This window comes from Okeania sp. SIO3I5 (assembly GCF_010672085.1).
Classification (GTDB): Bacteria; Cyanobacteriota; Cyanobacteriia; order Cyanobacteriales; family Microcoleaceae; genus Trichodesmium.
This window is the reverse complement of the sequence record NZ_JAAHHT010000042.1, coordinates 1-55,535: the sequence shown is the minus strand read 5'-3', so window position 1 is coordinate 55,535 and position 55,535 is coordinate 1. Positions and strand designations below refer to the sequence as shown.

Annotated in this window: 70 protein-coding genes and 1 tRNA gene (1 of these 71 running past the window's edge); 50 read left to right on the top strand and 21 right to left on the bottom strand. The window is 38.3% G+C overall.

The annotated features are described in order from the left end of the window. On the top strand, positions 1-505 hold the 3' portion of the coding sequence (locus F6K40_RS12750) for an Arm DNA-binding domain-containing protein (RefSeq protein WP_293136303.1). It extends 197 nt beyond the left edge of the window; only the last 505 of its 702 coding nucleotides appear in the window; its start codon lies off the left edge, out of view; its stop codon occupies positions 503-505. A 34-nt stretch (positions 506-539) separates the two neighbouring features. Then, the gene (locus F6K40_RS12745) at positions 540-716 is read left to right on the top strand and encodes a hypothetical protein (RefSeq protein ID WP_293136302.1); all 177 of its coding nucleotides are present in this window, start codon (positions 540-542) and stop codon (positions 714-716) included. Between the two features lie 77 nt (positions 717-793). Here the strand turns inward: F6K40_RS12745 and F6K40_RS12740 are convergent, their stop codons facing one another. From F6K40_RS12740 to F6K40_RS12705, 8 genes are all read right to left on the bottom strand, one after another. Next, positions 794-1,201: a hypothetical protein gene (locus F6K40_RS12740; RefSeq protein ID WP_293136301.1), complete on the bottom strand. Its 408-nt coding sequence runs from the start codon at positions 1,199-1,201 to the stop codon at positions 794-796. A gap of 106 nt (positions 1,202-1,307) precedes the next feature. Continuing rightward, positions 1,308-4,196, bottom strand: a complete 2,889-nt coding sequence (locus F6K40_RS12735) for a DUF3854 domain-containing protein (protein ID WP_293136300.1) — start codon at positions 4,194-4,196, stop codon at positions 1,308-1,310. 225 nt (positions 4,197-4,421) lie between these two features. Continuing rightward, positions 4,422-5,192 (bottom strand): DUF5131 family protein, encoded by a 771-nt coding sequence (locus tag F6K40_RS12730; protein WP_293136299.1) that lies wholly within the window; start codon positions 5,190-5,192, stop codon positions 4,422-4,424. Positions 5,193-5,349: 157 nt separating this feature from the next. Beyond that, positions 5,350-6,990: a DNA N-6-adenine-methyltransferase gene (locus F6K40_RS12725; RefSeq protein WP_293136298.1), complete on the bottom strand. Its 1,641-nt coding sequence runs from the start codon at positions 6,988-6,990 to the stop codon at positions 5,350-5,352. A gap of 89 nt (positions 6,991-7,079) precedes the next feature. After that, on the bottom strand, positions 7,080-8,345 hold the full coding sequence (locus F6K40_RS12720; RefSeq protein WP_293136297.1) for a hypothetical protein: 1,266 nt from the start codon (positions 8,343-8,345) through the stop codon (positions 7,080-7,082). Next, positions 8,323-8,739 carry a hypothetical protein gene (locus F6K40_RS12715; RefSeq protein WP_293136296.1) on the bottom strand — a complete coding sequence of 139 codons (417 nt, stop codon included), beginning with the start codon at positions 8,737-8,739 and terminating at the stop codon, positions 8,323-8,325. Before F6K40_RS12715 ends, F6K40_RS12720 begins: the two co-directional genes overlap by 23 nt. A 125-nt stretch (positions 8,740-8,864) precedes the next feature. Beyond that, positions 8,865-9,167: a hypothetical protein gene (locus F6K40_RS12710; RefSeq protein ID WP_293136294.1), complete on the bottom strand. Its 303-nt coding sequence runs from the start codon at positions 9,165-9,167 to the stop codon at positions 8,865-8,867. A gap of 81 nt (positions 9,168-9,248) precedes the next feature. Further along, on the bottom strand, positions 9,249-9,554 hold the full coding sequence (locus F6K40_RS12705; RefSeq protein ID WP_293136291.1) for a hypothetical protein: 306 nt from the start codon (positions 9,552-9,554) through the stop codon (positions 9,249-9,251). A 697-nt stretch (positions 9,555-10,251) separates the two neighbouring features. Between F6K40_RS12705 and F6K40_RS41590 the strand changes: the two genes are divergently transcribed. The 15 genes from F6K40_RS41590 to F6K40_RS12630 all read left to right on the top strand — a co-directional run bounded on the left by F6K40_RS41590 (position 10,252) and on the right by F6K40_RS12630 (position 17,777). Next, positions 10,252-10,686 carry a hypothetical protein gene (locus tag F6K40_RS41590; RefSeq protein WP_293136288.1) on the top strand — a complete coding sequence of 145 codons (435 nt, stop codon included), beginning with the start codon at positions 10,252-10,254 and terminating at the stop codon, positions 10,684-10,686. Between the two features lie 155 nt (positions 10,687-10,841). Continuing rightward, positions 10,842-11,237: a hypothetical protein gene (locus F6K40_RS12695; protein WP_293136286.1), complete on the top strand. Its 396-nt coding sequence runs from the start codon at positions 10,842-10,844 to the stop codon at positions 11,235-11,237. Positions 11,238-11,307: 70 nt separating this feature from the next. Further along, positions 11,308-11,751, top strand: coding sequence for a hypothetical protein (locus tag F6K40_RS12690; protein ID WP_293136284.1), 444 nt, complete (start codon positions 11,308-11,310; stop codon positions 11,749-11,751). Between the two features lie 71 nt (positions 11,752-11,822). Then, positions 11,823-12,395, top strand: coding sequence for a hypothetical protein (locus tag F6K40_RS12685; protein WP_293136282.1), 573 nt, complete (start codon positions 11,823-11,825; stop codon positions 12,393-12,395). 84 nt (positions 12,396-12,479) lie between these two features. Then, positions 12,480-12,686: a hypothetical protein gene (locus F6K40_RS12680; protein WP_293136280.1), complete on the top strand. Its 207-nt coding sequence runs from the start codon at positions 12,480-12,482 to the stop codon at positions 12,684-12,686. Between the two features lie 117 nt (positions 12,687-12,803). Continuing rightward, on the top strand, positions 12,804-13,136 hold the full coding sequence (locus tag F6K40_RS12675) for a hypothetical protein (RefSeq protein ID WP_293136278.1): 333 nt from the start codon (positions 12,804-12,806) through the stop codon (positions 13,134-13,136). A 184-nt stretch (positions 13,137-13,320) separates the two neighbouring features. Continuing rightward, positions 13,321-13,545 carry a DUF7167 family protein gene (locus F6K40_RS12670; RefSeq protein ID WP_293136276.1) on the top strand — a complete coding sequence of 75 codons (225 nt, stop codon included), beginning with the start codon at positions 13,321-13,323 and terminating at the stop codon, positions 13,543-13,545. Between the two features lie 2 nt (positions 13,546-13,547). Next, positions 13,548-13,880 carry a hypothetical protein gene (locus tag F6K40_RS12665; protein ID WP_293136274.1) on the top strand — a complete coding sequence of 111 codons (333 nt, stop codon included), beginning with the start codon at positions 13,548-13,550 and terminating at the stop codon, positions 13,878-13,880. Positions 13,881-13,964: 84 nt separating this feature from the next. Continuing rightward, positions 13,965-14,306, top strand: a complete 342-nt coding sequence (locus tag F6K40_RS12660; protein ID WP_293136272.1) for a hypothetical protein — start codon at positions 13,965-13,967, stop codon at positions 14,304-14,306. Positions 14,307-14,352: 46 nt separating this feature from the next. After that, the gene (locus F6K40_RS12655; RefSeq protein ID WP_293136270.1) at positions 14,353-14,619 is read left to right on the top strand and encodes a hypothetical protein; all 267 of its coding nucleotides are present in this window, start codon (positions 14,353-14,355) and stop codon (positions 14,617-14,619) included. Between the two features lie 351 nt (positions 14,620-14,970). Then, complete coding sequence (locus tag F6K40_RS12650) at positions 14,971-15,243, top strand: DUF932 domain-containing protein (protein WP_293136268.1); 273 nt, start codon at positions 14,971-14,973, stop codon at positions 15,241-15,243. Beyond that, the gene (locus F6K40_RS12645; protein WP_365671248.1) at positions 15,188-15,568 is read left to right on the top strand and encodes a DUF932 domain-containing protein; all 381 of its coding nucleotides are present in this window, start codon (positions 15,188-15,190) and stop codon (positions 15,566-15,568) included. The genes F6K40_RS12650 and F6K40_RS12645 overlap by 56 nt, the downstream gene beginning before the upstream one ends. A 13-nt stretch (positions 15,569-15,581) precedes the next feature. Continuing rightward, entirely contained in the window at positions 15,582-15,908 is a 327-nt protein-coding gene (locus F6K40_RS12640) for a hypothetical protein (RefSeq protein WP_293136267.1), read from the top strand. Between the two features lie 412 nt (positions 15,909-16,320). Beyond that, positions 16,321-16,917: a hypothetical protein gene (locus F6K40_RS12635; protein ID WP_293136266.1), complete on the top strand. Its 597-nt coding sequence runs from the start codon at positions 16,321-16,323 to the stop codon at positions 16,915-16,917. Between the two features lie 59 nt (positions 16,918-16,976). Further along, a complete protein-coding gene (locus F6K40_RS12630) occupies positions 16,977-17,777 on the top strand; it encodes a hypothetical protein (RefSeq protein WP_293136264.1) in 801 nt (266 codons plus the stop codon). A 14-nt stretch (positions 17,778-17,791) separates the two neighbouring features. On the opposite strand, the gene F6K40_RS12625 is transcribed toward F6K40_RS12630, so the two are convergent. The 4 genes from F6K40_RS12625 to F6K40_RS12610 all read right to left on the bottom strand — a co-directional run bounded on the left by F6K40_RS12625 (position 17,792) and on the right by F6K40_RS12610 (position 20,405). Continuing rightward, complete coding sequence (locus tag F6K40_RS12625; protein WP_293136261.1) at positions 17,792-18,322, bottom strand: hypothetical protein; 531 nt, start codon at positions 18,320-18,322, stop codon at positions 17,792-17,794. A 157-nt stretch (positions 18,323-18,479) separates the two neighbouring features. After that, positions 18,480-19,106 carry a hypothetical protein gene (locus F6K40_RS12620; protein ID WP_293136258.1) on the bottom strand — a complete coding sequence of 209 codons (627 nt, stop codon included), beginning with the start codon at positions 19,104-19,106 and terminating at the stop codon, positions 18,480-18,482. Positions 19,107-19,453: 347 nt separating this feature from the next. Beyond that, complete coding sequence (locus F6K40_RS12615) at positions 19,454-19,861, bottom strand: hypothetical protein (RefSeq protein WP_293136255.1); 408 nt, start codon at positions 19,859-19,861, stop codon at positions 19,454-19,456. Positions 19,862-20,204: 343 nt separating this feature from the next. Continuing rightward, positions 20,205-20,405, bottom strand: coding sequence for a hypothetical protein (locus F6K40_RS12610; RefSeq protein ID WP_293136252.1), 201 nt, complete (start codon positions 20,403-20,405; stop codon positions 20,205-20,207). A gap of 460 nt (positions 20,406-20,865) precedes the next feature. Here F6K40_RS12610 and F6K40_RS12605 point away from each other — a divergent pair, with 460 nt between their 5' ends. From F6K40_RS12605 to F6K40_RS12550, 12 genes are all read left to right on the top strand, one after another. Next, positions 20,866-21,201: a hypothetical protein gene (locus F6K40_RS12605; RefSeq protein WP_293136249.1), complete on the top strand. Its 336-nt coding sequence runs from the start codon at positions 20,866-20,868 to the stop codon at positions 21,199-21,201. Next, positions 21,183-21,677, top strand: a complete 495-nt coding sequence (locus F6K40_RS12600) for a hypothetical protein (protein ID WP_293136246.1) — start codon at positions 21,183-21,185, stop codon at positions 21,675-21,677. The genes F6K40_RS12605 and F6K40_RS12600 overlap by 19 nt, the downstream gene beginning before the upstream one ends. Before the next feature lie 91 nt (positions 21,678-21,768). After that, positions 21,769-21,987: a hypothetical protein gene (locus F6K40_RS12595; protein WP_293136243.1), complete on the top strand. Its 219-nt coding sequence runs from the start codon at positions 21,769-21,771 to the stop codon at positions 21,985-21,987. 124 nt (positions 21,988-22,111) lie between these two features. Next, positions 22,112-22,252: a hypothetical protein gene (locus F6K40_RS12590; protein WP_293136240.1), complete on the top strand. Its 141-nt coding sequence runs from the start codon at positions 22,112-22,114 to the stop codon at positions 22,250-22,252. Between the two features lie 73 nt (positions 22,253-22,325). Beyond that, entirely contained in the window at positions 22,326-22,538 is a 213-nt protein-coding gene (locus tag F6K40_RS12585; protein WP_293136237.1) for a hypothetical protein, read from the top strand. Beyond that, positions 22,535-22,720 carry a hypothetical protein gene (locus tag F6K40_RS12580; RefSeq protein WP_293136235.1) on the top strand — a complete coding sequence of 62 codons (186 nt, stop codon included), beginning with the start codon at positions 22,535-22,537 and terminating at the stop codon, positions 22,718-22,720. Before F6K40_RS12585 ends, F6K40_RS12580 begins: the two co-directional genes overlap by 4 nt. Positions 22,721-22,723: 3 nt before the next feature. Continuing rightward, the gene (locus F6K40_RS12575; RefSeq protein ID WP_293136233.1) at positions 22,724-22,882 is read left to right on the top strand and encodes a hypothetical protein; all 159 of its coding nucleotides are present in this window, start codon (positions 22,724-22,726) and stop codon (positions 22,880-22,882) included. A 145-nt stretch (positions 22,883-23,027) separates the two neighbouring features. Beyond that, on the top strand, positions 23,028-23,297 hold the full coding sequence (locus F6K40_RS12570; RefSeq protein ID WP_293136230.1) for a hypothetical protein: 270 nt from the start codon (positions 23,028-23,030) through the stop codon (positions 23,295-23,297). Between the two features lie 35 nt (positions 23,298-23,332). Further along, positions 23,333-23,857 (top strand): hypothetical protein, encoded by a 525-nt coding sequence (locus F6K40_RS12565; RefSeq protein WP_293136227.1) that lies wholly within the window; start codon positions 23,333-23,335, stop codon positions 23,855-23,857. Between the two features lie 32 nt (positions 23,858-23,889). After that, positions 23,890-24,111, top strand: a complete 222-nt coding sequence (locus F6K40_RS12560) for a hypothetical protein (RefSeq protein WP_293136224.1) — start codon at positions 23,890-23,892, stop codon at positions 24,109-24,111. 44 nt (positions 24,112-24,155) lie between these two features. Next, a complete protein-coding gene (locus tag F6K40_RS12555) occupies positions 24,156-24,458 on the top strand; it encodes a hypothetical protein (RefSeq protein WP_293136221.1) in 303 nt (100 codons plus the stop codon). Continuing rightward, positions 24,422-25,945, top strand: a complete 1,524-nt coding sequence (locus tag F6K40_RS12550) for a hypothetical protein (RefSeq protein ID WP_293136219.1) — start codon at positions 24,422-24,424, stop codon at positions 25,943-25,945. The genes F6K40_RS12555 and F6K40_RS12550 overlap by 37 nt, the downstream gene beginning before the upstream one ends. On the opposite strand, the gene F6K40_RS12545 is transcribed toward F6K40_RS12550, so the two are convergent. Further along, a complete protein-coding gene (locus F6K40_RS12545; protein ID WP_293136217.1) occupies positions 25,942-26,082 on the bottom strand; it encodes a hypothetical protein in 141 nt (46 codons plus the stop codon). The genes F6K40_RS12550 and F6K40_RS12545 overlap by 4 nt on opposite strands. A 54-nt stretch (positions 26,083-26,136) precedes the next feature. Between F6K40_RS12545 and F6K40_RS12540 the strand changes: the two genes are divergently transcribed. After that, on the top strand, positions 26,137-26,661 hold the full coding sequence (locus F6K40_RS12540; RefSeq protein ID WP_293136215.1) for a hypothetical protein: 525 nt from the start codon (positions 26,137-26,139) through the stop codon (positions 26,659-26,661). Positions 26,662-27,133: 472 nt separating this feature from the next. Then, positions 27,134-27,355 carry a hypothetical protein gene (locus F6K40_RS12535; protein WP_293136213.1) on the top strand — a complete coding sequence of 74 codons (222 nt, stop codon included), beginning with the start codon at positions 27,134-27,136 and terminating at the stop codon, positions 27,353-27,355. Positions 27,356-27,815: 460 nt separating this feature from the next. Here the strand turns inward: F6K40_RS12535 and F6K40_RS12530 are convergent, their stop codons facing one another. Continuing rightward, the gene (locus F6K40_RS12530) at positions 27,816-28,397 is read right to left on the bottom strand and encodes a hypothetical protein (protein ID WP_293136211.1); all 582 of its coding nucleotides are present in this window, start codon (positions 28,395-28,397) and stop codon (positions 27,816-27,818) included. A gap of 1 nt (position 28,398) precedes the next feature. Here F6K40_RS12530 and F6K40_RS12525 point away from each other — a divergent pair, with 1 nt between their 5' ends. From F6K40_RS12525 to F6K40_RS12485, 9 genes are all read left to right on the top strand, one after another. Continuing rightward, on the top strand, positions 28,399-30,783 hold the full coding sequence (locus F6K40_RS12525) for a hypothetical protein (RefSeq protein ID WP_293136209.1): 2,385 nt from the start codon (positions 28,399-28,401) through the stop codon (positions 30,781-30,783). Between the two features lie 5 nt (positions 30,784-30,788). Further along, positions 30,789-31,151, top strand: a complete 363-nt coding sequence (locus F6K40_RS12520; RefSeq protein ID WP_293136207.1) for a hypothetical protein — start codon at positions 30,789-30,791, stop codon at positions 31,149-31,151. 4 nt (positions 31,152-31,155) lie between these two features. Next, positions 31,156-32,232 carry a hypothetical protein gene (locus F6K40_RS12515; protein ID WP_293136205.1) on the top strand — a complete coding sequence of 359 codons (1,077 nt, stop codon included), beginning with the start codon at positions 31,156-31,158 and terminating at the stop codon, positions 32,230-32,232. Positions 32,233-32,268: 36 nt separating this feature from the next. Beyond that, complete coding sequence (locus F6K40_RS12510; protein ID WP_293136203.1) at positions 32,269-32,796, top strand: hypothetical protein; 528 nt, start codon at positions 32,269-32,271, stop codon at positions 32,794-32,796. Positions 32,797-32,798: 2 nt separating this feature from the next. Further along, positions 32,799-33,239, top strand: coding sequence for a hypothetical protein (locus F6K40_RS12505; protein ID WP_293136200.1), 441 nt, complete (start codon positions 32,799-32,801; stop codon positions 33,237-33,239). Positions 33,240-33,248: 9 nt separating this feature from the next. Continuing rightward, positions 33,249-34,487 carry a hypothetical protein gene (locus F6K40_RS12500; protein WP_293136198.1) on the top strand — a complete coding sequence of 413 codons (1,239 nt, stop codon included), beginning with the start codon at positions 33,249-33,251 and terminating at the stop codon, positions 34,485-34,487. A 114-nt stretch (positions 34,488-34,601) separates the two neighbouring features. Continuing rightward, positions 34,602-35,255, top strand: a complete 654-nt coding sequence (locus F6K40_RS12495; protein WP_293136196.1) for a hypothetical protein — start codon at positions 34,602-34,604, stop codon at positions 35,253-35,255. Between the two features lie 365 nt (positions 35,256-35,620). Beyond that, the gene (locus tag F6K40_RS12490) at positions 35,621-36,007 is read left to right on the top strand and encodes a hypothetical protein (RefSeq protein ID WP_293136194.1); all 387 of its coding nucleotides are present in this window, start codon (positions 35,621-35,623) and stop codon (positions 36,005-36,007) included. Further along, the gene (locus tag F6K40_RS12485) at positions 36,007-36,501 is read left to right on the top strand and encodes a L,D-transpeptidase family protein (RefSeq protein WP_293136192.1); all 495 of its coding nucleotides are present in this window, start codon (positions 36,007-36,009) and stop codon (positions 36,499-36,501) included. The genes F6K40_RS12490 and F6K40_RS12485 overlap by 1 nt, the downstream gene beginning before the upstream one ends. Here F6K40_RS12485 and F6K40_RS12480 read toward each other — a convergent pair. Beyond that, positions 36,456-36,641 carry a hypothetical protein gene (locus F6K40_RS12480; RefSeq protein WP_293136190.1) on the bottom strand — a complete coding sequence of 62 codons (186 nt, stop codon included), beginning with the start codon at positions 36,639-36,641 and terminating at the stop codon, positions 36,456-36,458. The genes F6K40_RS12485 and F6K40_RS12480 overlap by 46 nt on opposite strands. A gap of 53 nt (positions 36,642-36,694) precedes the next feature. On the opposite strand from F6K40_RS12480, the gene F6K40_RS12475 reads away from it, so the two are divergent. From F6K40_RS12475 to F6K40_RS12440, 8 genes are all read left to right on the top strand, one after another. Then, on the top strand, positions 36,695-37,120 hold the full coding sequence (locus F6K40_RS12475) for a hypothetical protein (RefSeq protein WP_293136188.1): 426 nt from the start codon (positions 36,695-36,697) through the stop codon (positions 37,118-37,120). A 256-nt stretch (positions 37,121-37,376) separates the two neighbouring features. After that, on the top strand, positions 37,377-38,321 hold the full coding sequence (locus tag F6K40_RS12470) for a hypothetical protein (protein ID WP_293136186.1): 945 nt from the start codon (positions 37,377-37,379) through the stop codon (positions 38,319-38,321). 45 nt (positions 38,322-38,366) lie between these two features. After that, positions 38,367-38,723, top strand: coding sequence for a hypothetical protein (locus F6K40_RS12465; RefSeq protein WP_293136184.1), 357 nt, complete (start codon positions 38,367-38,369; stop codon positions 38,721-38,723). 155 nt (positions 38,724-38,878) lie between these two features. Continuing rightward, the gene (locus F6K40_RS12460; protein WP_293136182.1) at positions 38,879-39,316 is read left to right on the top strand and encodes a hypothetical protein; all 438 of its coding nucleotides are present in this window, start codon (positions 38,879-38,881) and stop codon (positions 39,314-39,316) included. Between the two features lie 47 nt (positions 39,317-39,363). Beyond that, a complete protein-coding gene (locus F6K40_RS12455; protein ID WP_293136181.1) occupies positions 39,364-40,290 on the top strand; it encodes a hypothetical protein in 927 nt (308 codons plus the stop codon). An 81-nt stretch (positions 40,291-40,371) separates the two neighbouring features. Beyond that, positions 40,372-41,028, top strand: coding sequence for a hypothetical protein (locus F6K40_RS12450; protein WP_293136179.1), 657 nt, complete (start codon positions 40,372-40,374; stop codon positions 41,026-41,028). Positions 41,029-41,035: 7 nt separating this feature from the next. After that, a complete protein-coding gene (locus tag F6K40_RS12445; RefSeq protein WP_293136176.1) occupies positions 41,036-41,761 on the top strand; it encodes a collagen-like triple helix repeat-containing protein in 726 nt (241 codons plus the stop codon). A 281-nt stretch (positions 41,762-42,042) separates the two neighbouring features. Continuing rightward, positions 42,043-42,642 carry a hypothetical protein gene (locus F6K40_RS12440; RefSeq protein ID WP_293136174.1) on the top strand — a complete coding sequence of 200 codons (600 nt, stop codon included), beginning with the start codon at positions 42,043-42,045 and terminating at the stop codon, positions 42,640-42,642. A 167-nt stretch (positions 42,643-42,809) separates the two neighbouring features. Here the strand turns inward: F6K40_RS12440 and F6K40_RS12435 are convergent, their stop codons facing one another. The 5 genes from F6K40_RS12435 to F6K40_RS41350 form a co-directional block, all read right to left on the bottom strand. Next, positions 42,810-43,127 carry a hypothetical protein gene (locus tag F6K40_RS12435; protein WP_293136172.1) on the bottom strand — a complete coding sequence of 106 codons (318 nt, stop codon included), beginning with the start codon at positions 43,125-43,127 and terminating at the stop codon, positions 42,810-42,812. A gap of 747 nt (positions 43,128-43,874) precedes the next feature. Further along, the gene (locus tag F6K40_RS12430) at positions 43,875-44,027 is read right to left on the bottom strand and encodes a hypothetical protein (protein WP_293136169.1); all 153 of its coding nucleotides are present in this window, start codon (positions 44,025-44,027) and stop codon (positions 43,875-43,877) included. Positions 44,028-44,093: 66 nt separating this feature from the next. Beyond that, a tRNA-Gly gene (locus F6K40_RS12425) sits at positions 44,094-44,164 on the bottom strand. 620 nt (positions 44,165-44,784) lie between these two features. Beyond that, positions 44,785-48,297, bottom strand: a complete 3,513-nt coding sequence (locus F6K40_RS12420; RefSeq protein WP_293136167.1) for a response regulator — start codon at positions 48,295-48,297, stop codon at positions 44,785-44,787. 1,048 nt (positions 48,298-49,345) lie between these two features. Beyond that, the gene (locus F6K40_RS41350) at positions 49,346-49,453 is read right to left on the bottom strand and encodes a hypothetical protein (RefSeq protein WP_375340563.1); all 108 of its coding nucleotides are present in this window, start codon (positions 49,451-49,453) and stop codon (positions 49,346-49,348) included. A 1,131-nt stretch (positions 49,454-50,584) separates the two neighbouring features. On the opposite strand from F6K40_RS41350, the gene F6K40_RS12415 reads away from it, so the two are divergent. Then, entirely contained in the window at positions 50,585-51,241 is a 657-nt protein-coding gene (locus F6K40_RS12415) for a GNAT family N-acetyltransferase (protein WP_293136165.1), read from the top strand. A gap of 396 nt (positions 51,242-51,637) precedes the next feature. Further along, positions 51,638-52,081 (top strand): hypothetical protein, encoded by a 444-nt coding sequence (locus tag F6K40_RS12410; protein WP_293136163.1) that lies wholly within the window; start codon positions 51,638-51,640, stop codon positions 52,079-52,081. Between the two features lie 1,081 nt (positions 52,082-53,162). Here the strand turns inward: F6K40_RS12410 and F6K40_RS12405 are convergent. After that, positions 53,163-55,274 carry a prolyl oligopeptidase family serine peptidase gene (locus tag F6K40_RS12405; RefSeq protein WP_293136161.1) on the bottom strand — a complete coding sequence of 704 codons (2,112 nt, stop codon included), beginning with the start codon at positions 55,272-55,274 and terminating at the stop codon, positions 53,163-53,165. Positions 55,275-55,535 lie beyond the last annotated feature (261 nt).

Sequence of the window (55,535 nt, the reverse complement as noted above, 5' to 3'; positions counted from 1 at the left end):
AGATAGATTTGACTTTACATTGGGGCGCTATAGACCTCAAAGCAGGCAACAGGCAGGATTGGAAACAAAAGATGTCCCTCCCGACCTCTCGTTGCTAGAGTTGTGGGATAATTATTATGAGTATGGATTGCTTCGTTGGAAGGAAAGTACAAAGATGTATCTTCAAACTTCTGTCAGGCGATGGTTGGAAAAGGCAGAAGCTAGCCAGATTCGTTGTATCGAAAAAGCCTTGGAATTAAGAAAATTTTTACTGACAAGCACTTCCGAATCTATGGCGAAGAGGGTGTTGACTTATGTTAATGCCGCTTACAAATTGGGTTTAAAGCAGAAATTATTGGATAAAGAAAACCCTTATGACGGGATGGCTAACGAGCTTAAGCATAATTATCAAAAATCGGCTATGCCTTTGGCCTTTACTCCAGTAGAAAAACTTACAATATTGGACAATTTCGCCAACCACAAAGGAAATTGGAATGGCCGAGGTCTGACGGGGAAAGGTTATTAACTACAATAACTTCAGCCAAAACGCTTGGGAACGGATGGTTTCAGAGCCTGTAAAAGAATCAACTCCTTACTCATGTCGCGATACGTTTATTACAGAGCAACTAAGTAATGGTATTAGTCCTACTATCATCGCTAAATGGTGCGACACTTCGGTAAAAATGATTGAAACTCATTATTTTGACCTAAGTGTAATTAACGTTTTGCCATTGTAAGATGCCGTTTTTTATATAGTTAAGATGGTCTATAATGCTGGCTGAACACCCCACAATTCTTTCATAAGTCTATTAGTTCAGCCCTCATTGTAGGCATCTCTATTATAATAATTTTCAAATTCTTCATCTTCCAAAGATGCTATAAACTCAAACTCCTCTATCTCTTCACTAGAAAAATAGCCATTAAATATACGATAGCCCTCTAAGTCTCCATCTTCGACGTACCAAACTGACTTATAATAAGGATATAAGTCATTGCGAAGTAACCTCCAGAAAAGATTGACTTCATAACTATCATATTGCTCATTTATTACCTTCTTATGATGTTTAAAAGTATAAGAAATAATCTTGAACCCCTCAATAAAAGGTTGTATTTTTCTTGAAACTAACTCCAGTAAAACATTATATTTTTTCTTGCAAGAGCGACCCATAAATCGTCCCGCCCAGAACCGTAGCAATGGGGGACAATCAATTCTTGTTTTCATATTTTAAAAATCTCCATTTCAACTAAAAGAAATTTTGGCATCATCAACATATATCATGTATCTTTACCCGTTTTCGTGGATTAAAGGATAGCCTTGGCTATGTACACTATCCACTGAACACCTCATCAGCCACAGGTCTTTTCCCTGCTTTAGAATAATCAATTTGTTTGGAAAGATTCGTTTTATCTATCAAGAAGTAACCGTCTAACTCGTCGCTGTAAATAGTTCTACCTGAAAAATCAAACCTATCATCAATAAAGAACACATGAATAGACTTATCCTCAACCTTGCTAACACTAGCCCAACCCTTTCCAGTGACCCACAACATAGAGTTTATAGCCATTTTTCTATGGCGTTTATCGTGATATTTGAAAGGAAATATCCTGTATGACTCGATCGCAGAACCATCAGTATAGACTGGAAAAATTTCCTCCCTTAACTCAACTTTCCGCTGTACTGTTACCTCGCGATCGCTCTCAACCTTACCACTCTTAGCCTGAGATATCTTATGAATTAACTCCATCCCCCCAGGACACCCAGAATCCCTAAGCCACTCACAAGCCTTTCTAAAACGAGCATCCCAGAAGTCGGGATTGCTATCGTAAACCTCCCTCCCTCCTTCCGGGTCAAGGAAACAGCCAATCATTATCCCCACATCATCGGCGATATCTGCCGATGCTTGTGAAATATCACACCCATATTTAGCAGCGTCTTGTATATCTGAAGCTGAAGCTGATGGACTGTCCGGTGGTGGAGGACTATCTGGTGGTGGAGGACTATCTGGTGGTGGAGGACTATCTGGTGGTGGTGGACTATCCGGTGGTGGCAGTAAAAACTCCTCTAGGAAAGGACGATCGTCATCAACTTTTTCTCTCAATCGCACTCCAGTAATCTTACTCCCCTGAGCATCTCTGGTAGAAAATATATCCGGAATCTTCAACTGATAATTAAAAAGATTCAAAAGCAAATCCTTCCACCTTTTTAGGCTGAGGATCTCAACCTTGACACTACTACAAAACTCACAATAACTAGCATACAACCATTCCTTAGCCCTCTCAAAAAGTGGCTCTCCAGGCCCCCTGGCAGGATTAAGCCTGGCTATCCCTACCTGGGTAGCCAACTTTGGCCTATAGACAAGCCTCTCATTAACCCAATCCGCAATATTGTTAGTCTTGGTCAATGTCTCAACTCTTTCCGTCCTCAGACTAATAACAAACTCATCAGTCCTTTTCAGATAATTAAAAATATCCTCGTCTGACACAGCTAACACCCAGTTCAGTAAACCCGGTAAATAGTTAGCAAAAATCCCCAAAAATTTTTGTTGAACGGGACTCCACTCAAGTAGAGTCTTCTGTTCCTTCGAAGAAATAATCTCATTAAATCTAATCCCTATCCTTCTCCGAAGAATGGCTCCAGTCTTGTCCGCGAATTGCATTTGTTCGTTGGCCGTAAGGATGGCCATCGCCGACGAGTAGAATATATCCTCTGCATCAGCAAATTTCCGCTCAAACCTAAGCGGATCACTTCCGGTAAGATTCTTAAAATTACCCACGCTCCCCGTATACCTATCTTCGTCCGGGAAACAGATCAATCTTTTGTTGCGACTGTTAGCAATCTCGAATTGATTATGCTCCCAAAGAGGTAAGGTAGTCCTATGAATATTCTCAATCCCCGTCAATCCTATTGCCAAATTCATCAAAACAGACTTCCCACTACCAGGAGGGCCATTAACTTCCAAGAACTTTTGAAGATTACATTTACCTCGAATAATGGCTGCCAGGTAACAACGAACCAACTCAACCTGGTCTAGGTTCCCCCTTAACATTGTTGTCAACCATTCCACAACAGGATTACAAGTCAGGTTAGGATTATAGTCATAGGGCAACTGCCATTTGAAATGGTATTCTGGCTTGTGGGGAAGTAACTTCTTAGTCGTCAAATCCAAAACCCCATTTTTAAGAGGTAATAAATTTGGATCTGGCAAGCCAAAACGGCGTCCAACGTGCATAGCCATCAGCTCAACCACGCCCTTGACATAAGTGTGACCAAAAGCCCAACCCCTAGCTTCAGCCTCCAACAATACACACTTTTTTATTCCCTTCTCAGCATCCAACGCACTCCATTTCCCATTCTCGTAGTGGAGCCACTCCTCATATTGGTTATCAAATTTATAGTCCTTAAAAAGTAGTCGGCAGTCAGCAGCAAAGTCGCTTTGAGGCTTGGGTACGCGAGCATCTCGGAAATCTCTCTCTATCTCTTTTTTCGACGCAAAATGTGTTTGTCTCCATCTATCAAATAACATGACCTGAGAAACTGCTTCTAATTCATGCCCCGCAGCGATTAAATCATCAATCCCTTTGCCGAACTTTTCATCCCATACGCGGACAGAAATCTCTCTGCCACCTTCGTGAAATAACGCTCTACCAAATGCCCTCAAAGCATCAGCTACTTCAGGTTTTCTGATAATATCCGCATCAAAAGCTATTTCAATCGGTCTGCCTACATTGATGAATGGCTTAAGGTTGTTTACCAACTCAAGTCGGTTATTAACACAGCCCATCTCAACACCGCACAGTCCAATAGTAGGTCGCCCCGCCACAGTGGAAGCGATCGCCTTCTTGGCTCCCTCCGTAATTCGGATCGGATGATTGGCATTCTCCTTCACCTTCTGCCAAAAATCAGCCTCAGTAGGATGTATCGGCAAAAAAGCATCGTACCCTTCCTTTTGGGTCAAGTATTTGGCGCTGGAACCGTCAGGGAACTCCATGATCGAGTCTGGTTTAAATTGACCAAACTTTGATAACTTCCCAGATTTAATATCAATACCTTGAGCGATCCAGCCTGGTGTATGTCGATAATCTTTCCAGCCAAGCCATTGCGCAATTTGCCTTGAATCTGATATACTAAAAAAGTTAGCAAGAGCCCAAGACTCTGGGATCGCCGATTCTGCAAATTCATCTAGGTGTTTTCTCTCTAAAAAGTTATTTGTAATCATCTCAAATCAAAAGTTACTTTATCCTCAAACAGACCGTAGGAGCTATTAGGGTAGCTCCTCGTTCTGTTTATCTGGCCACCGCAGGAGCGTCTCTCAAACTCCCACAGTGGCTATCGTTATATATTGTCTCGATCGCTCACAGCCTGGTCATCCTCCCCTTTGACATCAAAGCGGGAAAGAAAAGAACCCAGGTAATTCAGCCCTACTCCCTCGATCACAGGGATTTCAAAATAAATTTGGTTTTTCATTCCATTCAACTCCGTCTAACAATCGCCCACCGGCCTTGGAAGTTTTGCCTCCTACCTGCTTAAAGAAAAATCGCACTCCTGCTGCCTTACATTGGTCGCGGATGCTTCGTGCCCAGTCTAGATTGATAGATCGGTATTTTGGGCCTGATTCGCCGCCAACGATCACCCAATCAATACCTTCTAAATTGAGATTCAAAGGACCCAATAACGGTTCACAAGATAAGAACCGGATACTAGCAGGAGTTTCTCTTAGATGATCAACGCGGTGTATAAAGTCCTGACTTTCCACCGAGACACCTAGCCAGAGGTTATCCCAACCTTTATGGGTTGACTCTTCACCATCTAGTGAGAAGCTGTTACCATTTAACATTGGTACACCACCATCTACCCACATTCGAGACATAAACCTTTGCATCCTTTCAGCTCTCTTTGTCAGGACTTGAAAGTTGTGCTGAGAGCAGTTTTTGATGGTTTCAAAAACTTGTAGAATGAAGCGATCAGGGACCTGTTGGTGAAACAAATCGCTCATTGAGTTGACAAATATTTCTCTGGACTTTTTAAACTCAAATGGTTGATCCAGCCGACCTGGGTGTAAGGTTATCTTGTGGAATCCTTGAGGGTAATAGCGTTTAAGCCTTGTGTTGGCAAGACGTTCCGCGTAGCAATTTGCGCAGCCAGGACTGACCTTCGTACACCCCGTAACTGGATTCCAGGTATAGGATGTCCATTGAATTTTTGTATCTCCCATTATTTCTCTTCAACCTCTGCATTCACGATGATGTGAATGTAAGCGTGAATTGCTATGTACATAAGGAATGCATCAATGACAAGATATGTTGTCATTGATTTATTTGTGATTTTCTAGGATTCACAGGAGTGTCTTGATAAACACTCCTGTAACTATTTCAAGCGACCTTTCTCAACCTGATTTCCAACTCCCCAGTTATACACTTCAGGATTGGCAGCAATGATTTTTCCCAGTATTTTTTCTCATCAAATTCAACTTTAAATTGTGTGTATTTTGAATCCGAGTCATCTCTCAAGTGAGTTATGTAGAAATTTGGCATACTAGGGAATCCACAAGTTATTAGCCTGAACTCGTCATCAGAAATTTCTTGTGGGAAAATCTCAAATGTTGGGAAAGAATAGCGTATTTCAGTTGTCCGCAATGAGCAGAAATCCATTAGAGATGAGTGGATTTCATCTCTAACCTGCTTATCTCTTCTCCTTTTTGCCTCAGCTTCCCTTTCTGACTTGCACATATCAGAAATTTTCTGATTCCGCTTGTCTATCTCGGCCTTAGTCTTCCCAGGTCGGTACTTCTTGAGGGGACTTGATAGTGCATCAAAAATCTTTTGAGCTAATTTTGACGATTTCTGATTAGAACGCTGCCAGGTTTTTCCAGAGAGAACTGTTTTGATTCCTATATAATTCTCCGTAACACAAAAAAATCTATGTGTTGATTTCGATTCTATAGGTATCCAAGCTTCTCCATGGCAAGAATCCCACCACAAAATTTGCAACCTCTCTGGGTAGTGCCCCACCGTGTCAGTTGCATTAAGTAATAAGTCTTTACGCTTATTCTTGTCCTGCTCCTTAAGATTTGCATCTTCCCAGAGGCCGATAATTAATTCAGAATCGACATAAATTTCTTCGATATCAGACAGGGGCGATCGCTCCAGTGGCGGACAAGTTATTTCTCCGTATTTACCGAATACTTGGTAAAACCCCTCAACATTTTCTCCCCAATAAACCAGACAATGCGACTGTCGCGCGGGTGCTTTAGGTTGGTAGTTAACATCTAGAAACTTAATCCGCCCCTTCCAAAAACAGATGGATTGATTCCACAGTGGTTCAAACCACTTCGTATCGGTTGCCACCGGTAATAAAGCTATTGCCTCTGTAACATTGCCACTATCAATCTCTTCAACCAGTTTTTTGATCCATTTACCAGGGCAACTATAGGGTGGATTGATGAATACTTTGCCGTGCCACGCGCAAGCAAGTCCATCCTCTCTTATGGTTTTGTGATATTTTGCTGGTATATGTTTTCTCTCGTCGGCACAGGGATCTAGGTCGATAGTCGTCAGGACTTCTCGTACTAATTCGACTATTTGTGGTGGTGTGTACCAACAGTCCGAGTTAACCTGCTTATCGGTTCGAGATAGTTCCAGAGAAAGTTGGTGATGCCCGTGTTCCTCGCCTTGTGTATCCCCTGGCCGATAGCCTGCATCAATCGCCCCTCTGATTTTCTCAAAAATCTCCTGAGCTGATTCAGAGGTTTTATTGGTAGATTTTTGCCATCTCTTGGATTCTGGCTTACATTTAATCCCTATATAGGACTGACTATAATAGAATAGCCTGTACGATCGCTTATCATTTGTATTCCAAATTTCGCCGTGACAAGAATCCCACCACAGAATTATAGTTGTGTGTGCGTGAACTTTGTCCCTGCGAGGCGCGTAAAGCATACTCAAGTGAGCTTCTAGAATATACCCCCTACTCTCTTTGGGGACTTTTGAATCTGCATTTTTCCAAAATGCCACAGTCAAATCCTCCCCATCATGCAGATATTTCAAGCCATCTAAACCAGAATCTACTGGGGTGGTAGATTCCGTGTTTTCTGTGGATGGCTCTAGTTCTTTGGGGATGTAGGAGCAGTTTGTTTCAAGAACCCTGAATTGATATAATCAATTGCTGTTTGTCTCAAGTAATCAAAGAATTCCTCGGCATCAGAAGCCATTTCTCTGTCTTCCGTGGTGAACATACGCTGATATCCTTCTGGCTCGTCTGATTCAATGTCAATTATATAAATCACTTCATAGGAACCTTCGTCGCGCGTCAACAGATAGACGTTGAAGTTTTTATACTGAAAAGATGGAACATTGTCATCTTCTATCCTCTCGACGTGTTCACCTGTGATTTCTTTCCATTCAGAATCACCATTGTTCCCCTCGTTGCCCTTCTCCGTAACTTCTGCTGTATTGAGATGAATCTCTTCGGGCTGAGGTGTCGAACCAGGAGGCTGCCCTCCTCCCCCTGGGGAGGTTGTAAGAAAATCAATATAACTGACAGCTATTTCTGTCCAGGGTTCATATGTCCCCTCATCGGAACTACTTAGCAGCTCTGAATCACTTACTTGGCGCTGATATGCCTCTACGGGGGATGAGTAAGTATTGATTAGACAAAGCTTTTGCTCCTCTTGGGTTTTCAGAAGGTAGATATCAAAATCTCTGTATTTAAAATCCATCTCATTATTGTTCTCTATCGCCTCGATATTTTGTTCATCTGTGATTTTTTCCCATTTATAGGCTCCACCGGAATCATCAGTTCCTCCTCCCGTAACTTCTGTCATAGAAGTTAAATCCACTGGCTCGACATTATTCACTTCAGGTTTGGGTAAAGGCTCCACGCGTGCCCCTGGGGATGTCATCAGAGAATTAATGTAGTCTTTTGCTGCGTGAAAGCAGTCTTTTTCGTTGTCGGGCAATACCTCACTCTGGAATCTTGTCAAAGTTTCAGGCTGGTACAGGACCACCTGATACTCGTACCCTGAATGCTGAACCAGATGGATTTCAAAACCTTTATATTCAGATTTGAACTCTGACCTATTGTTTTTGACAATCTCCCAAGCATCAGGGCTTATCTCCTTACTCCATGTAATCTCCAGGAGGGGGAGTGAAGACGTCTCAGGGGTCGCATCTAATTCACCTGTATCCCTCTCGTTAACTTTTCCTGAAGGCGTCTCAGGGGTCGCATCTAATTCACCTGTATCCCTCTCGTTAACTTTTCCTGAAGGCGTCTCAGGGGTCGCATCTAATTCACCTGTATCCCTCTCGTTAACTTTTCCTGAAGGCGTCTCAGGGGTCGCATCTAATTCACCAGTGTCCCCCCCCCGCAACTTCTACTGTTTCAATATTATTTTCTAGGGGCACAGTCTCAGGGGTTTTGTAAGTTTTATAAACCAATGGGGATTCTGCCTGTGACTTATTGAGTTCAATGCCTATTCCAAGATTTAGTAGTTGATCAACAGGAGTTTGAGTCAAACCACCAGAAGTTTCAGCAGTTTTTTCCTTCAACTTCTGACAGATAATATCTATCTCAGAGTCTTCGGAGACGACACCTAGCAACATCTGGACGTAGTAGGCTGCTTTTTCCTCCCGCTCACACATTTCAACCAAATATTGGTCGTTTTTCTGCAGTTGGAGGTTGATTTGTTCGGCCTGATTCTTCAGTGTTTCTTGCTCTGTGAGTAAATTGGCGCGTTTTTCTGCAAATAGTTCTAATTTGGTCATTTTTCTGTATGTGGGATAGTTGTACGGTATTTTCAGTGGTATATACTGGCGTTTTGAGCGAGTTGAGTAGTAGCTACTTAGCCAGTAAATTTGGCTAAGTAGCAAAAGATAGCTAAAAGTTAGTTTTAAGCTGCTTCTTCAAAGATGAAGCGTGTAAAATCTACGTCACAGTTGCTCACTTCTTCCTTGGTATAGGAGTCTTTGACTCCGGGGATTGCCCCAGAGAAGGAAGCGACAATAATATTATCACCAGTCTCTAGTGCTTCCTCTCGATCATCATCTATGGAAAAGTTCCCGATTTTTGCTGTTAATATTTTCAGTAAGTGTGAATTACTGTCATCTAACAGCGGAATTACTTCCCGAGAATTTTCTATCATTTGGCTACTTACGCCCGTTGCCACGCGCAAGTTACAATCGTCTGTCATCAATTCCATCGGGAATTCGGCTAGTGCTAGAAATATTTTCATTTGGTTTTCCCTTATTTAAGGTTGACGAGAAGGTTGGGTGTTTTAAATTTTCACACTCTTCTTGAGCTTTTCAAAGACTTGTCCTTCTAAAACACCCATAACAATGTCTCGGTGCTGTGCATGATGATTAAAACCTACCGATGCAAGCACACAAAACTGAGCAGCATTTCTTACTGCCTCTTCAAATTCTGGAGCGGGGAAATTATTGTATTTCTCCCACAATGAAGGGGCAATCGCCTTGAATAGCTCAAAAGCCTTATCACACTCTGCATGGCTATGTTTGATAGCATCTTTTAAGATAGCGATAGGGACGCTAAAGTCTTCTTGCTTCGATAACTCATTTTCCATTTGATACCTCCAAATTGTTTTTTTTTAGGTTGATAAGAAGGTAGGAGCAACACTATGGATACCCCTACAAGAGATAGGCTTCACGAAAAATAGACTGAAAAATCAGAAGTTTTAAAGTAACTTAGCCAGGTTCACGTTAGGAGACAAAAATGTGAGCTGGGTAAGTTCAGAATTTTGTTAGTTCACCTCCTTTGATACTGAGAATTGAGGCCATCTGTTGGCAGCCTCACTAAACGACTCTTCTCCTGGAAGGGGAAAAGCAGCTAGGTGAGACTGCTAATAAATGGAATGTCCATAGCGCGGATGTTGCGCTAATATTTGGCCACCTCGTTTTGCGGTAGGAATGTATGTAGAATTCCTGTGGAAAGAAAATTTACGACGTATGTATTAGGTACGAATCATTTAGTCCACAGTCCTTGCCTTTTAAGCCTCAACCTCTGGCAAGGAACTGTGCTTCGCCCATTTGGCAGGCCACCTCCTACTTGACTTTGCAGTAGCAATTAATTATCTATAGTAGTAATGTAACATAATATTGTCAACAGGGTAGGAGTACAAATTTATCCTATATATTCTTTTGGAGTGAGAAAATACACTCTTAGCCTTTGTTGTATAAGGATTTTTGTGATTTTTTTATTCCTACTGCAAAATTGTGTTATTCTTATAGTAAGAATGCGTGAGATGAAAAAGGTATTGTATCATGGAGCAAAACGAGGAAATTGATAATGACAAGAGCAAGAGTGGGGAATCACCATCATGGGGAGGCCAAACAAAAAATATCTATTGCTTTAACCCCGGTGAGCATCCAATATTTAGAGGAACAGAAGAAAAAGACAGGAGTCAGTCGCTCCGAGGTGGTGGAGCAAATATTGAGGGAACACATACCCCTTTCAGCTTCGAGCAAAGAAATTTCCTTGACCAAGGAAGCCTGCTTGAACTTTTTAAAAAATTAGCCTGCCGTCTGGAACTACTAGAGAAAAAATACGCTAAATATGTGGCAGATCACCGAAGCAGATTGATTTCAAGGCTAAATGAACATGAACAGTTCGCCCTTGATGTTCAACCAGAAATGGAGCAATTGAGAAAAGATATTGATGGAATAACAAGGGTCTTAGGTGCATCAACAATTGAATAGTATAAATCCGGCGATCGCCATGAGGATCGCCGGATTTTTCTTTGCTGAGGCCAAGGAGCATCTGTAAAGATCATAACAGATGTATTGTTGTTTGCCGTTGGAGCGATCGACAGTTTATTATTGGTTAAATCTTTGTTGTATTGAATTAAATTATTATGGGCGAGGCGCTAACAAGACAACCCTGGGAAAAAATAAAGGATGAAGCTAAACAGTACCTCATGCGATATCGTGAATTTGACGAATGGGAGGGGCCGATACAATCTGACGATCCTAAATCCCATGAATGGACAGAGCTTTATGAGGAATCACTGGTGCTAGAGGTGATAGAGGTGCTTGAACCAATTGAACCAATTGATAAGAGGCAATTCTACTGTTTAGGATCTTATAAAGACATTTTGATACCAGCTCTCGTAACAATGCTGCAGCATGGAACGCGCATAGAAGGTCAGCAAACATGGCAAACATTGATGATTCTTGCATTCTCAGATCAGGAGGGCTTTTCCGTCTACGACGAGTATTCTATTAGGCTAATAAGCACAGTGCCAAGCTAATAAATTCGAGACACTCAGGAAAGCGATCGCCTCAAGATAAGTATGATCGTAAAAAAAAAACAGGGTTATTATGAAAAACTCAAAAAGACCGAACAATGAAAAAGAAACTATCGAAGAACGCTTGGAAGCCCTAGAATCTAGAAGAATTGACACTCAACGTCTGAATATTTATCTACAAACTTTAGAGGTACGTCTAGATGCCTTAGAATCTAGAGTACGTCTAGATACCTCAGAATCTAGAGTACGTCTAGATGCCTTAGAATCTAGAGAACCAAAAATCCCTAACGCCCTGATCAGTAGTCTAAATACTATAGATAAACGTCTAGACGTCTTAGAATCAAGGCTATCTAAACTTGTTAAATATAACCGAGAAATGCTGTTTGAGAATCTAACGGAGAGTATCAAACTAAACGTTGATACAGCAAATAAAGTAACCTCTTTGCATCAAGAGTTCGTCAATATCAAAGCTTCCTTGGAGTCTCTAAGCGAAGAACCAGTCCCGCCCCTTGAATAGTCTGTAGTGACAAGTAAGGAATTAGTCGCGATCGTAAATCAAATCAACAAAATTATTATGAGGTAAAGAATTTGGACACTAAACAGACAAGTATAAAACCTTGCCCGATGGGATTAGAATGTTCCTTGACCTGCGACATCGTAGAAGACCATTGCCTAAACTTCCATTTCTGTGAATCACAAACTTCTGCTTGGGAGATGCCCTTTATTAGAAGCAACCTCTGGATAGATGACAGTGGTGCTATTGTCGAAAACTGCCCTCACACAGTCGTTGTCAATCCCTACCTACGCCATCATGATTTTAAGCGAAAGTCGTATGAAAAGAACATGGAAGAAGCAGGTTGGGCTGTAGCGATACCTATCCCAATAAACGGAATGAACGGGGGAATAGAAGTCCAGCTTTATTCAGATGCTTTAGACGCGGAATTCTCTACAGGTGTCATTCCTTGTAGAGAGTCGGAACGCGATGATCTTTATTGCAGCCTCGGCTTCAGTGAGGCTATATACTTGCCATTGCAAGAATTTGAAGGCGAAAGTGGTTTCAAGTTTAAGGCTGTTATGTTGAGTGTTCGCCATAAGGATTGGGCGACTTATGGATGGGCTGAGGCTGAATATTTGCCAGAGGTTGATCCTATTCCCTTTTGATTATCGGGAAGCAATCAAACTTTTATTTTAAAAAAAACCATGATTGAATCATCAAACATTAGCGACGAAGTTACAAAGAGAACTATGGAAACAATAAGAGTTTATGATGCAATAGTAGAAAATGATGTACCACTTCTAGTGGCTGACATTATGAAAGAAACTCAGCTTTCCGAAGTTCAAATAAGCAAAGCTTTGACCATCTTAGAACATCTCAAAATAGTTGGCAACTTAAGCTATCCAGAAAAGCCCGCAATTTATGGCATATCCGCCCGATATGAACAAGACTATTAAATTAGAAAAGTAATCTTTTGAAGAGATAAATATGGTACAGTTAAAGTGATAGGTTGACTTTACAATCCCTACCTGTTCGCCATCAGCATAATAGGAAAACCAACAAAATATCAAATTATGACCACCGAAAACAAGACTGGCTATTTCTATTTGGACTTAATAAATATGGGGAACAAAGTTTTCTTGGAATTTGTTTTCCTGACAGGTGACAAACCAGCAGCAGAACGAGTTTTTATTATCTTGAGTTTAGACTCTGTTCTATGTATGAGCTTATTCCCCTCCCTGAACTCTATGGAAATCATATTAAATGATAAGACTGCTTTGGCTTTTGTGGGAACCATAGGGAGGTTAGAGCTAGAGTATCCCGGCATCTCTATCTCTGGAGAAAATTTCGAGATAGTCACTTTAAGCATGGATAATGTTGCGCCAAGCATTGCGAGAAATCTTTAAACCACTCAGAAAAACGATCGGGAGTATTGATTTAATGTTTGCTATGATGAGCGGTTTTATCTCACTCAAAATCCCTGTATTAGGGAGATTCTATAAGCGCTTTTATATAGAGCGAAACTCTATATTTCCTAACATACCTGCACCTAGGATAGAGCTGTTGGTAAATAACTTAGGTTGGTGAAAAATGGAACAAGAAAATCCGATAATAATATTTCGCATGAAATTTGATGATAATTTTACACCCATTATCAGAATGTCATTAGCGGATATTTTAGAAATGAATGAGATTTTTCAAGCTGAGTGGGATGCTCTAAGTGGTGGTGAACAGTATGATATTTTGATGGAATCAAGTAGAGAAGCATTTTTCAATTTTATCTACTATAGCTTCGAGGAATTAGATGAGGATTAATTATGATTGACAAAAATAAAGCTACCGATAAAAGGATTTATCTTCAAGCACTGGGCAACAGGACTTTTTTAGTCTTCTCCTGGAGATACGATAATTGTCTTCATTATGAATCTATAAATATTGACAGTATTGTCTCTGTAAATATTGATTCAAGTGAAGAAAGATTTCGATTAGATTGGTTTGATATTTCCAGAGTCCCATCTAATTCGTTCCAAGTGTTTTTTGACTCTAATATTTACTCCAATATAAGCTTTGTAAATCATGCAGTAATAGAGGAGAAAAATGATACAGCAAGAACTTTGTGCAGGCTTATATTGGGTGTAGATATTTCTTGAGTTATTGGGCGAATTCGTATATGAAACAAGAAAATCCAACCATAAATGAATAAAATCTGTAAAACCAAGGGAGATATGATTTCCATGGAAGAGAGAAAATCATCAGTAAAAGTTTATTTTTTAGGATTGGCAATTGTTAGAATAGAAGGTCAACCTTTTCTAAAAATCATACTTGAATTAGGCGGAGACAGAAGATTTGTTTATGTCAACTTCAGCAATGTATTAAGTATTTCTAATCATTCAAGTCTTGGCAACAATTCTGTCAAAGTCCAATTTAGCAAAGGCATAATAGATTTAAGACTCTATGAAATGAACGCTGCTGACCAATATGAATTATTCTACACAGGTAAAAATGGGTATTGTTTCCGTAATATTGAAGGAAAATTAGATGATTCAATCAAGAAACTTTTATTTGACGAAACTTGAATAAGGTTATAAGATACATTCAGAAAAGCCTTAATTGATACTACTGATGCAAAAATTTCAACTTTCTTCAGGACTAACAAATATTACTGCTATCTTGACTTGTGAAAAGAATACTTGTTATTCATCAAGGCAAAGATGGGTCTTATCTTTTGAAAATGAAGATATAGAATATACTTCTAGCAATTCTCTAATTGCTCGTGACTATGCAAGGAAAATTTTTAGAGAAAAAGTCTTTCCTCAAAGTTCACGTTGGGATGGTTTAGAAGGAGAGTTCGACCTAACAGAAATTCATTCAAATTCAAGCGATCGCTAATCATGTTTCGGGAGAACTAATGCTCTTAAGACTCAAGATAAAATATCTGATATTTTATTACACATTTTCAACCCACTACTGTGCATGGAAAAACTTAGTTTTTAAGCCTTATAACCATGCTAGTTATTGTAATTTTTGGCATCACTTAGGTAATGAGCCTCCAAAACTACCTCCCAGGGGTGGACCTGATATTGACCAGTTTCACTATCGGTGGCGTTATGAAAAAGCTGACAACTACAGGTGACTCGGAGTCGCCCTCTCTCATGCAATGAAGCCTACGTCAGGAGCAATGGCTATGCAAGATAACAAGCATGAATACTTGAAAATCAATAAAGATAACAGGAAAAACTCATGGAAATATTAAGCAACCCTAGTTGGAAGAAGCAAGGAACAGTAATCAGGGAGAAAATTTCAACATCGGAAGCAATTAAAAAAGCCGGGCTAGATTGGAGCGTAGTCAAGCAGCCACTAAACAGGATTAACGAACAGGGAGAACCAGTCCTGATTAAAGATTCAGTAGCCTTAGTCAGGGAAGATATTGATGAGTTTTTTGGAGTAGCCAGCAAAAATATATCACATACTTCAAAACGAAAAAACTTTCAATTTTCTCGATCCATTTATTGAAAAAAACGAACTATTGATCGATTCAATCGTGCCTTATAGTAACGGAAAACATATTATGATGGCCTGTAAGATAAACAAAGAGCCAGTAGAAGTAATAAAAGGTGACTTAGTTGAATGCTTTCTAGTTGTCAAAAACGAACATTCGGCAAAAGGAGGACTGAAGTTGCAATTTTTAGGAATGAGATTAGTCTGTGATAACGGCATGACTGTCCCAGAAGAATTAGGAAGTATTAGTTTTAGGCATAGTAAAACGCTAGAGTCGAAAATGAGTGAACTCCAGGGATTCTTAGACATAGAGAAAAAAAACTTTCTCTACAGGAATTGACGCTTACTGGAAGATGATAGACTACAACTTGCCTCGATACAAACTTGAGGAATTTTTACAAAAAGTATTTTTGACTCAATTTAAAGCGAAGCAATTTTATTGTTTAAAGAATGGTTTGCCAGAACCTGAAATCTGGGACTTGCGAGTAGTCAAAGAGGTAATTAAGAAGTATTATATTACCTGTGAACAAATGCCTAAAATTGAGGGTACATTATATTCGGCTGTACAAGCAGTCAGTAATTATTATAGCCATACGTCGAACGTACACTCTCAGTTATTTGGAAATGGTTCTTTGGCTATGAGAAATAGCGTTAAGCAGGCGGTTAGCATGATGAGATAATAATTAGAATAAAATCAACTATCTAGTGTAATAACAGATTTTATTGCATCAAAACGCGGACGAAAATGCTTCACACAGAAAAAAAGAAACTAACTACTAACTCAAAAAAACAGGGATTTTATATGAAGAATATGAATAATATTCAAGCAAAAATTTGGCGAAGATTTATCTATTTAAGAGCTTACTCAATAGTCGCTTTCTTCATCTTTGAATGGAACTTTCGCTACTGGAAATCCTTGTTTTCAAAATACGGAGAGAACTATCGCGAAATCTTCTGGAGACATCTAAACTATTCTGTCAGTAGTAAAGTAACTGGTGACTATTATTATTTTTCGATCTACATCGGAGATGACTTCTACCGGAGATCAACAGGTGATTATAGTTTTAGGGATGATGATGATTTTTAAGGAAAATGCTGCATAGATTGTATGGTTTAAGAGGGAAAGATTACGTCAAGGAGTATAAGCGATTATATCAAGAATTGAAGCAGGAAATAACTGCTGACTACATCTCAATAATCAATGAAACTGGTAAATTTACTCCCAAAGATTCAGGCTATCTATGCAACAAATATTCTATCCCGGTTAAGGTGATGGATGATTGGCTACCAGACTATACCTTGGAAATAAGAAATGAGATAGGAACATTTTACCCCTCTGGTTCTTGGGAGAGGTGCCAGGATTCAGGTATTAAAGCTAGAGATATAGGAGTTGTTTGGAAAGAAGAAATGATTGCTTACATTAAAAAAGTACCATTCGAGAAGACTGTTTATTATGAGATGGCAGTGTCGGTAAAATTGATAAATGATACTGAGAACTGGCTCAAAAGAAATTGCATCATCAAATACGCTCATCCCATAGTTATAAAAGATAGATTTATAGGCAAATACTATCTTTTAATGGCTAATAATTCCGAAAGTAAAAAGACATTGGAAAAGAAGGTGGCGCAAGCAGTAAGTCCGTTTTCAACAATAGCAGCCCTAATTGCTAAATCAGAAAGCGTTAATTAAGGATTAGAATTTGGGGACTGTCTGTAATAGCAAACTGATCGAAAAAAAAAGGAGTCAAAATGATTATTTTCATGGCTAGCGAACAATTGCCAGTCTCGTTATTGGAGTCCGATGGAAGTTTAGAAATTCAAACTTTTTCACCTGAAGAATTTATCCATAATTTTCGAGGGAATGAAATTATATTTGTTGATACGTTGCTTAACGAGACACGAAGAATCAAGGAAGTCCTTTCTGAAGATTTTAAATACTTAAAAAGAATTACTTCCGAAGAACCGCCAAAGACAGGAGACAATATTCTTGTTGTTGCCGTTTTTGTGGCACCCTATCCAGGTGGGAATATCTTACCCTATTCAATGTTAAACGTGAATTTTAAAAAGTTTACTTATAAAAAAAAAATACTTATGATTAGCAAAATAGTTGACTTTCTTCGTCTCTTACCACAGCCACAATTTATATCATTTGGGTGCTTGAATCTTTGGGATTCTCTATTTGAGGATTTCATCACATACATCACCTTAGAAGACGATGACTTCTCACCAAACCTATACACCATAAACTTTGTCCATTACAAAAACACATCCCTAACCGTGATTAGCTTGATTAAGTACAAGTCCGGAGTAGAACTATCACACAAAGTTGTTTGGCTGCCATCAGATCAATCCCAGATACCATCGAAAAAATGGAGAGATGCTAGTCAGGAGATTCTGGAGGATCATATCCAGGAGGTTTTTGCTCAAGCTATAGCGGATTTAAATAGAGCAATAGATGATGATCATCTACCTTCGTCGGCCGACGGTATGATTCTGTACATTTTAGAAGTGGGAATTGATAAATACCTTTTACAGCAGAGTGAGAATTGATTTTAAATTGTCAACTATTCACCTGTTAAAAACAGATAAGACCCTAGGATTATCCTGTCTTCTTTTCTATCCATCTCTAGCCAATCTTCCCGACTCAATGAGTCTACATAGGTCTTGTAAAATGCTGCTCTTTTCTCTTCAATAGTAAGTGGCCTTGCACCAAAAGCATCTCTGAAAAAGTCTGTTAACGACATCTTAGTTAAGGCCATATTTAAAGCCATGGCCTCTTTCTTGCCCCTAGAAGCAGCGTATAAAATTAGACGGGCAAAATCATCTATACTGATTAGCTTGCTAGCCTGCTCACCTCCATCAGAAGGTGTTACCACTTCAGAGATAAAATTCGTAAAACCAGCTCTAGTTATTGCTTTAAAGGTGTTACCACTTCTACCAATACTTCTGGATAGCCAATTTTTGTTATAGCCTATAGCTTCTGATGCCGTTGTAATTGACACATAGTAAGTTCCATCTGGAAATTCAAAACCCTCTACTTCAATTCCGGGGCAAAATCTTACAATTGTTCGTTTTGCTTTTGCTGGTTTATTCATGCTAAAATATCTTTGTGAGTTGATAGTTACAGCTTAATTGTTTCCTGTTTTTGTAGTTATTAATAAGCTGCAACTTTTTGTATATTTTAACAACTGATATTGCTAGGCGTCTAGTAGGTAACAGATAGTCTACTAGACGCTTTAGAAGGAAAAATTATTAATTGATTGATATCAATTTCCATTCTTCGTACCACTCGCCAGATGGGCTATCATCTTCATCGTCCCACCAAACTAGGTGACCTTGCAATAGCCAGTAGTCTAATGAATCTATGGTTATATCGAGGAGGTATTTCCAACGAGATTCTGAACCATACCGACAGCAGATCATGCCGACTACTGTTCCTTTGTTGTCGGTGTTTGCGATTTTCACTAGGTCTCCAAATTTGTGTTCTGGCGTGGGGAAGTCGGAGGGGAAGTTTAAGTAGCGGGATTTGGCGGTTCTAACTTGACGTGGTTGTATTGGATGGGGTGCTACAAGCATTAATTTCCAGCTCTCGTACCAGTGGTTACACGGGCTATCATCTTCGTCTAATGCATGGATTAGATGACCTTGAAATCCCCAGTAGTCTAGTGAATCTATGGTTATGTCTAGGAGATATTGCCAACGAGATTCTAAGCCATACCGACAGCAAACCATGCCGACAATTTTTCCTTTGTTGTCGGTGTTTGTTATTTTTACTAGGTCTCCAAATTTATATTGTGGTGCGGGGAAGTTGGGGAGTAAAATTAAGCAGCGGGATTTGGCGCGTCTTACTTGACGTGCTTGGATTGAATGAAGTACCATAATTATTAACCTTTTTAGTTGCTGTCTCAACTTGACAGGCCAGGGAAGGGAAGGTTCTGGACAAACCAACCCAACCCGTTTATAAAAAGCCTTGTACGAGTTGTAATAACGAATTTAACAGCGTGTAGAAAAAATGTCAACTGCTACTGGCTGTGTCGCGACGGTAGAAACGTCCCAGTAGTAATCAGGTAAATAAATATTTAGAGTAAGAGCGATCGCCTCCTGTTTTTACATTAACGATGGGTGGGAGCGATCGCTTTCTGGTTTTGCGTAAACGATAGGTAGGAGCGATCGCTCTTGTCTGCTTCCCTCCCTAGTGAGTATTAACTGCGGGGGGATAAAAAGTTTTACTCAATAATCTCCACCTCATCTCTATAAAAGATTTCCTCCGTTCCATCGTCAAGGCCAACTTTGACTTGATTCTCTGACAGTTCTGCCAGCAAGTCCCCTACCTTATCCTTGTATGATTTGTGTTGCTTGCGAGGCTTGGTAATTTTGACTTGCTGTGGGGCGTGGTGTTTTTCAGTTTGGTTATTTCTCTGGCTGTCAAGCTGTGAATCTGCCTTAATATCTCCATCCAAAACATTCAAGTCTAAAATCTCCCCTGTTTGTTCCCAGAAGGCCACATCCTTTTCAATAAACTGAATAACTCTCTTGGTCATAGAGATTTTGGCCACTACGGCTAACTGTTTAAACTTCAAACGTAATGACTCGTCATCAAAAAAAACTCTAATACTTGGTTTGTCAATTGGCATAGATAGGATACTAAGGCTATTTATGTCTAGTATGCTACGTCTTGCAAAAAACTTCTATATGTTACTTGACATAAATATGCAACCTATGCCAATATATGAGTATGCAAGGTTGCACACCACAGCCTTGCAAGATAACAAAGGGAACGTAGGAGAAAGCCAGAGCGCCCATGAACCGCAGCTAGTACCTTGACTAACTTATTTTAATCTTGAGCGTTTACCCGGTACACAAAAATCAGATAAAACTGAGTACCCCGTAAACACAATCTGACTTCATAATTCAAGGAAAACTGTACAGCGAACTGTATAGCCTCGCCGTACAGGGGATAGATTTTACCTATTACCTTTAGTTGCCCTTGTCATCGTCAAGAGAGATATTTAACCTCTCTAATGTTTCGTGAGTTTCTTTGTACTTACTAAACTCGTGCAAAATACCTTGTTCAACCCAAGGAGTGCATATCGCACTTTGACTTTTTCCAGAAACGTCAGTCAAAAATACTAGGACTTTGTATATATAGTCAGGGATGCTGACTGATATCTGTTTCATTGGCTTTTGACTACCCTTATTGCCTCTTGATATACAAGTATATTCCATGTATTATCTAAGCATAGATAAAAAAAAATACTTATTAGTGAATGGATGAAGCCCAGAAAAACTATAAGTGGTTTTATTTATCTATACCTGGTTTACACCTTAAATATACTTTAAAAATTCCATAAACTCTCGTTTTGAAGCAAGAAACAAAGGGAACGTAGGAGACGTAGCCAGTGTCGCTATCTAAGCACCACAGCTAGTACCTTGACTAACTTATTTCAATCTTGAGCGTTTACCCGGTACACATAAACCAGGTAAAACCGAATACCCCGTAAACACTGTTTTTTGGAGCAAGCAGCAAAGGGAACGTAGGAGAAAGCCAGAGAGCCCATGAACCGCAGCTAGTACCTCCGCTGACTTATTCGCTGAACGTTTACCCGGTAAACATAAATCAGGTAAAACCGAACACCCCATGAACGCAATAAAGCCGGAGGTAATTAACCACAACAAAAAAGGATTAATACCAAAAAACCGAGTCAGAAAAATGTTAAGAGTCAAAACTCGCAAAACATTCATCAAAGACTACAAATTACTAAAGTTAAATCACACTCACTTCACTTGGGGTGAGATTAAGCTCTTGTATGCTCTTCGACTATTCCTAGAGCATGGCAAAAGCGGTGTTTTTGGCAGACAACTCTACCTGAAGTTGTTACAAAAACACTCCCCCCAAGAGATACTCAAATCAATCAACATAGACTTAGAAACCAAATTCAGAGAACTACAAAACCAATGGATTTACAAGACATAGAAAACGTAAACAGTCGGTCATTTTCCCAGAATAAACAACCCGAACCAACCAACACCAACCAAAGCCAACAAGCCACCCAAAAACATCAAAAACCCAAACCAAAAAACAGAACTTCAGCTATCAACAAACTCCAAGAAACAACCAACGGTCGAGCCGACATAATTGTTAAAGCCAAAAAAGCCAGTCAAATCAAAACAGTAACCGCAGGTTACGAGTCCGGATTAGAAGAAGCGCAACTCTATGACTCAGGTAGAAACCAAGGTTTTGTGGACGGCTTAATCATGTCAGAAATCCGGCGAGTAGATAGCATCCAAGAAGAACTACAAAACATCAACCAAGAAGCATTAGACCTTGACGTCAGCGCTATTACAGGAGCCTTTGACCCTGTATCTAAACTATTAGAAACTAAACCAGCAATAGACGTAAAAAAGTATCAGCAAAAATTCTCACTTTTGCCCTACTCAGAAGAATCATAAATCTAGAAAAACAACTAGCAAAAACGGAGAAAAAAACACCAAAACCGCAGTTTTGTGAACACACTTGTTTAGTAACAGGATTCCCATTATTATGATTGAAAAAAAGATATTGGCCGACAAATGTTTAGGCTATTACGGAGCCAGTCAAGAAGTCAATAGTGAATTAGATTACGACGGTTACCCACCAGTAGTTTCTGAAGAAACAAAAGAAGGGATTTATCAAGCAATTGAAAAATCATATCCCCAAATAAAAGGTATGAGCGAACCTGATAAAAAAGCAGTTGCTCGATGGGTGATTAATGAGAGCTGATTCGGATTATCTTTAGCCTTTTAAATCAATCTAAAACCTAGTGCTAGCCTAGTTTTTAGATTTCTGTACAAAATCAAGACTTAACCAACAACTTAGTCAAGCAAAAAAAAGGAAAAATTACACCATGAAACTATCAGTAATTGCCTTTTCAATAGGCTACAAAATAGGCAAAAAACTCAAACAACTATGGGAGGTAATTACTGATGCTTGGTGTAATCCTCCACAACCAGACTATCACATTGCAATAGAACTATTAGCCAGATGATTAACTCTATTGCCACTCTAATTTCTATCCCAGTATTGTGGTTAGTAACCCTTGAATTGATTACCAAATTGAGATGACAAAACCAATAAAATCAAAAGGCTACATCAGAAACAAATTCACTCCCAGAGATGAAAACTTTGTCATGTCTGGCAGTGAAACTAATACCAAACCTAGACGATATATCTGCTGTGGTGAAACCGTCGTCGCCAGACTCAAAACTGAAAAATCAGCCATCAAGCTAGCTCACGATTTAAACACCAGACTACAGGGAATCTCGGATTTATGACTCAAATAATTCCCTGCCGGAACAAAACCAAAAAAAAATTGTCAGAAGCTGTTGATTGGATACTGATTGATTGGCATCGTTGGGTTAATGGTTTGAATCAATTTACTAACAATATTGCTAGTAATTCGACAACAGAAAATTCACCAACCAATGCCGAAGGCGATGTATTAGGAGACCTTTAATTTATGTCAACAGAACAAGATTATCAACAACTTTATCAACAGATTCAAGACCAAATTAAGCAGCAGGAATTAATCTTGCACTTCCTCTACCGAACCCGAATAAAAATCAAATCTCAACTGTTAGAGCAAGCATTAAATAGTGAACGACAGGAGGTAAGTTGAAAATTCACTCACAATACGTCCCGGAATATGTTGATACATTCCTAAGATTTCCTAATGCACCTCCGCATATTAAATATATAAATGACGAACGTTGCAGAAGGAAACATTCAAACCAGTTAAAACTAACTAAAAAAAAGAGTTAAAAATGGTAAAGGTGACAGTTGACATTAGAGATAAATATTGGCTGGCAAAATCTTTAACAGCAATTGAAATATTAGCAACTGAAGATGACACTAATATTGATGATGTAGCGGGTTTAGTCCATACAGCCAAAGATGCTGCCGCTAAATGCAATCCTTGTATACAATGCAATCCTTATATACCTCTAATGGAGGGTGAAATGGCATTCGACGATATTATCGAATCAATTCAAGCCTTAAGAGATAAAGTCAATGAGCTAAAATCAAGCTTGTAGATGAATATATCAAACTAACTAAAATAGGAGTAAAAATGACAGACAATGATATGTTTTTTGGCGGTTCCGAAGTTGGCAATAGAAAATCAGGGGGCAAAACAGCAACCATTTCTACAGGATGTATAACTCCTGACAATGGTGGGTATTCTCATGTTTTCTTAGAAGAAGGAAGCAATGCAGTCAATACTTGGGAAGCTCAAGGTTTAATGTTATCTGAAACAGATGTTTTAGGTAATCAAGAGCTAGCTAAAGAAATGAAGAAACAAGCTGCTTTTGCAGGCAAGAATTACGCTGCTATTAAGTCTATGGCTCAAAGTGAAAGTACAATTGCTAAATTCTGGAGCAAGAGTAAGTTAATCGTGGCCCAAAGTGTTAAGAAGCAATGGGATAGTTTCAACCAAATGTTTTCAGGGATGGACAGACTGTGGGCTGGCTACGATATTGGTAAAACCCGCCGTCAACAACAATTCCAGATGATTGACAGGCAACGTCAAACTACTCTAGGTACTATGAAAAAGAAGCACTCAGAACAGTTGAGTGCACTAAGTTCCAAGATTTAAAAAAATAACCGAAAAATAGGGAGATAAAAATCATGCGGGGCAAAAAAAACAAAAAAGGCAAAAACCGTACACAAATTGGAATTGTAAATTCTACTGATAACTTCATTCAACAAGTCGGAATCATTAATATCAATGACTCTCAGGGTGCGAACCCTGATATTTCTACCGGCAATTCTGGTGACTCAATAGGCATATTAAATGAGCCAGGAGCTATAAATTACGGCACTCAAATAGACATAATGAATTTGGATTAAAACTTAGTTAGAGCGGGGCGGGGATATCTCCCGCTCTTGATATCATGGCAAAACAAAAATTAATCTGGTATTCAAGCTTAGGAGTTTTTAGTAGCTGCCTAAGTATTTTTTTAGCAGAAATAGTGCAGATGTACCCGGCTTTAGCTTTGTTCTACCTAGCTTTGGGGTATATTGCATATAGAATTTTTCAAGGTAATAATCATCCTCAAGCTCGTGATGGAATGGCAGCCAACTTAGGTAGGGGGAGCATAGATTATGGTTGGTGTTTGCTGATAGCATTCACTGGGGTTTTAGTAGGGGGTGGCGCATCATGGATATTATGGGCAGTCCAGTCGCTTTCCTTGTAGGAGGTGTTGGTTGTATGGCGTTCGCTCTCCATCCCCACAGTTCAAATGCTGTGAGTGCTTACTTTGCCGGATGTGGAATAGCGTCTGCGGGCTATGCCATGAAGCGCTCCTACGAACTGCAGGTAGACGGTGCTATCGCCAATACTATGAGAGAATATCACGTTACCAGTACCGCTGCCGAGGCTGAAATCAGAATCAATCAATTGTATGAAGTAGCGTACCCACAGCAGCAAACAATGATGTTGATGCCTCAGAATACTGAACTTGATGTGGATAAATATTTTGAATGGATTAGATTTGTCACAGAATCAGACAAGTACCCTCACGCCATATTGGAGGCTGAAACAGGAGGGGGGAAAAGTACCTTAGCAACAGCATTCGTAAAGTATCTGGGTGGTGTTGCTATTGTTTCGAATCCGCACTATAAACCAGGTGACTTCCAAGAGTTTACTAATTATTGTAAGGGGATGAATTATGGGAGTTGGAAGCAAGACACAATTCCAGAACATTACCTCAAGGATGATAAATCAATGGAAATACTGTTTCAAGATTTCCTTGATGATAATTTGCCTTTTACAGTAAGTTGTGCTCATTTCTTCAAGATCATTCACATAGAAATGAAGCGGCGTTACAAACTGAGAGAAAAAGGTATAGAGAACTATCCATTTATTAACATTATTGCTGACGAATTTAACGAAACTATAGACGAGCTGAAGCAATCAAAATCAACCAAGGATGATGAATGGTTTAAGCCAACATTTAAGCAATGTTTTATCTCCATTCTGAGACAAGCAAGAAAAGTCGGTATTAGACTAATTGGACTGGTTCAAAATGCTGAGTTAGAGGCTTTAGATTTAAAAGGTTTAGGCTCAGTCAGGAAATGTTTCAAGAGAGTCAGACTAGGGGAGATAGCTAAAACTTATAGTAAGAAGATTAACCCCGAAGTTTACTCTTGGTGTCATACTCAAAACTATCCTATTTTAGTAGAAGATACTCCAGCTAAATTACCAATCCCTATCAATATGATGGTTCTGGAATCTGTCAAAGTTGGAGATGATTCTGAGGATAATGAAACTCAAGAAACTAACAATAATTATAATGACAATGAAGCCGACGATTGTAACAATAATTCTGATACTGAGCCTGACAATTATGAGGGTGATTTCCATGATGATTCCGACGAAATGCAAGACAATCTATCGGACAATAAGATTGACTTAACAAAGAAAAAATTACCAACTTTAGAGCAGATTGAGTCGGAAATCTTAGCCTTCTGTATCTTGCAACAGTCCGTTACAGTTAGAGAAGTTCAGACTAAATTCAAAAAGTATAAACTTACTGCTGAAACTATCAAGTCAATCTTTAAAGATTTCGAGACAAAAATACTGGGAACTGTAATAGAGAAGCAAGTGGGAGGTAAGGTTAGTGTTAGATTCACAACCAATGACACATCGGATGTTGCTCCAGGCACAGCAGATGTAGATTAGATGTTACTAACCGATGTTACTTCATGTTTTATGGGATGTTCAGCGATTTTAACAGTCAATAAAATTTTTCTGATAATTCCCAAAATCCTCCAAGGAACTGCAATAGGTAGGCGATCGCCGTGACAGCTAAGTTCCAAAAACTAAAGTTACAAATCAAACTTATTAATTAGGAGAAAAATAGAGGAAAATAGATGGAAAAAACCAACCAAGAAATCAATCATAGCTTGACATCAGAAATAATCAAAAAAACTTTGCCGTTAGTATTGCTTTTCTTGGTGTTAGGCGGTGGTGGTATAGTTGCAGTATTCAGCCAGAAATCTAAGCCGGAAAAAACAATAGAAAAAAATATAAAGCCTGTAGTGAAAAAAGTAGAACAGAAGCAACCGCAATTACCGCCTTATACGTTATTCGTAGAAGGAAACAAAGTCAAATTAAAGTTTCATAGCAATAATTCAAGCATGGAGTTTTCTAACTTGTCCAATGAGCAAAAAGTTTGTTTGGCTAATGGTGGTGGAATTGGTTGTGTTTTACCTGGATATGTGGCACAAACTAAGTCGACAGAAGAGGAGATAAAATCTACGTCTGTGACTAAAAACAAGAAACAAACCTTCCAGATCCCAGAGATAGAAGCTAGTGCAAATACAATAGATAATGTCATGCTTATTAGTGGTGTAGGTTTGGGTTTATTATTCATAGATAACATTAGGAAAAAATGAAAATTATCATGCAAAAAAAAATAATTTTTCAGGTATCGTCTTTGATATGTCGGGCGCTATCTTGCTCTGGAGAAACTTGGTTAAAAATAAATTCAACAAAGATAATTACAACAATTCCTGAGATTATATCTCACACAAGGAATTGACAGATGAAGGGGTGGAAATACACATCCTTAAGACCATACTTTCTGAGCAGTTTTATGAGTGAATGCAGGAACCGATAGAAAAAAAGGAGGCGATCGCTTGTATACGCCCTATTATTATAATGTGTACTTCTGATGGCATCTTAATGGTTATTTAGATGGACTGCAAGGAATTTATTAGACTTGTCGCCAAATAGAGGAAAAAACGTTCAAACTCAGGTAGAGTAATATTTTCAGGATTTTTATTTTTATTGATGGCTATAATCCTTACATATCAAGCGTCTTGAGGATTTTTTAAGTTATAAAGCGACAAGTCTATTCAAGGCACAATGGATAAATTTGCTGAACTAGCATCTGCTGAAATTATGGAATATTCAGAGTTTATGATTAACCAAGCTTTTCTTAGATATGACGATGCAAATGAGACAAATGATTCTTTCCCTATAGCTGTCATTGCTTATATGATGATGAACAGTTCCGCACCCCTGGCAACCTTATTAGATTTCTGTGCAACAATTAACTGCGAATATTACCATGATAATATTCGCTGACTAGTAGTTGAATATTATCATGGTCTCCAGCACCCCCCTAGACAAAACTCAAAATTTTACTAATTTTGGTGAGGCGAGAATTATTTATAATTATAGTAATTCTAAGTCAAACTAACTACAATTGTTACACATGAGCTGTAAAGAAGTTTGGTCGCCCTCAGCTAAAAGCTAAAAAAAAGTAAATGCTGAAAAATATCAAACATATTTTGAGTTTTTGTGTTAGTAATGTTAATACATCTATTAACGGACATATCAATAGATATATTATCAGAAACTTTCCAGAAGGGTAGTTAAAAACATATGAGTCTCTTTCATAATAATGATTAGAGAGAATTTGTTGAAGACAAAAAGGCTGCCTTGTTGTTGTGAAATTATTAGCGAAATAAGCTCAAATACCTCTTTAGTACGATTAAGTGATTCAAACTTTAAATATAAAAGTCGAGTATTTGAATGGAGAAATTTAAGGATAAATGTGCACCTGGGGGCCAGACTCGAAGGTGTAAGATATTGTTCCCTCGTAACTTCCGAAAATGTTACATATATTGATACCAGTCAAAGGTTTCGTCATGTAAAGAGAGCAATATATTGTCAGGTCTTCATCAGTTGTCATTGGCGCATCCGTTGACAGATAAGGAGTTATTAAAGGAAGGTATGATTCCGTACCATAATTATATAGCAGAACGCTGCTATATTTCGCACCGGGTAATAAACCTGATTGAATGTGAAAGGTAAGAAGAGCTGCGAACCCATCCTTGACTGTGTAAATTTGCTGTTTTTCTAGCTCATTTGCTATTGCTTGTGATTCTGATGTCGTTAATTCATCGGCAGGTGCGTCCCGCCTTGTCAGCGCTGATATCCGATGAACCAACAGTAAATTATTAAAGCTAAAGAAAATTGTAAAATCTTCTCCGAAAGGGCGTTTTTCTTTTTCTTTTTGAAATAGTTGGTTACAATTAATTAATTCTATTTTTTGGTCGTTATATTGATTCAATCCTAATCGCAGGTTTCCGGCGATTCTTTCTTCTATCCTGTGTTTTACCATAATGCCTGATCTTTCCAAGAATGATTCACTAACAAGAAATCTTAACACTTCTCTTTTAGAGAGGAAAAGAGGTAAGCAATTTCAGATGCCCAATATTAATGCGGGTATAGTTTTCGAGAATCAAATACAAGAAGATGGGAGTATTGAGAAAAAATATGGTATTAGTTTGGGGTGGAAAAATTTAGGTTTGACTGTAACCAATCAAGAACTTAGCGTGGGGGCGATGTGGAAAGGAATTGGGGTTTCTCTTTCAACCGAGAATGGTGGAACATTTGGGCTTGGGATTGGTATAGTCGGCTTTGAGCTAGATAGGCATGGTGGGGGCGCTATTAGCTATTTACTTGATACTTTTAGGATCGAAGTGGCAAAAAGTGGTTGTACTTATATTAAAGAAACTTTTGTTGGTGGTGTTTATGTTTTCACTGAGGCTGAGGAAATTCCTGATTGTAGAGAAGAAGAAGATTCTGGGGAGGAAATAGAGTTTGAGGAAGGACTAAAATGGATAGACGAAAAAACTCTTGAGTATACTGAAAAATTGGATGATCCAGGCGATTCTAATTTTGACCCAGAGGATTTTAAGAGTGATTGTCAAGAGGTGTTTATCAAGCCATATCATATCTATACAGCCAAGACTCACTCCGGCGAGAATAAAATAGTCTGGTTCTCCCGGGAGTCGCACTATACAATTCATTCAGAGCTGCTAGATGTGGGCGTAGTCTTGCGAGGACTGGGGAGATATGATGTCAACCCAAGGAAAACTACTATGAAAATGCACTCCAGGGTAGATCGCGATAAATGGGGAAGTTGGAAAGTTTATTATACCTCGGAAGTTTTACACTATACACTACGTGATGGACAGGTGGTTCCATGGATCAATGTGGTTGATAATCGCTCAGGGCCAAGAGCACCCCATGGAACACGCTATGACAGAAGTATTCCTCCTTCTTTCTTGGGAATTGTATGGAGAATACGATCAGGGACGACCATGACTGTCAGCGGGAATGCGTCGGGAGTGAGATACAATTACCATCAATTGCTTGAGGGGCAATGGGCTCGATTTGGAAGAGAATATTATAGGCTTATACCTGGTTCTAAAGCTCAGAGAAACCCCGAATGTTCCCCCATTGGTAGCGGTAGTTCAGGTAATGGCGGTTCTCTAACAAAGTATGATAAAACAAGGCGGGTTGTGAACGTCCCTCCTCGGCGAATAAAGAAGCGAAAGAAAAAAATGAAATCTTGTTGTTTTAGCCCAGACGATCGTAAGTTATTGCAGTTGCTTGTCTTAACCCAGGGAAGTTTATATTTCCCCGGAAAATTTAAAGTAGATAAACAGGTGATAACGCCTGAATTCCCTGCAGCAGATATAGAAGAGGGAAATTTAATTACCAATCACCTCCAGCTAAAGCTTTATTTAGCATCCTTATCTCCTGGTAGTCCCCAAGAGAATGAACTTTTAGAAAAAATAGGAAAACTATTAGGCATTCCTGAGAACGGCCAACTAACAACGTTTGGGGAGGAAGAATATCAGATCGATAGCAAAGAAACAGGTTTTCCAGTGGAAATACCTGATTACCTTAATCAACCCAGGGATGATGAAGGTAAATATATAAAAGATTTGTCTCAGTATCCTAAGGTAGAAATTAATAGCATTAGAGAATTGGAATTGTATCGACTTGAGATGCAGCAGCGATTATATAGGTTTAGCGGTGCGGGACCCACATTGGAGAGCAAATATGCAATACCGCTTAATTTAATGATCCCTCTTGCCGAGGATGGGGAATTTGAGGAAGTGGAGACGCTGACTGCGATCTTAACCAGAATAATAAGTATAATTCAAGCTTTCGGATTTCCACGAGGATTACGATTTAACATTAAAACCCCCAATGGAAGGCTACCGTTGCAGCCTCTAACATCAAAGGACTATCTGGAAAGTTTGGGAAATATAATAGCCGAAACCAACATCAAGACAACAAGGAACCAAGTGAGTCTCACAAATCTATCTATGCTAGGTTCTGAATTACATAAGTTAGCTCTTCTAATTTATAGGCTAGTTGTATTGCTAAGAAAAGGTATCGGTATCAAGTGGAGAAAAGTCACCAACAAGAACGCCCTTCAAGAAACTGGGCAGGAACTTACAGTTAAAACGTATTCTAACACTACTGCGTTCATTAAGCTACTTAAAAAGAATAAAAACGAAGGTAAAGGCAAAGGTAAAGGCAAAGGTCAAGGTAAGGGATTTCCCAATGAAGACCCAGATATAATTATCAATGATATTGACGCACGGCAAGACTTCATCAACAATCATGGTGAAATCAATGTCGCAGCATTTGATACCGAGGAGGAAGCGCTATCTCTGTATGCTCAACTATTTAAAGATAAGATATAAAAATCATGGCAAAAAAAGGTAGAGGTAAAGGTAAAGGTGGAGGTAGAGGTAAAGGTGGAGGTAAAGGTGGAGGTAGAGGTAAGGGTGGAGGTCAGTCATCTAACAGCACCAAGGTTAAACCTCTAACTCCAGAAGAGGCCAAGAAAATTATAACTGAAGAGGAGAGGCAAGAAGCCGCCCGAATTATGGCATGGCTTAATTTAGACTTGATAAACTCAGGAGCTTTGACTGAAGAACAGCAGAAAAAGGTTCTGCTGCAAAAGCTTGATGCCAAGTTGAAAGATGAAAAAATCGGGCTGAATGATCTAGAATTGGGGGGTGTAGAAGAAGTGACAAGAATTGAAATTAAAACTAATTTAAAGGAATAAAATTATGCCTAAAACAGCAAAGAAAGGTTCCGAAAACAACAGAGGCAGCAAAAAAAAAAGAACCGTCGTCAATGGTGTCGATCCATCGCGGTTGTGGAGCGAAATAACTAGCAACATTGGTACTGGGGTGGAATATCTCAAAAAGACAGCATCTAATGTTGTTGATATTGTTAATGAAAATGTTAGTTATTTAAGGGAGGACGTTAATCCCCAGAATATAGTGGGTGGCGCTAAAGCTGTATGGAAAAATATTACCAGTGGTAATGTGGGTTTTTTCCGGAATTGGATAACTGATGATGATACCCCCTTTCTGGGGAGAGCTGCTGGTATTGCTGCTGGCCTTGGTGGCGTCGTAGTTGGCACTATTGTGGGGGGGAAAGTATTGGGAGTAGCAGGAGGTACAATAGCAGGAGCAAGTGGAGCAGCGAAACTTTCCACAGCTTCAGTTGGTACTCTCCTTGCTAATGTTGGTGTCACCACTCTAATGACTAGAGAACAGTTTGTGGAGAAAACCTTTAACTTTGTGGAAACAGCAGTCGAAGTAGACATTAACCAGTCTACCGAAAAATTCTTCGCTGAATCAGTTCAGAAACTGCAAACGCTACTGAAAAGTCTTGCAATTAATCTGGCTGGGTTGGGTGGCCGAACTCTTGCTAGAGTTGTCGTCGATCAGACTGGTAAAAATTACTTGGAGATTGATAGAAGGATGCTTGGTATTCTCTCGCTCACAATGAGCGAGACAATAATGGAGGACATAAGGTCTTCACTGGCCAATATAGCCGCTAGTCTGTTCAGCCTTGGAAAAGATATTGCTTCAAAGGCATCGGTATTATTAAGTAGGGATTACCTTGCAGATTTGGGGATTCCGGGGATAACGAAAGGGAATGATAAAGAGGAGTTTACTTTATCGGATAGATTTCAGACACAGACAAAACAAGCAGCCGGGATTTTAAATATTCCTAATTGGATGCAAGAGGCATTATCTGAGGGGGGTTCGGAATTTTATGAGGCTTTCAAGGAGCTGGCTGATAGGGCGGGGATTATTGATGCTGCGAGGAGGCAACAAATACAATTTACCTAGATATAATTAATAAATATGTTTTCATGAGTATGCAATATGCAGATAGCAAATCCTAGTCAGATAAGTTCGATAATTCAAAGCGATACTCTTGAAGGTGTCACTCTTCTTTTGTGTTATTCGGTATTAGATTTACAGAAGGTATTTAATGCTAATAAGTCAGAGGATGAACAAGTGAATTTTATTACTGCCGAGATCGACGATTCTTTGGACAAACCATATGTAACTATTAAGTTGACGGATGTCAAGGTAGATTTTAATCTTGGTACGTGGGCTGTCAAGGAAGACCCATTTGGAGAGGGGGTTTATGGGGAGAAATATCCTTGGAATAGTGGGTCAGTTTTGCAGTGTTTGTGTCATTCATTAATGTTGATTTTTGAGTTTGAGAAGCAAACAATTTATAATCCTGATGAGTTAGAAAGGATGACGTTTTCTTTCACTCAAAATACTAATATTAATGAGGCAATGTTTCTTCTGAATGCTACTTATGAAATTCCTTTGGTACTAAATGTTGCTGAAGGAAATATTGTCCATAGTGTTGATCCATATTTGGTCGGTTCTTATTAAGGATGAAAGGAATAGAATCTATGGCTCTTAAAGATAAACTAATCCCATTATTAAGGGAGAAATTTTCAAAAAATTTGACTTCAGGAGATTGCGGTCCGGGAAATTGGGGCTATAACAGTTTTTTTTTTTTGGGGGGGGGGAATATTGTGGTTGTTAGTAAATATAAACCGGGGGATTTAGTTATAAAAAATAAAATTACTGACTGCTGTTTCGAGGTCAAAACCATAACTATATTCAAGATTAAGAGTGCCCCTTCTGATGAGTGCTTTATGGTTTTAGAAAGAGACAAGTGCGAGGAGTTAAATTATTATTATGGAGATTGTTTAATAGGCATAAAATGTTTACTTGATTTTATCTCCTGTAAGTTCAGAGAGGCTGATGCGATAATGCCTGGAAGCCTTTGTGCACTATTTTCACTATTTAACTACACCAATTTAGCTTGAGGATTTTCTATGCCTAAGGGGTCAGGTAAAGGTAGGGGGAAAGGAGGAGGTAGGGGGAGAGGCCAGGGGAAGGGTATTAGTAATTGGGGAGATGACATTTTAGAAGAATTGTTTAAGCAAAGAGGAATAGATGTAGACATTAAAAAAGATACAAATCTTGGAAAATTATTACAGACGGATAGAAGTAAGCCTTATAGAATCAAGTTTAATTCCAAGAATGAAATTAGTATAATATCTACACCTGAAAAGTTTCTAGAAAATATCAATCAGGTTTTAATTTCCCGACAGGCAATTGCCTGGTTTTTGGGCGACTACGATTTCAATGAATGGTTTGATGAGGAATTCGCTTGGGAGTTTAGAAAAAATTTACCGTCTACAAAGCGGTTGCCATTGGATCTTATTAACCCTTGGGGGAAAGATGCCAAGAATCGTCCCAAGAAGGTGAGTTTACTGCCGCCAGAGATTGTGGCTAACGAGGGACATCAAAAGATTCTTTTTTATCCCGATCGGACTGTTGAAGAGAATATTCTGATGGTGGGGACTTATTATGAGTTGAGACGACAGTTGGTTGATTATATGCGATCGTCTAAACTACAAGAGACTGAAGAGGAATGTACTAAATATATTCAGACAGATCGTGCAACAAGACATCCTTATCTGCGGTTATATTTTGCGGGTGGTTATTTCAGGAATGCTCCTGACTATAAAGAGATAAAGCCAAGAGCTGTAATGAATATTAGGTTGAACAAATTCGTGATTTTTCCTGATGAAAAAAAAGATGGAGAGTCCCTCCTCGATGAGAAGGATATGAAGCATTTTTCGGAAAAAATACGTGATAATTTTTTCCCTGGAGGAAGTCCTCTAACATGGGAGAAAGGGTATTACTCTTGGCCTTATAAGGACGAAGAAAAAAAAATAACACTTGCCCCAATAGCAAAAACTGAAGGAGATGCCTTGAGAGTTATAAAAGCTGCTCTCAATACTATTGGTGTCAATTTTGAAGAGGAGAATTTCTTTCTACCTAGTGGAGCTAAAAATATTGCCAGATACAAACGAAAGAAAAAAGTTTTGGTGCTAGGGCAGGAATTTTCGGATAAAAGAAAAACCAGGATTACAGGAACAGTGGCTTTTAGATATGCAGAAATTAGGCTAGACGCCATCAAATATAGGGTGAAAATTTGTGAAGTAACAAAAAGCGGAGTTTTTATAGGTTGGGACAAAATACCTAAACCAGCAATTTTTAGGTGACCTTAAAAAACTGACTAACCCTATAGGAGTAGTCAGTTTTTTTTATCAAATATTGTAGTAATGCCTCAGTGATGAAGCCATAATGAAAGAGGAACAGTTCAAGATTGATTAGATATGGGAAAGAGAAGAACCCAAAAAGATTCACAGCCTCCAAATCCTGAATTTAGTGGAGATAGAGGATTAAATGTTGATCCCGACGCTGGCACGGGTTTACCAGAAGCAAGAATGTTGACGATCAACAATAACAGGCCAGAGAGAGGTGAGTCTGTTCTGTCAAAGATATTAATAGCGACAGGATACCACACTACTATTGTAGTACCGAATCTACTATTGCAAGGGCTGGGGATTAATACGACATCGGAATTAACTGCAGCAAGGACTAGGCTTGGGATAGCTGACACTGTAAAAGTCTACAAACCACGTGCAAACAAGGCAGCGGAAGAGGACGAAGAAGCAGAGGCTGGCAGTGGCAGAGCGCAAACCGATCTGGATGGAGATCCCTCAATGTCAAGAAAAGGAGGGAAAATGTTTACGGTCATGTTCGCTGAACCCCTTGATGCGAATTATAATGGAAAAGAGCAAGCCAATTGGATTAAATGTTCTTGTGTCCGAACTGGAGGTGAAGTTTCATTGGCGGCAATAGGTATCTGGCTGTCTAAGTTTCCAGAAGCTACCAAGATTCCCCCAAAGTTTAAATTAAGTGGCAGGTGGCTTTATCCGGGCGATTATACTGATAAGCTCACAAAGGTTAATGAAACTGGTAAGTAATAGATTTATAGACTAATAATTTCATGATATGTAATTCATAAAATTAATGGTTTTAGTTGTATAATTTATTCGCAACAGTTTTGTCTCAAGAAAAATGAATGATGTTGATGTAATATTAATACCAGGTACATCGTTAATTAGCCTAGGGCTATTTCTTCTTGCTATAATTTTTATTAGTGAGAAGAAGAAGACTAGCTTAATTCCTATTGGCTTTTTGTTCCTAAATTTAGGAATTGATTATCTTCTCCACTCTGGTATTTTTAAGCCTGCCTTCTTTGTATTGATACCAGACTTGATAAGCCTGCTATACTTGATTTTAGTCATCAGGTACGAGTTACAAATAAGAAATATATTGTCAAAACAAAATGATTCCAGCAATTCAACAAATACCGTTGTTTGAGAATGAATTACTCACATTCATTTTGATAATGATGACAATTTGTACTGGTTTTTTCCTACCTTATACTAATAATCAATACAAACAAAAAATCAAAGATTTAGAGTCTAAGTTAGATACCAATAAAAGTAACAATCAAAAGTTAGAAGAACTCAGGAATAAAATTAATAAAGTTGAAACAATCTGCGAATCTTCTTTGGAAAAGTCAGGGCTTATTAATGCAGAGTCGTCTGCTCAATATTACATTTCAACAGTTCAAAGAATCTACCAAACTGTAAAACGAGAAACACCTTCTACACCAACAAAACAGGAAAGGGGTAAGGTAGCTCAAAGAAAAATCATTAGGAGAAATTAATGACGAGTTTTTTATTGCTGACTAATACAGGGAAAAAGGATTACACTGGTTGCAATCTCCTAAAATTAGAGTATTTCAAGGACGATGAGTCTGTTGATTTTATTTACTGCAATTCTGGCGCTCCTGGTAGGCAGAATTTTAGGATAGGAACTGATTCTTGGGCGGGTTCGTTGGAACCACTACCGGAGGGACAATGGTATGTGAATGATATTGAATGGGCTGATGGAATTGATAATTTCATTGGTGCAGCATACACGGATGGTATCGGGCCCGTAACTGTGCCGATAAGTTATACGGGGCCAGATTCTACTGAACGTAGTGCGATTGAGATTCATATTGATTGGAATCATCGCTATTCTCCGGGTACTGCGGGGTGTATCGGGTTGCATTCGGTTCAGGATATGGAGAGACTGATTGACTGGTTGCGTGATACAGATCCGCGAGAACTTTATGTTGATTGGGGGTTGGGTACTTGCCCTAATTCTGTGGAGTGATAATGGCGATCGCTTGGTTTATTAGTTTTAAATGCCCTAGGTGTGGCAGTGATGATATATTCTTGGGACGTTTTAGTCACGCCTGTAACAACTGCGACTATGTTTGGCGAAGGTAATTTTCCGATTTCATTTGCCGTCATAGTCAAAAGGTTATATAATCTAGAAAAGAATTCCAATTAGGCAATATTGAATTATGGAAACAAAATACCAGCTTATTTTTCGAAGCCCTGAAGAGTGTGAGTTAAACTCATTAGGCATTCAAAACTCCTGGAGCAGATTGCAGGATTTTAATGGCGAGAAAAAAGAGGATTCTCCAGAAATCACAGTTATCGCTGCCGAGAAAGATGGGTTTGAATCTCCATTCTACAAGTTACTAGGGTTCTACAAGTTAAGTAAAACCAAGGCTGGAAGTCCCCGTCTAACGCACCTGATTAATGGCAAAGGTCTTGAAGACTTGCCTACTGTTTATTACCAAGAATACAAAATCCCTCCGAACATTGAAGATGACATGAAAACAGAGCATCAAATGTTTAACCAGGATATGTATGAGAAATGGAGGGCATCAGAAGTGAAGCCTAGCACTAATGAAGCGGGTAATGCTAAGAAGGTTGCTACTTAGTAGGGCGATCGTCTTTAATTAGGGCTGTACAACAGCTACTTTAGCAGGGTGTCTACTACTCACTAGACACCTTTCACGGAAGGAGATAGAGAAATACTCGGATTAGCAGCTCAAGCAGTTAAAGCTATACCAGTTTTAACGTTCTAACACACTAATATTGATTAGTGTGTTAGATTAAAACACAGTAACCCCAGAATTGGGTTGGCAAAATTCAACCCTTATTTGAGTCTGTTTTATCGGTAGCTTAACGTGAGAAATGTCTGGATTACCTATCAGAAATTTTAATCTTTTATTGGCCGCATTAACCAATTTGTCAGAAGGAATAACCAAGTCTTTTAACCTTTTTGACGAAACTCTCATTCCAGCCACAAGGTACTCGTATACATGGGACAACTATAAAATCGACTTGTCAAGCAAGCCAAAAAAAATTGTTGAACTGCTGGAGACAGGGGTTGAATACCAGGTGTTGATTGACAACCTAAGTGATAAATACGTACCATTGTATTTAGGCGAAGATGGAGAAAACCTAACAACTTCAAATTCCGCCTTCCTCCTGCCTCCCGGGGGCTTCGGTTGCAACAATATTCTTGCCCCCTATGTACTCTGGGCTGTTGACGACAACAATTCTGATCTAGTCGTAACAATTCATTCGACTAAACAAAATCACTCCCGAGGTAATATGCCAGTCCCTTTGCAAGTAAAAACTGAATTCCCTACAGGGAGAAAATTTAGAATTCCTTTAAACTTTGATTCAGGCGACGGCCGATATTTGCTTGAGGGAAAATTAGATAGTCAGTTAGGACTCGATGGATTTAGAGCTTTTAAGATAGTTTCCTTCGATCCTATCATTTCGGCAAACGAAGGATATCAATTCAACGTAAAGATAGACACTTCTTTTTCTCCTGTTACCACAGGGAGGTTGCAAATCCATCAATTAGACAAAAGCACTCTTAGTGATTTGCTAATATGGTTCGTCTTTGGATGGAAAGATGAATATTCAGGATATCCGCCCATCAACCTGCCCAAAGAAGTCAAGACATGGTTGGCTGATATCCAGATCGGAGTAGGAAAATTTGTGCTTTCCCCCAACTTGAACTCTCTATACTTCGGTATCAAAGTCGAAGTATCTGATGAAGGATGGAAAAGTGCCGTTTTTACTTATAATGAAGCCACAAAGACTTTCACTATTAAAGGATTCTAAACCTCAAGTTGGCGATATTATTATAAGAAGCTATAAAAAACTGAAATGAATATCATGCAATATTATCCTCTCAAAAAGGCAAAGAACTCTCGCACAGTTAATTTTATCGAGTTAAAACCTATCATTATTCTTCCTGGAGGAGATGAAAGTTCTCCAGATGATGACGCGAGAATAACGATTTTCAGCGAAAGTGATCAAGAAAGAATATGGATCATTGATAATATCGGAGACAATCCAGTTAAATTATTTCACAAGAAGGATGCAAAGCTTACTGATATTTTTTCTGAGGATCTGGAGCCAGGAGAAAGAGCCAAAAGCGAGTCATTTATAGGGCGAATGCCAGTTTTTGCCTGGTCTTCTTTGGGTAGTACCCTCCTCCCGGTTTACTATATTGAGCAATAGGTGATATGTTTTTGCCTTCGACAATTAAGGATTTCCCTTTGAAAACCGATTCAAGGAGCAGAGTCCCGACAAAGGATCGTCCCTTAGCGTCAAGGGAGGTAATTTTCAAAGATAGAATTGGCTGGAAACAAGAGGGCGATCGTATCATATCCACGATGCCTCACAATTATGTCCAGCCGTTCTCCAGTATTGATTGTATCCAATCTATTGGAGAATATTTTAGTTTTAAGATGAGTAGCTGGATGATCGTGGGGTTAACTCCTAATCCAGGAAATCTATTTTGGAATAATTTGGCTCTTGGAGTCTATTCTGATTTTGAGATTAGAGGTGATGAGACTACGTCAAAGCTAGTCTCTTCTTTTAGATTCTTCAATGAATTTCGGGGTAGAAGAAACCACTTCTCTTTGGGTGGCGGAGATGAATTTCGGGTAGGGATAAAAGACTCCTTGAAAATTTTTATTTCTCATTTAGAGTGGGAGGTGAACGTCGCAAGGATCTACGATCTCCCCCTGTTCCTCTATGGAACTGGAGCGACAGCACCAGGTATTGATGACTTAGGAATTTTTGATATAAAACTCCACAAAAAAAGTTAAAACCTAGTATAATTACAACAGAAGCATAGAAACATTCAGAAACAATTATGGCCTTTAAATATCCAGACATGGTGCCGGGCAACGGAACCACACCCCCGTCGATGGAAATACCAGACTACACAGAACAGCTCAACTCTATTGAAGCTAAATTCTTGCTTCTGAAGGAAGCAGTTGAAGGAATCGTAATCGGTGAAATCGAGACAGAGCGCATAGAGGATGGCCTTGAAGCGATAATTGCAGAGGCAGGGAAAAGAGCGATCGCCTTGAATGAGTTAAGGACATCAAACACTAACAATTCTGACGCTATCAAGATAGCCTTAGAAGATGCTAGGGATAAATATTTGGCGGCGATGTCAACATTAGAAGAAAGACTCAATACTATTGATCAAACAATTGTAAGTGCCGCGGATTTAGTCCGAGATGGACTGGGGACTGAAATTAAAGACAATGCAACCAGGATTGAAACTTCGGTGGGGAGTATTATCACCGAAATTGATAGCCTAGAAGCAAGACTAGCAGAGCAACACCAAGCACGATTTGATCAAAACCAAGTCCTTATCAGTAACACGGCAGAGAAAGACACATTCTTTCTAAGCAAGATGATTGACCGGAATAAGGGTGGTTACGAGGTGGAAGTCCCAGGCGGGTTCTATGAACTAACTTGCCAGCCAACTAAAACACTGCCTGCAAGTTGTAATGGATTTACATGGGCTTCCGTGAAAGACAAAGCTTCTGGAAAAGTTTTAGCTCAAGGTCTTGTGCCTGCCGGCATAGCAATTGGTGGTGACATTAGAGAGAAAAGAAAAGCTGTAATTGTCAATTTTCCTGGCTTAATAAACGACAAAACGCCAGACCAAAATGTTTTGATAACAGCCAATTATGTCGAAGGTAACAATTTGGGAGCCGAGATAGTAGAGACATTAGTTCCTGTCAGTCTTTCAGCCCCGCCTCCAGTGTTGCCTAGTTTAACCTAACATACCCCTAATACAGCCTTAAGTAGAAGTTTTTAAACTTCTACTTAGCGAAGAGGTTGGACAATAGGAGAACACGATAGAATGATAGAATTTTTAATTGGCAGCTTGTTCGCTAAGAGTGAGGACTATAATTCTGACAGTTTTAGGAGCTACAGGGATTTGCTTGGGGATTCATCTCTCTCTGAGTATGATTGCGAACTAACGACTGATATTAATAAATCCGGGTTCAGCTCTGATTATTGGGTAATTGAAGGGAGTAGGGCGCAATCAATCAATAAAAAGCTCGAATATAACGCATTTGTCATTAGCTCACAATACATCAGTAAACCAGGCGAGTATTTCAAAGTAGAATATAGTAACACTGTATTTTTGGCGCTAACCAGGGTGGTAAAGGATTTCTGGTGGAACAACAATAGTATTGCGTTGTGGGACAACGGAGAACAGAAAATAGCCTACAGGGGAAAGACTCCAATATCTGAAGTTAACTCCAGCTCTAGGGAGATCAAACTTCAGGTGCTAACGAACGGAAATTTGGGGCTGCTTATTGATGATAGTTTGGTTAGCTCCTGTGATGTCGATATAGTAGGGCTTCCCTATGGTTTTTCCGCAACGGGGATTTACTGGAACACGTTCCCGTCGATTGAGAGAGTCCGAGTCGGACTTTTAGATAACATGGAGATTCCTATAACCGTTGGCGGGGGAGATGCGAGAACAGATTATTTGGTAGGATTGGAGTAAAAAAAAAATGCTAAATATCAAGGCAAAAAGTATCTTGCGCACAGATACTCGTGAGAATTGGGAAGCGGAGAACCCAGTCCTTAGTCGCGGCGAGCTTGTGCTTATTGATGATATCCCTGGAGCGTTTAAGGTCGGCGATGGAAATACGGCTTTTGATGGCTTACCGATATTACCTTTGAAAGGAGGTGAAGGCGCTCAAGGTCTTCAAGGAGTTCCAGGTCCTCAAGGTCTTCAAGGTCTTCAGGGGATTCAAGGGATTCCAGGCCCTCAAGGTCTTCAAGGCGAGCTAAGTCAAATAGTCAAAAAAGGTTCTAATTCTTGCTACCTAAAAGGAACGAACGAGGACGACGAATGGATAACTCTTGAGAGATCTATTCAATGCAGGTGGGTAACGATCGGTCCGATGTGTAATTTTTATATGCAAGTCACCTTTCCTTCTGTGGATGAATTCTTGAGAAACATCACCATAGATGGGCTCCCGTTCAAGGCAGATCCATGGTTTTTCCTTAACATAGTAAACATTTCGACGGCAATGTCGAACGGGGTAGAGTCAAGCTCAGATGGAGGAGCCTACAAAGAGCCATACTGTGGGTTAATAACCTCCAATACTAACAGAATAAGCTTGTATGTTGCAAGCTCAGACAAGCAGGAGATAAGCCGAATGGCATTAAATACGAACAAGTTTGTCGATTTCTACCTTCAAGGCAGTTATCTTGCATTGGAAGCTAGCTAGCTAATCGGAGCTAGGCGTATTCTGAGTAATCGCGGAATGTGATGTCTAGCACTAATGAAGCGGGCAATGCTAAGAAAGTTGCTGCTTAGTAGGGCGATCGCCTTTAATTAGGGCTGGACAACGACTATTTTAGTATCTCATCCAGATACTATTTTATTGAGGCCTCATTTTCTAGCCATGGGAGGTTTTTTCTCAGTTAAAATTGAGAATGAAGGATGGAAGAGTGTGGTAATTAAATATGACAGTGAAACCAAAACTTTTTACTTTTAGGATATTAAAAAATGAGTGATTCTATACATAGAAATGCCGTAATTGGTGATACTCATGCTAATGATATTTTCTCAGCCTATTCATCAGGAATTCCCGGGCTTCCTATTTGTAGTTCTCAACTTGATGATGAGGTAGAGAAACTGATAACTGAGGGTTATTACGACAGGATTTATATAAGTCCGAGCTATCCATTAGCGGGGTTGAAAAAAATCACAGAAATTCGGTCTAAATATGCAAATCCTGAAGAGTGTATATCCTTTGAAAAAAAAGATAATGGATTCTATTCTAAAGTCGATTGGCGCAATTTCATTAAGGATGAAAAAGAATCTTTACTATTATGGAATTATTGGAAAGACAGACTCAAATATCTTTATGGATTATCTGAAAAAATTTGGATTTTACCTATAGCTTTATATTGGTATGAAATGAAAATTCTAGAGAATATACCCAAGATTTATGCCGACATTGTTAAAGAATTTGCCCGATGTGTTGATGTAGCTGCTATTTTAAAAGGTAATCGTTTTCACCATAAAAATAAATATGGGCAATTAACTAACCAAGGGATAATTCTAATTTCTCAAGCTATAAAGACACCAGAAACAACTTCATAATTAAGAGCCTTTTTTTCTGTGATTTAAGCCTGGGTCTTTACCCATAGCTTATCATCAATTATTCTGTCAAAAGTAGTCAGTAATGAAATATCTAGTTATGAAAAAATCTCGTCACTCCAGGATTTGTTTGGGGACGAGATTTATTTTTAGATATTTAGGGGCGATCGCTAATCAGTGGGTATTAATTTCCACTCTTCGTACCGGTCGGGAGACGGACTATCATCTTCATCATTAAACCAAACTAGATGGCCTTGTAAATTCCAGTAGTCTGGTGAGTCTATGGTTATATCTAGAAGATATTGCCAGCGAGATTCTGAGCCATACCGACAACAAACCATTCCTACTACTGTTCCTTTGTTGTCGGTGTTTGCTATTTTTACTAAGTCCCCAAATTTATATTCTGGTGTGGGGAAGTCGGAGGGGAAGTTTGAACAGCAAGATTTGGCGCGTTTTACTTGACGTGCCTGTACTGATTGAAGTACCATAATTATTAACCTTTAAGTTGGTGTTCGCAACTCTTGGGCCAGAAAAAGGTAGGTTTTGCTAGAACCTATCTTTTTCGTTTAAAAAAGCCTTGTGATGAGTTGTATAACAAATTTAGCAACGTCTAGAAAAAATGTCAACTATTGGCTGTGTCGTGACGGTGAAACGTCCCAATAGCAGGAATTTTTAAACTTTTTCAAAATCTTGATGGAGGAAAAAGGCTTTTGCCTAATTACCTCATCCCCCATCGTGAGGCAACAGATAACCTCTAGCGCTTACTACTGAGCCACTAGAATCTAGCCACTATTAGATATCTGTTTATATTTTAACTTTTTTGACCAATCTCCAGCAAGGGTGGCTCTGATTTTTTTCTTTTACAACGAGCGATCGCATCCCTGCTTTTACCTGGAAACTAAGTAGGAGCGATCGCTCTCTCATTTTTGTAATCAGTATTTAACTATCGCCAGCGTCCTAGGTGGCCTCCTCTCCCGGCCCGTTAGGATGCTGGCATTTTTTTCTGGACTTCATTCATTGCGGGCTTACCTCAAGCGGGCCTGACATTAGTGGTGGTAAATTGTTTTTCAGTTTCTACTGAGTAACGAGAATGATAGGTTTGACAGGTGTGTGACGGCTACAACCATTGCCTATGATGGATTTGATGGGTATGTAGGGTTTTTAAATCTATAAAAATAGAAATAAATCAAAGAGGAGGAAAAATATTTAAGAAAAATATATATAAAGATGTCGAGTTACCCGTCATACCCGTCAAATCCATCATCGATAAGAGCTTCAGCCTTTCCATACCCTTGAAACCCATAATTTTCGTTGCCATGAGTAGTGGCCATTGACTCTTTACCTGCGAGGTAATTACCTGATACACTTTTGATACACTTTTGATACACTTTCTGGATTTAATTCATCGTCAGGTAAGGAGCTAAAACACTTGAGGAGTAACGGCTTAACTAAAAAGCGGGTAGGGGGAATCGAACCCCCATCATTAGCTTGGAAGGCTAAGGTTTTACCACTAAACTATACCCGCGTATATTTATTTAATATAGCACACTTTCTCAAAATTGCAACTAAATCAGAAAAAAAATATTTTGGCCTTATCAATCTTAACAAGCCTGCGGCTAGAAGTCAGGAGTTACCTAACTTATGACTCCTGACTCCTGCCCTCACCCATAAGACTTTTTCAGCAAACCCTAGGTAACGCTTCAATAATGGATAATGGATAATGGACAATATCAAATCCGGTTAAACAGTTATAGATTGCTTAACTCAGGAGGAGACAGGAGACTCGATACTGGAGTCAGGAGGAGAAAGAATTGTAAAGATGAGCATAGTTATGAAGATAGGAAATTTTTTTTATGTTCAATTAAACGGATTTGATATAATTACCTCTCCCTTTTAGGGAGAGGATTGACCAAAAAGGAAAAAATTTATTTTCTTCCCCTTTATTGGGGAGGCTTTAAACCTGAATTATCTAATTATTTAATTGTTTAATTGTTTCGGTAAAATCTCCACGAACATTGATTATGTCTCCTGTCTCCTGTCTCCCATCTCCTGTCTCCTATCTCCTGTCTCCTGCCTCCTGCCTCCTGCCTCCCATCTCCTGTCTCCTGCCTCCTGCCTCCTGTCTCCTGTCTCCTGTCTCCTTCTTCAACTTATGGGACTTCGACTCACCACAAAGCCCAAAATATCTTCATCTATGCCTTTTAGCTTCAAATAGCCATGATTTTTCACCATCTGACTATCCAAATACTGGGCCACTATGGCTGATACCAAAATTGTATTCGGCTCTGCGGCCTCTTGTAAACGGGCTGCAATATTTACTGATGGACCAATAGCTGTATAATCAGACCGCTCTGGCCCACCAAACATCCCCACCACAGCATTTCCTTGATGAATTCCACAACGAAACCTCACGGGAGGCACCCCATTGTCTCCAATCAATCCCAGACGTTGCCAACGCTCATTCAACTTATCTAAAGCTTCCAACATTGCCTGAGCTGAAGCTACAGCTCGTCGCACTTGCTCTTGTGCAGTCAATTCTTCAGGCGAACCATAAATTGCCATCACAGCATCCCCCACAAACTTATCCACAGTACCACCATTAGCAAAAATAGCTCTAGTCATTTCTGCCAAATATTCATTTAATAGTTCTGCGATCCGAGATGACTGCAAAATATTCGACATCCGAGTAAAACCCACAATATCACTAAATAAAACTGTTACCAACCTTGGTTCTGGTGTCAAATCCAAAGCCAATTTTCCTTCTGCTGCTCGTTGTACCATTTCCGGTGGTAAAAATCGCCTTAAAACTGATTCCGTCAAGTAAGAATTCAACTCTTGCACCTGTCGCTCATTCTCTTTCAAAACCAAAAAATTTCTGACTTCTGCTAACAATTCTCGATCGTTAAACGGTTTCGACAAATAAGCATCTGCTCCTCTTTCCACACCTTCAATTCTAGTATCTTCATCTGCTTTAGCGGTTAACAAAATAATTGGCGTACCACGCAATTGTTGTTCTTCTCTAATCATTTTGATTAAATCCAAACCAGACACAACTGGCATCATTAAATCAGTTATGATTACATCAGGATGATGAATTTGTGCAACTTCAAATCCCTCAGCTCCATCCCTAGCTAACACTACATTCAAATTAGATTTTCGCAGAATTCTTGACACATAGTTTCTCAAATCTGGATTATCGTCTACCACCAAAATAGTACCTACTGCCAGATCATCACTATTAACTGTAGGAAGATTTTCTTGTTTATCTACAGCTTGTAATTCCTCTGCTTCTTGTAATTCTGCTTCTACGTCCGCCAACTCAACAGCTAACTTAGTCGCATCAAATTCAGCAGGTACTTCTGATACTTGTCCCACAGGTAAATGGGTACTTCCTGTTAGCAGCAAAACTTTAAAAGTAGTACCTCTACCATAAACTGATTCTACACTTATTTGACCACCATGAAGTTCTACTAATTCTTTAACTAAAGCTAAACCTAAACCACTGCCTTCATAAGAACGATTTGCCGAACCTTCTGCTTGCCGAAATCGTTCAAATAAAAAGGGGATTTGTTCTTGACGAATACCAATACCAGTATCCTCTACCTGCAATAAACAATGCTCTCCACCAGACTCAACTGAAATCGTAATCTTACCTCCAGCAGGAGTAAATTTCATAGCATTTGAGAGTAAATTGTAGATCACCTTATCAAATTTTTCTATATCTAAATATACTGGTTGGCAATCATCACAAAAGTTTGTAACTAGGTTGATTTCTTTTTTCTGGCAGTAGGGAGCAAATGATTCGACTATATTACCACATAAAGCAATAAGACTACAAGGGCGAAAACTAGGCTGCATTCGTCCTGCATCAAGTCTTTGCAAATCTAGTAATTGATTCACTAATCTCAAAAGACGACGAGAATTACGTAGCGCGATCGTAGCAGGTTCTACAGGTAAATCTTGTTTGAAGTTAACTGCTTCCTCTAATAATCCAATCATTAAAGTCAGAGGAGTACGAAACTCATGGGAGATATTCTGGAAAAATTCTGTTTTGAGGCGATCTGCTTCGAGTAGTCTTTCTGCTTGTTCTTTGGTGGTTTCATAAAGACGGGATTGTTGCACGGCGATCGCTGCTTGGGAAGCTACTACCTCAGCTAGTTCAATTTCAGAAGCTTGCCATTCCCGTTCAGAAGAATTGTGGCGCAGAGAAATACTGCCAATAATTTGACCATCAACGGTTAGAGGGACTACCATCAAAGCACGAGCATAAAAGCGTAACGGCAGTTCAGATTCATCAAATTCTCTATTTTGATTCAGATCGCTAATTGCTACCGTTTTTTTTGTTTGTAGCAATTCTCTTAAAACAGGATTGCTAGTAATAGGAACAACTGACTGAGGTAAATTTATTGGAGCTAATAACTCCTCATCATTAGATATTTGGGTTTTGCTCCCATATCTATCTGACAGAGGATTGGTTTCACTAGAACTAACAGAGGATTGACCTTTAGTATCATATAATCCTACACAGTGAACATATTCATCCTTTTCCGTCCACAATGAGAGAACGCAACCATCTACTTGCAATGCTTGTCCTAACTGCTGAGTGATGGCAGCAAAAATATCTTGAGGATTCAGACTAGAGCGAATGGCAGTGGTGATGGTATTGACCAGACTTTCTCGTTGGGCAAGACTTCTGAGTTGTTCATAAGCACGAGCTTGAGATAGAGCTAGAGCAGCTTGATCGGCAACTGTAATTAAGAGTTGAACTTCATAGTCTTCCCAGTTTCGGTATTCCCCACACTGGTGCAGTGCTAAAACTGCCATTAAGTCTGACCGGGAAAATAGAGGCACAATTAGACTAGAACAGATATTCGCTGCTAGGTAAGCTTTTCTACGTTGTTCAAGTTCTAAGCTCTCTCCCTTTAGTCTTTCGTGATTTTGGATATCTGAAATAATTTCTACATCAGTTGTTTCCCAAATAATATGAGGCCAAATTTCTTCTGATATTTTAGGCAGATCCTTATTAGCTCCTTCTTCAGAATTATCTTCTTGATTCTGGTAAATAACAAACCATTCGTCTTCTCCATGGCTATCTTGGAAAGGACAACAGATCGCTAAACTCACTTCAAACATTTGACCAATACTTTCTACTATCCTCTGGAACATCTCCCGATAATTGGGGGCCGAGCGAATAGTATTGGTAACTGCGTATAGGAGAGATTCTTGCTGAAGGGCACGACGTAGTTCTTCAGTGTGGGATTTGAGGACATTGTGGGTGTCAACTGCCTGCTTTACCAGTGCTTTGAGTTCCCCATCATCCCAAGGTTTAGTCACATATTTAAAGACTTTACCAGAGTTGATAGCTCCTACTAAGTCTTCTACGTCTGTATAGCCAGTCAAAATAATCCTAATAGTATTAGGATATTGGTCAGCAGCAATGCTTAAGAGTTCTGTACCACTCATTTTGGGCATTCGCTGGTCTGAAATAATTACAGCTACTTCCCCAGATTTTTCTAGAGTTTCCAGCGCTTCTGGTCCACTTTCGGCTCGCAGCACTTTGTAGTCTCGGAAAAAGGCGCGGTAAAGAAGGTCTAAATTATCTGGTTCGTCATCGACAACCAAAATTTTCGGTTTGGGTTTTTTTTGTCTCAAACTCATGCACCGCTCTCCGTGCTTTCAGGGCAGTTATGATATGATGTGCTGATTTAGGCACAGTTATAAATATTACTCCATTCGGCTTCGAGACTGATTAAGAAGGTCTTTTTATACCTATTTAATCAACCAAGAAGCCTATTTCTTCACTGTGATATTTGCCGTCGGAAATTTAAGTTTACCATCAGGATTATTAGAATTGTGAGTGAGGATATTTCTAGTTAACCATAATCCCCAATTCCAAGCGTGACGGGCTACAAAGCGCGTGTTTAGCTAGTAATGTTTTTTGTTGGTTATTTGGTTTTAGTTCAGCGCGTGAATCCAAGTAACATAAAACAGATAATTCCAGATTTTTATAGATAATACCAGATTTTAGTCAACAGTTACAAACCCCAGTAAAAAGGCTATTTTAATGGTAATAGTTATTATTAAAACTTCAGTCTATTAAGTTCATAATTATGTATACATAAGTATTTATTCCCAGGATTCAATTCTTGAAAATTTTCTAATAGTTTTTTTATTTAAAACAAAAACTGTTTCTGTTTAGAACATAAAATTCAGTCAAATTTTCTAGATTTTATGAATTTTTTATCTTTTTATACATATTCCTCTTCCTGCATATTGCATATACTAATTTGTTAGTGGCCTTTTTTTGTTTTCAACTATCCCTTGATTTAGTATAGTCAAATTTGTCAGATAATTTCTTAACATCATCTGTTGGTTTTAACTTTAAATCTATTCTAGGCTTTAATCTTAATTTTAGCAGAAGACCTGTGTTCTTAGGTGAGTTTTCGACTATTGCCGGCATGAAACCCTGCACAACAGGAAAGGAGTCCTATAAGAATACCAACTTACATCATCATTTATAACAATCTTAGTTTTTAATGTATTACTTCGGCTTCTCAACAGTAACACCATCACAGCCACACACATAATAATTGTTATTCCAAAGCACTTTTTTTCCAATAAATTTTTTGTAGTTTCCTTTTCTGAAAAATGCTCCGTAAAGATCAGGAAGAGTGTCAGAAAAAATTATGCGAGTTCCTGTCTTAATTTAGTTGATTAACTTACTTAAATGGTGTTGTTGTAGGTAATGAAATAGTATATAAACATAGTCAGTTTCACTATTAAATTTTATCAGCTCACATTTTTTATTTTCTATAGTCTTAAAAATCGTTTATTCAATAAAAATAAACATTTCATCCGTCAATAATTTTCTTCTATTTTTAGTTACTAACACCAAAATATAATTGATATATAATTTTTTTATAAATAAACTTTAAACCCATATTAACCTGAAAATATATCCATATTATATATACTAATAGACAGTATATAGCAATCCTAAATAGGTCGTAACAATTCACATAGACTAGAAATAAACTCCAAAACTCTTACCCATTGCCCATTGCCCATTGCTTATTCCCTATTGCCAAAAATTATGCTTTATTTTTGCCACGAATATGCGGATGATTGCTATATCATCTCGGAGAAATATTCACATTTTAAAAAATGATGTTATACCAAAATACAGGAAAACACATCCCTCTCTTAAAACAGTTTGGCTATTCAATATTTGAATATTGCCATTTTTTCAATTTTTTGAATCCAATATATCGACAGATTAGTAAAAACTTCATTTAGAAAAATGCAGTAACCAATGACTTAAATTAAAATAGTTATCTTAGCTAATAAAAGTATATATTCAAAAGTAACAGCCATTTTAAAAAAATCTAGATACCCCTTTTCAAAACTTTTTTACCGATATATTTATAACTCTCAATTTTTAATGTAAATATCAGAATAAATCCACAATTTATCTAGATAATTTTCAATTCTGTGATTCATTAATTAAATTTTCTAAGATAGGTGAAACAATTCCTAAAATTCACAGAACAGATATAATTGAAGATAAATTTAAGTCAATTTTGTTTCAAGAAGTTGTGTTAGAGTCTCTGAATAAAATGTAATATTAAAGCAGGATATAATATCATGTCCGGATGAACAGTCATAAATAATTAGGGAGGAGTTAGGTAGCGGATGTCTCCTTGGCAACCTACAGTCAAGAAGGAGAAGAGGGGAAGGAATAGAAAGTTTTTTCGGTCGCGCACCTCAGAACGAAGTTCTATCGCCCTCTTATACCGACATGATATAACTTGGTAGAGGCAATTAATTTTTAATAAATGAGGCAGCAAACCCCTTGCTCAATAGTGTTTTTCGGTATCTTCCAGTTAGGAATGGCATTGGGTACTTCATTATAGATATTTATATATATATAGCTTGTGAGTATATTGTGAACCCTTTCTTTTTTTTCTCAAAGTCTGTTAAACCTCAAGTCGAAAAATCTAATCAATTTTACTTTTCAATCCGTATTGCTAAACCACAGGATCTCAAGAGTATTTCCGAAATCTTGACCAATAGTTTTCATTCTCGTGAAGGAATTATGAGCTATGTTTATCCTTTTTTACGACTAAGTATTTATGAAGATTTACGAAATCGTATTCGTTCTAAAGGTGAGCATTATTTATGTATTATTGCTATGGTTATCAAAGATAGTAAGTCTACTGAGAATTTATCTACTATTGAAGGCCAGGATTTGGTGGGAACTGTAGAAATTAGTGTACGCTCGCTGCAGCAAAATGGACTTCTATTTCTGAATCCTTGGCAGTTGGATAATTTTGAGTATGCTTATTTGTCAAATTTGGCAGTTGATGCTGATTATCGACGATTAGGAATTGCTCAACAATTATTAAATTTTTGTGAACATAGAGTATTAGAATGGGGGTTTGGTGACCTATACCTTCATGTATTAGAAAATAATTATAGTGCCCGGAGACTTTATCATAAAGCTGGTTACAGATTACAAGAAGTTGAGTGGACTTTCGGTTCTCTATTATTTGGGCAACCCCGAAAGTTACTTTTGCGTAAATCTTTTTCAGGTAAAACTTAATTCTTAAGAACTAAGTTATTTAGGTGTTGACAATTAGATGAAAAAAATGGCATCTTAGTATTCTTTAAAGTCAGCTTTTTGCCAAACAAAATTTGGGCTTAATTAAGGTTTGCTGAAAAATTATTTTTTAAGCAGTGGGGGAGTAATTTTTTTTGCTCAACTCTTGTCTTTATATGCTAACTTTTTGAGAATTTTCAACTGAAAACCAAGCACTTTGTTAGACTATAAAAACCATAAAACTTTTGTATGTCAGTGCTTTGAGATTTAATCAGCAGAACAATAATTAACTAACTATAAATTTAGATAAATTATTTTGTTTTCTTTTTGAGAAAGAGTAATTTTTTGGTATTGTTATCAACATTAACTATTTATTGAGTCCTTCAACGAAGAAAAAACATGAAAAGTTTTACGACTGAGTTTTTCAGCAGTGTGTGGCATAAGTTCCCACAACAAATATCTAAGTTAGTAGCTACATTAGTCGCAACATTTGTCTTACTTTTTGTTGGTACAATTTTTCTGCCACTACCTTTCGCCCATGCAGCAATGGTTTTATACTGTGATGGATTGGACGGTGTGGGCAATCCTTATACAGCAACCTATCTAGATGGATCGTTTACTCAAGTCCGGTTTGATCGTTCTCCAGATTTACCCCCTGTAGTTTCGGAATTAACCTACGATACTGTAAATGAGCAAGGTGAACCAATTTACCGAGGTGCTTATTTAGGAGCAGCAGATGTCGTTCTTATCGATACATCAAAAGGTAATGTCAAACCTGGTTCGGAAATATCAGTAGCAGTTGATAATAACTGGAACGTAGAAAGGGGTATTTGTGGAGTATAATAAATAGGCTTTAGGGTGTGTCAGTTACTGGCAACTGGCAGACCCTAAATTATTACTGGATTAGAGTACCACTCAACACTTAGCTATCAGCAATTAAGTTCTCAAGGTTTATAGTTAGGAATTAAACTTTACATTTTACCTGAATTTTTCAAAAGTCTCAAAAGCTTCATATATTACTGAATTATACTTAGATTAATTAGCAAAATATTCTGGAAATTATATTTCAAGGTTTCTCAACAAAAAAGCAAATTTATCTATAATTTATTCAATTATTTTCGTAGTAAATTTTTCGGCTCGATGACCTGCAAAAGTAAGTATTTAGCATTCAGCAGTCAGCTCTGATCTATGAGTAATTAACTTCATTATTATAGAAGAATAAATTGTCTCCAAGAAAGAAAATTAAATTTAGTAGAAGTTAAAAGGGTAGCTGCTTTATTTATTAAAAACCTGAGAGCTGAGAGCTAACTGCTAATAGTTATTTACTTAAATTAATTACCAAAATTTTCAGGCAATTCTATTTCAAAGTTTCTCAGCAAAAAAGCAAATTCATCTGTAATTTATTCAATTATTTTCGTAGTAAGTTTTCCGGCTCCATGACCTGCTAAAGTAAGTATTTAGCATTCAGCAGTCAGCTCTCAGCTATGAGTAATTAACTTCATTATTATGGAAGAATAAATTGTCTCCAAGAAAGAAAATTAAATTTAGTAGAAGTTAAAAGGGTAGTTGCTTTATTTATTAAAAACCTGAGAGCTGAGAGCTAACTGCTAATAGTTATTTACTTAAATTAATTACCAAAATTTTCAGGCAATTCTATTTCAAAATTTCTCAGCAAAAAAGCAAATTCATCTGTAATTTATTCAATTATTTTCGTAGTAAGTTTTCCGGCTCCATGACCTGCTAAAGTAAGTATTTAGCATTCAGCAGTCAGCTCTCAGCTATGAGTAATTAACTTCATTATTATGGAAGAATAAATTAGTCTCTAAGAAAGAAAATTAAATCTAGTAGAAGTTAAAATGATAGTTGCTTTATTCATTAAAAACATGAAAGCTGAGAGCTGACCGCTAATAGCTATTTACTTAAATTAATTACCAAAATTTTCAGGCAATTCTATCTCAAAATTTCTTAGCAAAAAAGCAAATTCATCTGTAATTTCTTCAATTATTTTCGTAGTAGGTTTTCCTGCTCCATGACCTGCTTTAGTTTCAATTCTAATTAATACTGGATTATCTCCTATATGAACTTCTTGTAAAGCAGAAATAAACTTAAAACTATGAGCTGGAACAACCCGATCGTCATGGTCAGCAGTAGTAACTAAAGTGGCAGGATAAGATATTTCTGGCTTTAAATTATGTAGAGGAGAATAAGCATATAAAGCTTTAAATTCTTCTAGATTATCTGGAGAACCATAATCACCAACCCACGCCCAACCAATAGTAAATTTAGGGAAACGTAACATATCCATTACTCCTACTGCAGGTAAAGCTGCACCAAATAATTCTGGTCTTTGAGTTATACAAGCACCTACTAATAAACCGCCATTACTTGCGCCAGTAATAGCTAATTTTTTTGAGCAAGTCCAGTTATTTTCTATTAACCATTCAGCAGCACTAATAAAGTCATCAAATACATTTTGTTTCTGTTGTTTTGTTCCTGCTTTATGCCACTCTTCACCATATTCTCCTCCTCCACGAATATTGGCTATTGCATAAATTCCTCCCATCTCTAACCAGACTAATCTACTGATAGAAAAATTGGGAGTGATAGAAACATTAAATCCTCCATATCCATAAAGAATAGTTGGATTATTGCCATCTAGTTTGACACCTTTTTTATGAGTAATAAATATGGGGATACTTGTACCATCCTTACTACTATAAAAAATTTGCTTTGTTTCAAATTCATCGGGATTAAAATATACATTTGGTTGGCGATAAATTTTACTTTCACCACTCACCATATCGTATTGATAAATAGTTGACGGAGTTGTGAAACTAACATAACTATAAAACGTGGTTGTGTAGTGACGTTTGCCATAAAAACCACCCACTGAACCAATGCCAGGTAATTCTACATTTCTGACGACGGAACCATCAAGATTAAATATTTTTATCTGAGTATGAGCATCTTTTAAATAGAAAGCAACAAACTGATTATTCAGTGTGCCTACTCCTTGCAATGTATCTGTTGTTTCGGGAATAATTTCTTGCCATTTATCTTGATTTTCTCCTGTTACTAAAGAAGCAGATGGGGGGTTATTAATATCAATAGCAATAACTCGTCTTTTCGGAGCATCAAAATCTGTGACAAACCAAAAGATATTATCATCATTATCAATCAGACGATATTCAGCTTCAAACTCACTAATTAATTCTACTATTGGCGGATTTTGGATAGTTAAATCCTGATAAAAAACCAAATTTTTGCGGTCTGTACTTTGCCAAACTGTCAAAATCAAATATTTGCCATCTTCTGTAACATAACAATTAAAACTCCATTCTTTTTTGTCAGGTTTTTCATAAATTAGTACATCATCATCTTGAGAAGTACCTAAACTATGATAGTAAACCTTATGTAAATAGTTAGTCTCTTTTAACTCCCCTTCTTTTGGTTGTTCATAACGACTATAAAACAGACCCTGATTATCCTTTTTCCAAGTTGGTCTATAAAATTTAATCCATTGCAAAACATCCGGCAACTCTTCTCCAGTTTCAATATTTTTGATGCGCCATTCTTGCCAATCTGAACCAGCTTTAGAAATACCATAAGCAATTAATTTGCCATCTTTACTAATAGCAATTCCCGAAAGAGCAACTGTTCCATCTTCTGATAATTTATTAGGATCTATCAAAACTTTTGGTTCAGCATCTAAAGTAGGTAAAGTGTATAAAACACTTTGATTTTGTAAACCATCATTTTTGTAATAGAAGTAGCGATCGCCTTCTTTAAAAGGAACGCTATATTTTTCATAATCCCAGATTTGAGTTAGTCGTTTTTTGATAGTTTCTCGTTCAGAAATTTCTGCCAGATAATTAAAGGTAATTTCATTCTGAGATTTTACCCACTCTTGAGTTTTTTCTGAGTCAGGGTTTTCTAACCATCGATAAGGATCGGGAACTTGAACACCGTGATAATTTTCTACTGTGTCTGTTTTGTCAGTGATGGGATATGTTAGAGGTTGTTTTGGATATTTCATATTTTTGATTTGTGAATTGTTTCTCTAATTTTAGAAGTTGATTGAATTTTTATCAAGTAAACATTGTCTAACTTTTGTGATTAATTTTTGTCATTGTCACAGTCGGAAAATTTCCAGATTTTGGGATTTTGCGGATAATTTCTAGACTTGCCTAGAAAATTTTCAACAGTGGAAAGGTGGAAAAAGATAAACGATGGAAAGATGGAAAAAGATAAACGATTACTCCATGGCAAATATTTCGGGAATTTTTGTCATTCCCAC

Excerpts from the sequence above, each read along its gene's own strand:
- F6K40_RS12600 (WP_293136246.1), top strand. The coding sequence starts at position 21,183 with ATGGATTTACAAGACATAGAAAACGTAAACAGTCGGTCATTTTCCCAG.
- F6K40_RS12575 (WP_293136233.1), top strand. The coding sequence starts at position 22,724 with ATGTCAACAGAACAAGATTATCAACAACTTTATCAACAGATTCAAGAC.
- F6K40_RS12670 (WP_293136276.1), top strand. The coding sequence starts at position 13,321 with ATGGAACAAGAAAATCCGATAATAATATTTCGCATGAAATTTGATGAT.
- F6K40_RS12530 (WP_293136211.1), bottom strand. The coding sequence starts at position 28,397 with ATGGTAAAACACAGGATAGAAGAAAGAATCGCCGGAAACCTGCGATTA.
- F6K40_RS12520 (WP_293136207.1), top strand. The coding sequence starts at position 30,789 with ATGGCAAAAAAAGGTAGAGGTAAAGGTAAAGGTGGAGGTAGAGGTAAA.
- F6K40_RS12405 (WP_293136161.1), bottom strand. The coding sequence starts at position 55,274 with ATGAAATATCCAAAACAACCTCTAACATATCCCATCACTGACAAAACA.
- F6K40_RS12690 (WP_293136284.1), top strand. The coding sequence starts at position 11,308 with ATGAAAAACTCAAAAAGACCGAACAATGAAAAAGAAACTATCGAAGAA.
- F6K40_RS12480 (WP_293136190.1), bottom strand. The coding sequence starts at position 36,641 with ATGACGGCAAATGAAATCGGAAAATTACCTTCGCCAAACATAGTCGCA.
- F6K40_RS12745 (WP_293136302.1), top strand. The coding sequence starts at position 540 with ATGGTTTCAGAGCCTGTAAAAGAATCAACTCCTTACTCATGTCGCGAT.
- F6K40_RS12705 (WP_293136291.1), bottom strand. The coding sequence starts at position 9,554 with ATGGAAAATGAGTTATCGAAGCAAGAAGACTTTAGCGTCCCTATCGCT.
- F6K40_RS12680 (WP_293136280.1), top strand. The coding sequence starts at position 12,480 with ATGGAAACAATAAGAGTTTATGATGCAATAGTAGAAAATGATGTACCA.
- F6K40_RS12475 (WP_293136188.1), top strand. The coding sequence starts at position 36,695 with ATGGAAACAAAATACCAGCTTATTTTTCGAAGCCCTGAAGAGTGTGAG.
- F6K40_RS12625 (WP_293136261.1), bottom strand. The coding sequence starts at position 18,322 with ATGAATAAACCAGCAAAAGCAAAACGAACAATTGTAAGATTTTGCCCC.
- F6K40_RS12635 (WP_293136266.1), top strand. The coding sequence starts at position 16,321 with ATGCTGCATAGATTGTATGGTTTAAGAGGGAAAGATTACGTCAAGGAG.
- F6K40_RS12560 (WP_293136224.1), top strand. The coding sequence starts at position 23,890 with ATGCGGGGCAAAAAAAACAAAAAAGGCAAAAACCGTACACAAATTGGA.
- F6K40_RS12510 (WP_293136203.1), top strand. The coding sequence starts at position 32,269 with ATGCAGATAGCAAATCCTAGTCAGATAAGTTCGATAATTCAAAGCGAT.
- F6K40_RS12580 (WP_293136235.1), top strand. The coding sequence starts at position 22,535 with ATGACTCAAATAATTCCCTGCCGGAACAAAACCAAAAAAAAATTGTCA.
- F6K40_RS12650 (WP_293136268.1), top strand. The coding sequence starts at position 14,971 with ATGGAAATATTAAGCAACCCTAGTTGGAAGAAGCAAGGAACAGTAATC.
- F6K40_RS12535 (WP_293136213.1), top strand. The coding sequence starts at position 27,134 with ATGGATAAATTTGCTGAACTAGCATCTGCTGAAATTATGGAATATTCA.
- F6K40_RS12470 (WP_293136186.1), top strand. The coding sequence starts at position 37,377 with ATGTCTGGATTACCTATCAGAAATTTTAATCTTTTATTGGCCGCATTA.
- F6K40_RS12525 (WP_293136209.1), top strand. The coding sequence starts at position 28,399 with ATGCCTGATCTTTCCAAGAATGATTCACTAACAAGAAATCTTAACACT.
- F6K40_RS12515 (WP_293136205.1), top strand. The coding sequence starts at position 31,156 with ATGCCTAAAACAGCAAAGAAAGGTTCCGAAAACAACAGAGGCAGCAAA.
- F6K40_RS12660 (WP_293136272.1), top strand. The coding sequence starts at position 13,965 with ATGGAAGAGAGAAAATCATCAGTAAAAGTTTATTTTTTAGGATTGGCA.
- F6K40_RS12715 (WP_293136296.1), bottom strand. The coding sequence starts at position 8,739 with ATGACCAAATTAGAACTATTTGCAGAAAAACGCGCCAATTTACTCACA.
- F6K40_RS12450 (WP_293136179.1), top strand. The coding sequence starts at position 40,372 with ATGATAGAATTTTTAATTGGCAGCTTGTTCGCTAAGAGTGAGGACTAT.
- F6K40_RS12500 (WP_293136198.1), top strand. The coding sequence starts at position 33,249 with ATGCCTAAGGGGTCAGGTAAAGGTAGGGGGAAAGGAGGAGGTAGGGGG.
- F6K40_RS12565 (WP_293136227.1), top strand. The coding sequence starts at position 23,333 with ATGACAGACAATGATATGTTTTTTGGCGGTTCCGAAGTTGGCAATAGA.
- F6K40_RS12695 (WP_293136286.1), top strand. The coding sequence starts at position 10,842 with ATGGGCGAGGCGCTAACAAGACAACCCTGGGAAAAAATAAAGGATGAA.
- F6K40_RS12665 (WP_293136274.1), top strand. The coding sequence starts at position 13,548 with ATGATTGACAAAAATAAAGCTACCGATAAAAGGATTTATCTTCAAGCA.
- F6K40_RS12420 (WP_293136167.1), bottom strand. The coding sequence starts at position 48,297 with ATGAGTTTGAGACAAAAAAAACCCAAACCGAAAATTTTGGTTGTCGAT.
- F6K40_RS12455 (WP_293136181.1), top strand. The coding sequence starts at position 39,364 with ATGGCCTTTAAATATCCAGACATGGTGCCGGGCAACGGAACCACACCC.
- F6K40_RS41590 (WP_293136288.1), top strand. The coding sequence starts at position 10,252 with ATGGAGCAAAACGAGGAAATTGATAATGACAAGAGCAAGAGTGGGGAA.
- F6K40_RS12485 (WP_293136192.1), top strand. The coding sequence starts at position 36,007 with ATGACGAGTTTTTTATTGCTGACTAATACAGGGAAAAAGGATTACACT.
- F6K40_RS12620 (WP_293136258.1), bottom strand. The coding sequence starts at position 19,106 with ATGGTACTTCATTCAATCCAAGCACGTCAAGTAAGACGCGCCAAATCC.
- F6K40_RS12550 (WP_293136219.1), top strand. The coding sequence starts at position 24,422 with ATGGATATTATGGGCAGTCCAGTCGCTTTCCTTGTAGGAGGTGTTGGT.
- F6K40_RS12540 (WP_293136215.1), top strand. The coding sequence starts at position 26,137 with ATGGAAAAAACCAACCAAGAAATCAATCATAGCTTGACATCAGAAATA.
- F6K40_RS12655 (WP_293136270.1), top strand. The coding sequence starts at position 14,353 with ATGCAAAAATTTCAACTTTCTTCAGGACTAACAAATATTACTGCTATC.
- F6K40_RS12590 (WP_293136240.1), top strand. The coding sequence starts at position 22,112 with ATGAAACTATCAGTAATTGCCTTTTCAATAGGCTACAAAATAGGCAAA.
- F6K40_RS12605 (WP_293136249.1), top strand. The coding sequence starts at position 20,866 with ATGAACGCAATAAAGCCGGAGGTAATTAACCACAACAAAAAAGGATTA.
- F6K40_RS12440 (WP_293136174.1), top strand. The coding sequence starts at position 42,043 with ATGAGTGATTCTATACATAGAAATGCCGTAATTGGTGATACTCATGCT.
- F6K40_RS12435 (WP_293136172.1), bottom strand. The coding sequence starts at position 43,127 with ATGGTACTTCAATCAGTACAGGCACGTCAAGTAAAACGCGCCAAATCT.
- F6K40_RS12630 (WP_293136264.1), top strand. The coding sequence starts at position 16,977 with ATGATTATTTTCATGGCTAGCGAACAATTGCCAGTCTCGTTATTGGAG.
- F6K40_RS12610 (WP_293136252.1), bottom strand. The coding sequence starts at position 20,405 with ATGAAACAGATATCAGTCAGCATCCCTGACTATATATACAAAGTCCTA.
- F6K40_RS12675 (WP_293136278.1), top strand. The coding sequence starts at position 12,804 with ATGACCACCGAAAACAAGACTGGCTATTTCTATTTGGACTTAATAAAT.
- F6K40_RS12445 (WP_293136176.1), top strand. The coding sequence starts at position 41,036 with ATGCTAAATATCAAGGCAAAAAGTATCTTGCGCACAGATACTCGTGAG.
- F6K40_RS12505 (WP_293136200.1), top strand. The coding sequence starts at position 32,799 with ATGAAAGGAATAGAATCTATGGCTCTTAAAGATAAACTAATCCCATTA.
- F6K40_RS12595 (WP_293136243.1), top strand. The coding sequence starts at position 21,769 with ATGATTGAAAAAAAGATATTGGCCGACAAATGTTTAGGCTATTACGGA.
- F6K40_RS12570 (WP_293136230.1), top strand. The coding sequence starts at position 23,028 with ATGGTAAAGGTGACAGTTGACATTAGAGATAAATATTGGCTGGCAAAA.
- F6K40_RS12735 (WP_293136300.1), bottom strand. The coding sequence starts at position 4,196 with ATGATTACAAATAACTTTTTAGAGAGAAAACACCTAGATGAATTTGCA.
- F6K40_RS12585 (WP_293136237.1), top strand. The coding sequence starts at position 22,326 with ATGACAAAACCAATAAAATCAAAAGGCTACATCAGAAACAAATTCACT.
- F6K40_RS12465 (WP_293136184.1), top strand. The coding sequence starts at position 38,367 with ATGAATATCATGCAATATTATCCTCTCAAAAAGGCAAAGAACTCTCGC.
- F6K40_RS12490 (WP_293136194.1), top strand. The coding sequence starts at position 35,621 with ATGATTCCAGCAATTCAACAAATACCGTTGTTTGAGAATGAATTACTC.
- F6K40_RS12495 (WP_293136196.1), top strand. The coding sequence starts at position 34,602 with ATGGGAAAGAGAAGAACCCAAAAAGATTCACAGCCTCCAAATCCTGAA.
- F6K40_RS12460 (WP_293136182.1), top strand. The coding sequence starts at position 38,879 with ATGCCTCACAATTATGTCCAGCCGTTCTCCAGTATTGATTGTATCCAA.
- F6K40_RS12555 (WP_293136221.1), top strand. The coding sequence starts at position 24,156 with ATGGCAAAACAAAAATTAATCTGGTATTCAAGCTTAGGAGTTTTTAGT.
- F6K40_RS12730 (WP_293136299.1), bottom strand. The coding sequence starts at position 5,192 with ATGGGAGATACAAAAATTCAATGGACATCCTATACCTGGAATCCAGTT.
- F6K40_RS12640 (WP_293136267.1), top strand. The coding sequence starts at position 15,582 with ATGATAGACTACAACTTGCCTCGATACAAACTTGAGGAATTTTTACAA.
- F6K40_RS12615 (WP_293136255.1), bottom strand. The coding sequence starts at position 19,861 with ATGCCAATTGACAAACCAAGTATTAGAGTTTTTTTTGATGACGAGTCA.
- F6K40_RS12410 (WP_293136163.1), top strand. The coding sequence starts at position 51,638 with ATGAAAAGTTTTACGACTGAGTTTTTCAGCAGTGTGTGGCATAAGTTC.
- F6K40_RS12740 (WP_293136301.1), bottom strand. The coding sequence starts at position 1,201 with ATGAAAACAAGAATTGATTGTCCCCCATTGCTACGGTTCTGGGCGGGA.